Consider the following 56,708-nt stretch of genomic DNA (forward strand, 5'->3'; position numbering starts at 1 on the left):
GGGGGGCACGACTCGAAGGGAGAAGGTCAGCCCAGGCGGCCGCCGGACTCCTGCAGGTAGCAGTGACCGCAGAGCGACTCGTAGGTGGTGACGAGCTCATCGCCCGCACCGTCGATCGCGACCTGGTCGCCGTCGAACACGAAGCGGTCCCCGATCCGGCGTCCGTTGAACACGGCCTTGCGACCGCAACGGCAGATCGTCTTGAGCTCCTCGAGCGTGTGCGCGATCGCGAGCAGGCGTCCGGATCCCGGGAAGGCGTGAGTGAGGAAGTCGTTGCGGATGCCGTACGCGAGCACCGGGATGTCATCCTCGACCGAGATGCGGAACAGGTCGTCGACCTGCGCCGGATCCAGGAACTGCGCCTCGTCCACGAGCAGGCAGGCGACGTCGTTGCCGGCACGCCGGACACGGTCGCGCTCGCGATGGAACAGCGCTCGCGCACCCTCCCCCGCCCCGATCAGGAAGTCGACCTCACGGGTCATGCCGAGGCGGCTCTCCACCTGCGAAGCGCCCTTGGTGTCGATCGCGGGCTTGGCCAGCAGCACGTGCTGGCCGCGCTCCTCGTAGTTGTACGCGGCTTGCAGCAGCGCCGTGGACTTGCCGGAGTTCATCGCCCCGTAGCGGAAGTACAGCTTGGCCACGGCGTCGGATCAGGCCGTCAGGTCGAGCGTCTTCGCGGTGGCACCCATCGATGCGCGCGCGTCGGCTGCGGAGTCGTTGAGCTTCTCGCCGAGGGTCGGGATCAGCTCCTGCAGCTTCGGCTCCCACTCGCCGTACTGCTCCGGGAAGCAGCGCTGCAGCACGTCCAGCATGACCGGCACCGCGGTGGACGCTCCCGGGGAGGCCCCGAGCAGGCCCGCGATCGTGCCGTCGGCGGCCGCGACGACCTCGGTGCCGAACTGCAGCTTGCCGCCCTTCATGACCTGCGCGCGCTGACCGGCCTGGAGCAGCTCCCAGTCGCCGTCCTGCGCGGTGGGCATGAATTCCCGCAGTGTGTCGACTTTCTTGCGGTGCGTCTTCAGCAGCTCGCTGACCAGGTACTTGATGAGGTCGAAGTTCGTGAACGCGACCTTGAGCATGCTGCCCAGGTTGTGCGGGCGCACCTGGGTGACGATGTCCAGCATCCCGCCCTGCTTCAGGAACTTCGGGCTGAACGTGGCGAACGGGCCGAACAGCAGGCTCGTCTCGCCGTCGACGACGCGGGTGTCGAGGTGCGGCACCGACATCGGCGGAGCGCCGACCGGAGCCTGCGAGTAGACCTTGGCCTGGTGCTTGGCGACGATCGCCGGATTCGACGTCTTCAGCCACTGGCCGCCGATCGGGAAGCAGCCGTAGCCCTTGATCTCGGAGATCCCGGATCCCTGCAGCAGCTTGAGCGCCCAGCCGCCGGCCCCGACGAACACGAAGCGCGCATTGACCGAGCCCGGGGTGTGCCCGACGACGTTGCGGTAGCGGACGTCCCAGGTGCCGTCCTTGCGCTGCTTGAGCTTGCGGACCTCATGGTTGCGCAGCAGCGTGAAGCGATCGTCCTCGGTGAGGTGGTCGAAGAGCTGGCGGGTGAGGGATCCGAAGTCGACATCGGTGCCGCTCGGCACCCGAGTCGCGGCGAACGGCTCGCCCTTACGGCGCTGCTCCATCAGCAGGGGCGCCCACTGGTTGATGACGCGGGAGTCCTCGCTGAACTCGATCCCCGCGAAAAGCGGCTGCTCCTTCAGGACCTCGTAGCGGTGACGCAGGTAGTCGACATCCTTCTGCCCGCGCACGAACGTCATGTGCGGCGTGGAGTTGATGAAGGTCGTGGGCGCGTCGAGCACACCGCGGTCGACCAGCGTCGACCACAGCTGACGGCTGAGCTGGAATTGCTCGTTGATGCCGATCGCCTTCGCCGGATCCAGCGTGCCGCCCTTGCCCTCGGGCATGTAGTTCAGCTCGCACAGCGCCGCGTGGCCCGTGCCCGCGTTGTTCCACGCGTTCGAGCTCTCCTCCGCGACGTCGCTCAGCCGCTCGAAGGCCACGACCTTCCAGTCGGGCTGCAGTTCACGCAGCAGGGTTCCCAGGGTGGCGCTCATGATGCCACCGCCGATGAGGACGACGTCGACGGATTCAGTCACTCGAACAGTCTAGTTGTCCGCGAGAGCCGAGATATTCGCCGAGGCGGCCATCCATCGCCGGACATTCGCCACGACGGACATCACGAGGCGAGCTGCACGGTTCCAGGCCTTTCGACCGGCCCGGCAAACCCGAGTCAGGCGCCCAGACGCTCCGGGACGCCCGCGCCCAGACGCGCCGCGACGAGCTCGGCAACCTGCACCGCGTTCAGCGCGGCGCCCTTGCGAAGGTTGTCGTTGCTGATGAACAGCACGAGGCCCTTGCCCTCCGGTGCGGACTGGTCGGCGCGGATCCGGCCGACGTAACTCGGGTCCTTGCCTGCGGCGTACAGCGGCGTCGGCACCTCTTCGACCACGACGCCCGGCGCGGCGGCGAGCACGTCGTATGCGCGCTGCGGGCTGATCTCGTTGGCGAACTCGACGTTGATCGACAGCGAGTGCCCGGTGAACACCGGCACGCGCACGCACGTCCCCGCGACCCGGAGGTCGGGCAGGCCGAGGATCTTGCGGCTCTCGTTGCGGAGCTTCTTCTCCTCGTCGGTCTCGTTGAGGCCGTCATCGACGACGGATCCGGCGAGCGGAATCACGTCGAACGCGATCGGCGCGACATACTTCTCCGGCTGCGGGAAGTCGAGTGCCGAGCCGTCGTGCACGAGCTTCAGGGTGTCACCCTGGGCGAGCACGCCCTCGACCTGACCGAGCAGCTCCTGCGCGCCCGCGAGACCGGATCCGCTCACGGCCTGGTAGGTCGACACGATCAAGCGCTCGAGACCGGCCTCGTCGTGCAGCGCCTTGAGAACGGGCATCGCGGCCATCGTGGTGCAGTTCGGGTTCGCGATGATGCCCTTGGGGGTGTCGTCGATCGCCTCGGGGTTGACCTCGCTCACCACGAGCGGCACCTCGGGGTCCATCCGCCAGGCGCTGGAGTTGTCGACCACGACGGCGCCGGCCGCGGCGAAGCGGGGGGCGTAGGCGCGGCTCGCGGTGGCGCCGGCGGAGAACAGCGCGATCTCGACGCCGGCCGGATCCGCGGTCTCGACGTCCTCGACGATGACCGGGATGCCGCCGAAGTCGATCGCGGTGCCGGCCGAGCGGGCCGAGGCGAACAGGCGCAACTCGCGGATCGGGAAGGAGCGCTCCGCGAGGATGTCGCGCATGACGGTGCCCACCTGGCCGGTGGCGCCGACGATGGCGACGGAGAGTCCTGAGTCGGAGATGCGGGTCATGAGGGTGCTTCCTTGGCTTCGTGCCGCGGCGGGTGCCGGACGGCGGACGAGGCGGAGGCGCGGTCGCCGGGTATGGCGGATCAGTCCGCGCCTGGCGCCGGTGTCAGGGTTTGGGCGATTCTACCGGGTCCGGGAGGAGTCCGGATCCGGTAGTGGAGACCAGCGGCGGGTCAGCGGCCGGTGCCCGCGGCGACGACGGCTTCGACCTCGCCGTCCAGGCCGTACGCGGCATGCACGACGCGTGCGGCCTCGGCGAGCTCGTCGCCGCGCACGACGACGGAGATCCGGATCTCGGAGGTCGAAATCATCTCCAGGTTCACGCCCGAGGTCGACAGCGCTTCGAAGAGGATCGCGGAGACTCCCGAGTGGGTGCGCATGCCCGCGCCCACGACCGAGAGCTTGCCGATCTGGTCGTCGTGCAGGAGGCTCTCGAAGCCCACGTCGGACTGCTCGGCGGCGAGCGCCTTGAGCGCCGCCGAGGCGTCGGACTTCGGCAGCGTGAAGGAGATGTCCGTGCGTCCCGTGGAGGCGGCCGATACGTTCTGCACGATCATGTCGACGTTCGCGCCGGACTTGGCGACGATCTTGAAGATCTCGGCGGCCTTGCCCGGCACGTCGGGGACGCCCGCGACGGTGACCTTGGCCTGGCTGAGGTCGGTGGCGACACCGGCGACGATCGGCTCTTCCATGACTGCTCCCTCGGATTCGCGGGGGTTCTTCATGCCCTCGCCCAGAACGTAGGTGCCCTCCGTCGACGTGAAGCTCGACCGGGCGTGGATCAGGACGCCGTGCCGGCGCGCGTACTCGACGGCGCGGATGTACAGCACCTTGGCGCCGTTCGCGGCAAGCTCGAGCATCTCCTCGCTCGAGACGTGCGAAAGCTTGTGCGCGAGCGGCACCACACGCGGATCGGCCGTGAAGATGCCGTCGACGTCACTGTAGATCTCACAGACGTCGGCGTCGAGAGCGGCGGCCAGTGCGACCGCGGTGGTGTCGGATCCGCCACGGCCCAGGGTCGTGATGTCCTGCGTGTCGTCGTTGATGCCCTGGAAACCGGCGACGATGACGATCGCACCCTCATCGAGCGCCTCGCGCAGGCGCGTCGGGGTGACCTCGACGATGCGTGCGGACCCGTGCCGGCTGTCGGTGCGCATGCCGGCCTGCGGTCCGGTGAACGAGCGCGCGTCGAAGCCCATCGAATGGATCGCCATCGCGAGCAGCGCCATCGAGATGCGCTCCCCGCTGGACAGCAGCATGTCGAGCTCGCGTGGCGCGGGGATCGGCGCGACCTGAGCCGCCAGGTCGAGCAGCTCGTCCGTGGTGTCGCCCATCGCGCTGACGGCGACGACGACGTCGTGCCCGGCGCGACGCGTGTCGACGATGCGCTTGGCGACGCGCTTGATGCTCTCTGCGTCGGCGACGGACGAGCCGCCGTACTTCTGCACGATGAGGGCCACGGATCACTCCTGGGGGATGCCGGGCGCCGGAAGCGGCGCACCACCGCACATTCTACGAGCGCACTCCATGCCGGATCCGGTATGTGACGGCGCCTGCGACGGTATCCGGCGCTACCTCTGCCCAGCCCCCTCCGCGAGACTCCATCTCCGTAACGAGACTGCGTGCCTGGACTGCAGTCTCGTTACGGAGATGGAGTCTCGCGGTCGATGTGGGCCGTGGCGACATCCGCCCGCAACGGTTAGAGCAGACCGCGCCGACGGGCCTCCGAGACGGCGCCGGTGCGGCTCTCAGCGCCCAGCTTGTCGAGCAGGTGCACGATGTGCGTCTTCACGGTGGCCTCCGTGACGAACAGCCGCACCGCGATCTCACGGTTGCTGAGCCCTTCGGCCACGAGCGCCAGCACCTCCTGTTCGCGTGCAGTGAGCTCGACCCGTGGTGCGCGCAGCGCGGCGACCAGGCGCTCGTCCCCGCCCGGGGTGGGCACCGTGGATCCGGCAGCCGCGTCCACGATCGCCCGGGAGATGACCTCGACGCCGACCTCCTTGAGCAGATAGCCGGCGGCGCCCGCCTCGACCGCGCGGACGATCTGGGCGTCGTGGTCGAACGTGGTGAGGATCAGTACCGCGGGCGCCACCGGGAGCGCCCGCAGTGCGGCCGTCGTGGCGACCCCGTCCATGCCCTCCCCGAGGCGCAGATCGCAGAGCACGACGCCGGGGTGCAGCTCGCGGGCGGCCGTGACGGCCTCTTCGCCCGTGCCGACCTCGGCGAGGACGTCGAAGCCGCGTGCCTCGACGACGGCGCGGATCCCCGCGCGCACGATGGGGTGGTCGTCGACGATGATCAGCCGGATGCTCATGCCGCACCTCCCTCGGCACCTGAGGCGGTGCCGGGGCCGAGTCCGCTCTCGATGCCCGCGCCGGTGTCGGTGCGAGCGCCGGCGGGGGTGCCGAGCGGCAGCGCGGCCTCGATGGAGGTGCCGGCACCGGGAGCGGATCGGATCGAGAGTTCTCCGCCGCCCTCGCGCAGTCGCGAGCGCATCGCCGCGAGACCGTAGGACGCGTCGGACGGGCGTACGGCCTGGTCGAACCCGACGCCGTCGTCCTCGACCCGCAGTCGCACGGATCCGCCGCTGGACATCAGCGCGACCTGGACGGTCTGCGCCTGCGCATGCCGACGCACGTTCGCGAGCGCGGACTGGGCAACGCGCAGCAGGGCGACCTCGATCGGCGTCGACAGGGGGGGAAGGTCCGGATCCACCTGCAACGCGCCGATGACCCCGGTCTCGTCGTGCAGGGCGTCGAGCATGCGGGCGAGGGCGGCCGAGAGCGCGGATTCATCGAGATCCGCGGGCGCGAGGGCCGCGACGATGCGGCGCAGCTCGGTGAGCGAGTGCTGAGCGAGATGCTCGATCTGGGCCGTGCGATCCGGGCGCACCCCGAGGGTCGCGGCCGTCGACTCCTCATCGATACCACCCGCGGGGGCCGCCGGATCCAGGCGGGCGAGCATGACGATCGTGCTGAGCTCCTGCGCGATGGTGTCGTGCAGGTCGCGGGCGAGGCGCGTGCGCTCACGAGTGGCACCCGCCTCGCGCTGACTCGCGGCGAGCTCGTCATGCAGGCGTTCCGCCTCGTGCTGCGCGCGCAGCATCGAGTCGATGAGCCGCTCCCGCTCGGCCGCATCGCGCAGCATGGCGTCGTAGCCGAGGGACACCGCGAACGCGAAGCCGCCGCCGACGAGCGGGCCGATGAGGTGGGCCAGCGACGTGCCGGGCTGCACCCCGCCCGGATGCAGCATCGGGGCGACGATCGACGCGGCGAGCACCGCCACCACGAAGGCGAGGGACCACGGGAGCCGCAGCACGTGACCCGCGAGTAGCAGCAGCGGGAACGCGAGCCAGACGAATTCCGCGGACAGCGCGAGCATCCCGATCCAGATCGCGAGCAGCCCCAGCATCCACCAGACAGCGGCCCGCTTGTGCGCGAATCCGGCGCCGGCGCCGTACCACGCGAGGTACACGGCCGCGGCAAGCAGAACGGGCAGCAGCTCCCCTTCGATCCCCGCACGGGCCGTGGTGACCACGACGAGCACCACGGTGATGAGGTGCAGGGCGAAACGCGCGCCGCGCAGCATCTGCCAGCGGGCGGAGGCGGGCGCGGTGCTCATGCTCCGATTCTCCCGGGTCAGCGGGACGTCTGCCCACCCTCGGGTCTCGTTCATTCGATGGATGCGCCGGCGGGCGGATGCGCCAAGGCTGGGAGCATGACCTCTTCCGTCGACATCGCACCCTCGCCGTCCGCCGCGCCCGCACAGCGTCGCGCCCTCACCCAGCTGTTCATCGCCGCCGTCGTGTGGATCGCCCTGGGACTTGCCGCAGGGCTGTTCTACCGCGAGTTCACGAAGACGAACGGGTTTCCCAACGGCTTCAGCGGACAGCTCGCCCTCGTGCACACGCACCTGCTCGCTCTCGGCGCCCTGGTCACGCTCATCGTGCTCGCACTGGAGAAGCTGTTCGCTCTGTCGGCGAGCCGCCTGTTCCGCTGGTTCTTCTGGATCTACAACGCCGGCGTGCTGGTGACGGGCGCGATGATGACGTGGCACGGGATCCTGGATGTGCTGAAGGTCGAGGCGTCCAAGGCGATCTCCGGGATCGCCGGCGCGGGTCACATCCTGATCGGGGCCGCCTTCGTGCTGCTGCTGATCACTCTGTGGAAGGGGATCCGTCGGGCGTCCTGACCTCCGGCGGGACGGCCGGAGCGCGCCGGTGCGCCTCGGCCGGCGGCACCGGCTCGGCGGTCAGCTCCACGGCGGTCTCGTCGACCGCCGCTCTCGGCCGCAGCCGGCCGCCGGTGCCGGCGAACCAGCACCCGATGATCACCAGCGGGAATCCGACCAGCAGCCCGGGAGTGAGCGGCTCGGCGAGCACGATGGCGCCGAGGACGATCGCGATCACCGGGTTGACGTAGGTGAACAGCGGCGCCCGGACCGGGCCGACCTCCTTGATGAGGGCGAAGAAGGCCAGGAATGCGATCGCGGTGCAGATCACGCCCAGGGCGATCAGCGCCGCGATCGACGGCAGGGTCGGCACCTGATGCTGGGTCAGCAGGGCGATCGGCAAGTAGAGGATTCCGATGAACAGGAGCGCGAGCGTGATCGTGCCGATCGACGGCACGTGGCCGAGCTTGCGGGCGACGATGAACGGCGCGGTCGCGTAGAGCACCGCGACGAGCAGCACCTCCCCCGCAGCCAGGAGATCGACCTTGCCGCCAGTGAGCCCTGGACCCGCCACCACGACGCCGACGCCGACGAAGCCGACGAGCAGTCCGATCAGCCGCGCCGGACTCAGCACGCCGCGGTCTCCGCCCCCGAGGGCGATGAGCGCCGCGAACAGGGGAACCGTGGCGACCAGCAGCCCCGTCAGGCCGGACGGCAGGGACTGCTCGGCATGGCCCAGCAGGAAGAACGGACCCGCCATCTCCACGAGGCCGAAGGCGAGCACCCAGGGCCAGTGCTTCCACGCGGCCTTGATCGCGCCGCTGCGGATCGCGAACGGGAGCAGCAGGATCGCCGCGATGAGAGTCCTGCCCGCGACCATCGCCGGTGGGGAGAACGACTCCACCACCACGCTGATCAGCAGGTAGGGCACGCCCCAGAGCAGGCACATCGCCCCGAAGAGCAGCCAGCCGCGACGGCTGAAGCCATGCCCTCCCGGGCCGCCGGGAACGCCGCTCACAGGACGCGCCGGCCCTCGAAGGCGCGTCCGAGGGTGACCTCGTCGGCATATTCGAGGTCGCCGCCGACGGGCAGACCGGAGGCGAGCCGCGAGACGGTGATCTGCATGCTGGTGAGCAGCCTGCTGAGGTAGCTCGCCGTCGCCTCCCCCTCCAGGTTGGGGTTGGTGGCGAGGATGACCTCCTGCACGGTGCCGTCGGCGAGGCGCGTCATCAGCTGCGCGATGCGCAGGTCGTCCGGCCCGACACCCGCGATGGGGCTGATCGCGCCGCCGAGCACGTGGTACAGCCCGCGGAACTCCCGGGTGCGCTCGATCGCGGCGACGTCCTTCGCGTCCTCGACGACGCAGATGAGGGCGGCATTGCGGCGCGGGTCGCGACAGATCGCGCAGCGCTCCTGCTCCGCCACATTGCCGCAGATCTCGCAGAACCGCACCCGCTCGCGCACCTCGGAGAGCAGCTCGGCGAGGCGCTTCACGTCGAAGGAGGGCGTCTGCAGGATGTGGAACGTGATGCGCTGCGCGGATTTCGGGCCGATGCCCGGCAGGCGGCCGAACTCGTCGATCAGCTCCTGGACGATGCCGTCATACATCTCGTGATCCTCATGATCGTTCGTTCATCACTGTCGATGGTCACTGCTGTCCCCGGATCACTGGAACCGGGTCTGCGGCTCGTAGGGCTCCTCGCGGACGAACTTCGCACCGAGCACCTGACGCACCACCGCCTCGCCGTAGCGCTGCACCCCAGGGGCTGCGGAACGCGGAGTCCGGTCAGTGACCATCGGTGCCGGGGGCGCGGCGCGCGGCGTCGGATCCTGACGTCCGCTGGACGGGGCCGCAGGAGCCGGAGCCAGACCCGGCCGGCCGCTTTCGGACGCGGCCACTCCGACCGGGACCATGGCAGGCTCTGGCGCGCCGGCAGAGGATCCCTGACCCGGATCGGGACCGGGGTCGTAGGCATCGTCGGGGAACGGCGGCTCATCGTCGAGCACATCGCCGTCGTGGCCCGGCTCGTACCACCCCGATGCCGGCATGGCCTCGACGTCGGCGGGCTCTTCGTCGACAGGGAACTGCGCCACCCTGCCCTCGGCCGACGGCGCCGCCGAAGGAGCGGACGGGGCCGGAGCCGAGGGAGCCTGCGCGGCGTCAGCCTGAGCGGGAGCAGCCGAGGCCGGCCCGGCACCGCTCGGCGTGACACCTGTCGGCGCGACGGACTCGGGTTCGCCCTGCGGGATCGCTGCGACCGCCCATTCGGTGACGGGCGCGGTCGTGGTCGAAGCAGCGCGCGGGGTGGGGGTCGTGCCCGGAGTGGTGCCCGCGCTCGGCGCCGAGGCTTTCGGCGTCGTGGACGGCCGCCCGTGCTCCCCTCGCCCTGACGGGGTCCGGTCGGATGAGATCCGCTCCGCCGGAGCCGCCTCGACCGGAGTCTGCGCCGCCGGGGTTCGCTCGGCGGGGATCTGCTCGGACGGCGTGTCATCGGAGGGTCGCGGGGCCTTCCCGCCCTCGGCTAAGTTCCGTTCGGGTGCGGCCTCGGGCAGCGGGGCCGGCAGGTATTTGACCTTGACGGAGAGCTCGCCCTCGATCGCGGTGCGCAGGTGGTCGGACGGGCCGTTGCCGGGCGCGGTGCCCTTGAACCGGGCGACGTCGTTCGGTCCGGGGAACCCGAGAGTGAGCACCTCGGTCTCGGTATCGTACGCGAGCGGCTGCACGGCGGTGACCACGAGCCAGGATCCGCGGCTGATCTTCTCGAGCCGCCCGAGCACCGCCGACCAGGCCGTACGGATCCGGTCGATGTCGACGGGCTCGGCCGGAGGAGCCGTCTCCGGTTCGGGAGCGGAATCGGCGACGGAGGACGTGGCCTGAGCCGGCGCATCCGCAACCGGGGTGGATGTGTCGCCCGTCGTCTCGGTCGTTTCCTGTGCTCGCTCGGCGACCGGGGCCGGCGTGGCGACCGCAGCGGGCGTGGCGACTGGGGCCGGCGTGGGCGTGGTCACCGGAGCCGCGGCAGGTGCCGCGACCGAAGCCGTGGAAGGCGCAGCGGGCGCAGCGACCGACGCGGGAGCGGGTGCCGCGGGCGCAACCTCTCCCCCGGCGAGCGCCGTCAGCACACGAGCGACGAGCAGCTCGAGGTGCAGACGGGGCGACGTCGCCCCCGACATGTCGTCGAGGGCGGAGCTCACGAGATCCGCTGCGCGAGACAGGCGCGGCCCGCCGAATGCGGCGGCCTGGCTCCGCATTCGGGTCAGCTCGTCCTCCGGGACGCCACGGAGCACCGCGGAGGCGGCGTCGCCGACGGCGGCGATCACGATGAGGTCCCGCAGGCGCTCGAGCAGATCGTCGACGAAGCGGCGCGGATCCTGTCCGGTCTGCACCACCCGGTCGATCGCGGGGAAGGCCGCAGCCGCATCGCCCGCGGCGAGCGCGTCGACGATCTCATCGAGCAGCGCGGAGTGCGTGTAGCCCAGCAGCGCGACCGCGCGCTCGTAGCCGACGTCGCCGTTCTCCGAGCCCGCGATGAGCTGGTCGAGGAGCGAGAGGGTGTCGCGCGGGGATCCGCCGCCCGCGCGCACGACGAGCGGCAGCACGCCTTGGGCGACGGTCACGCCCTCCTCGGCGCACAGCTTCTCGACGTACTCGAGCATCGCCGCGGGCGCCACCAGCCGGAACGGGTAGTGGTGCGTGCGCGAGCGGATCGTGCCGAGGACCTTCTCCGGCTCGGTGGTCGCGAAGATGAACTTGATGTGCGGCGGCGGCTCCTCGACGAGCTTCAGCAGTGCGTTGAAGCCCTGCGGCGTCACCATGTGCGCCTCGTCGAGGATGAAGATCTTGAACCGGTCCCGGCTGGGCGCGAAAGTCGCACGCTCGCGCAGGTCGCGGGCGTCGTCGACGCCGTTGTGGCTGGCCGCGTCGATCTCGACGACGTCGAGGGATCCGCCGCCGTTGCGCGACAGCTCGACGCAGCTCGGGCACACGCCGCACGGGGTGTCGGTGGGGCCCTCGGCGCAGTTCAGGCAGCGCGCCAGAATGCGCGCGGAGGTGGTCTTGCCGCAGCCTCGCGGCCCGGAGAACAGATAGGCGTGGCCCACCCGGTCGCCGCGCAGCGCGGTCATGAGCGGATCGGTCACCTGCGACTGCCCGATCATCTCCCCGAAGTTCTCGGGCCGGTAACGGCGGTACAGGGCTGTGCTCACCCGTCAAGACTACGGTGTGCGTCGGACATCGGCGCGGGGTGTCCGGCGTAGACGCCGCGGCCGTCACGGCGTCTGCGCCGACGCCGCGCCGGACGGTGCCGGACGGGCCCCGGAGACCCCCTCCCGAACGCCCTCGAACGGACGTACCCTGAAGGAGGAGGTGGACGATGACGCAGGTGGCAGCAGGCGACCGGATCCGCATCCACGGCCGGGTGGTGGGCGGCGCGGAGCGATCCGGCGTGGTCCTCGAGGTGCGCGGCGAGCTTCTCGTCGTGCGCTACGACGACGGGCACGAGGCGGTGCTCGCACCGGGCAGTGACTGCGAGATCAGGCACGGCGAGTAGGGGCGGCGCGGCGAGCACCGGACCCGGGCGGGCGCCGGTCCCTCGAGAGTCTCAGGGACCAGCGCCGCGGCCGGGACTACTCCCCCGATTCCCCGACGTATCCGATGATCGGGATCGCCGAGGTCGTCGGCACGGTCGGCGACAGGATCGTGCCGTCCTCGCGGCGGGCCTGCGAGCCGAACTCCGGGCGCCCGCGGAGGACAGGTCCCTGATCCGCGAGATGCACGGCAGCAGGAGCGTCGGTAGAGGCCGTGTGCGCGACCCCGCGCACCGTGAACGCGACCGGGTCTCCGGAGCGCACTTCGACCAGCAATCGGTCGGCGGTCAAAGTGATCTGCAGCTGCGACTCGCGCCAGAGCAGCGGGTACGACAGCTCAGGCCAGTCGGCCGGGAGGCGCGGGTCGAAGCTGAGTTCGCCGTCGTGGTCGCGCATGCCGCCGAAGCCGCTGACGAGCGCGGTCCACACGCCGCCCGCCGACGCCACGTGCACGCCGTCGGAGGCGTTGCGATGCAGGTCGCCCAGGTCGACGTAGATCGCGTGCTCGAAGTACTCGTGCGCGAGGTCCTGGTACCCGACCTCCGCGGCGAGGATCGACTGCACGACGGCCGACAGGGTCGAGTCGCCCGTCGTCAGCGGGTCGTAGTACTCGAAGTCTGCGAGCTTCTCGGCCTCGGTGAAGTGGTTGCCCTGCAGGAACAGCGCGAGCACCACGTCCGCCTGCTTCAGCACCTGGAACCGGTAGATCACGAGCGGATGGAAGTGCAGCAGCAGCGGGCGCTGCTCGGGCGGCGTGGCCGGCAGGTCCCACACCTCGCGCTCGAGGAACAGGGAGTCCTGCGGGTGGATCCCCAGGGCGGGGCTGAACGGGATGTGCATCGCGTCGGCCGCGCGCTCCCACCGCTCGACCTCGGCGGGCTCGATGGCGAGCCGCTCCACCGCCGCGTCGTACGCCTCGGGCGCGTCCGCGGCCATCTCCCGCACCACGCGCGCAGCGAAGCGCAGGTTGTACCGAGCCATGACGTTCGTGAAGAGGTTGTCGTTGACGACCGTCGTGTACTCGTCGGGGCCGGTGACGCCGTGGATGTGGAACGTGTCCACGCCCGCGGCCGAGCGCCAGAAGCCGAGCGTCGCCCACATCCGCGCGGTCTCGACCGCGATGTCCACTCCCTGGCGATAGAGGAAGTCGTCGTCGCCGGTGGCGCGCACGTACTTCCCGAGCGCATAGCTGACGTCGGCGTTGATGTGGTACTGCGCCGTGCCCGCGGCGTAGTAGGCGCTTGCCTCCTCGCCGTTGATCGTGCGCCAGGGGAACAGTGCTCCGCCCTCGTTCAGCTGGCCGGCGCGGCGGCGCGCGGCGGGCAGCATGTGCACCCGGCAGCGCAGCGCGTTGCGCGCGAACGTCGGAGAGGTGTACGTGAGGAACGGCAGCACATACACCTCGGTGTCCCAGAAGTAGTGCCCGCCGTAGCCGGATCCGCTCACGCCCTTGGCCGAGACACCCGCCCCGTCCGCACGCGCGGACGCCTGCGCGATCTGGAACAGGCACCATCGCGTCGCCTGCTGCAGGTCGTCATGCCCGGCGATGCGCACGTCGCTGCGCTCCCAGAACGCGCTCAGCCACTCGGACTGCTTCGCGAACTGCGCCTCCACGCCCTCCACCGCGGCGCGGTCGAGGGTGCGCCGGCAGCGGTCGATGAGTTCACGGGCCGGCACGCCGCGGGAGGTGTGATAGCTGACCAGCTTCGTCACCCGCGTGGGCACGCCCGCCTTAGCCTGCACCCGGAACACGTTCTTCGCGATATCGGGCTCCACGAGCTGGCGCGCGGTGTACTCGTTCTCGGTCTCGACCAGGTGGTCGGCGACCACGGCGAGGGTCATGCCCGAGTTCGCGACGCGGTACGCGAGCGCCGAGCGCCCGCCGTCCTGCCAGTACTCCGCGGGCTGCAGCACGCGGTCGCCGAACCGCTCCGCCTTGCGCGGGTCGAAGCCGGCCTTCTCGCCCGGGGATCCGGCGGCCATCGACGGCACCCCGCCGTAGACGTCCTCGCCATCCTGCCGGTTCAGCAGCTGGCACGAGATCGTGACGGGCGCGTCGGAGTTCTCCACCGTGACCTCGAGACGCAGCACCGCCAGATGACGCTCCACGAACGACACGATCCGTTCGTCCCGGATGCGCACACGCTTGCCCGAGGGCGTCTCCCAGAGCACCTCGCGCTCGAGGATGCCGGTGCGGAAGTCGAGCGCGCGCCGGTACTCGCGCACATCCGCCTCGTCGAAGCTCAGCGGCTCGTCGTCGACGTAGACCCGCATGACCTTGGCGTCGGGGGCGTTCACGATCGTCTGACCGACCTCGGCGAAGCCGAACGCCTGCTCGGCATGGCGGATCTTCCAGGTCTCGTGCAGACCGTTGATGAAGGTGCCGTGCTCGAGCGCGTTGCGGCCCTCGATGTGGTTGCCGCGCAGGCCGAGGTACCCGTTGCCGAGACCCATGAGCGTCTCGGAGACGCCGGGGTTGACGTGCGGATAGGACGTCTCGACCAGACGCCACGGGTCGACGGGGAAGAGGTCGCGATCGATCATGCAGTGCTCTCCGTGAGGGGTCGGTTCAGGACAGGAAACGGGCGAGGTCGTCGACGACGACGGTCGCGCCGTGGGCGAGGAGGGAATCGGATCCGGCTCCGCGGTCGACGCCGATGACCGTGCCGTAGCCGGCAGCGGCGGCCGAGGCGACGCCGCTCGTCGCGTCCTCGACCGCGACCGCGGATGCCGGGTCGACGCCGATGCGCTCGGCGCCCACGCGGAACACGTCCGGTGCGGGCTTGGAGGCGAGATGCTCCCGCTCGGCGACCACGCCGTCGACGACCACCGTGAAGAAGTCGCGGATACCGGCCGTGGCCAGCACCTCCTCCGCGTTCTTGGAGCTGGACACGACCGCCATCGGCACTTCGGCGGCCCTCAGCTCCTGCAGCAGGGCGAGGGATCCGGGATACGGCGCGATGCTGTCGCGGCGCAGCGCCTCCGAGAAGGCGACGTTCTTGCGGTTGCCGATCCCGCACACGGTGTCGACCTCGGGATCATCGTCGACGGACCCCCACGGGATCTCCACGTTGCGGCTGCGCAGCAGGCTCGCGACGCCGTCGTAGCGCTTCTTGCCGTCGACATAGGCGAAGTAGTCCTCGTCGGTGTACGCGGGCGCGATGTCCCAGAGCAGGAACACCTCGTCGAACACCGCCTGCCAGGCGTGCATGTGCACCTCTGCGGTCGGCGTCAGCACGCCGTCCAGATCGAACAGCACGGCGGCCGAGCGATGCAGGTCGGGGAGCGCTGCGGGGGTGTCGGGCACGGCGGAGCCTCCGGTGGCTGAGAACGGGATCTTCGGACCGGCACGTCTGGGTGCCACCCGATCAAGGCTAGTCGGACGAGGGCTCGCCTGGATAGACGTCGGCGGGGCAGGATCACAGCTCCGCGCGCGCCGCGCTGTGCCCGCGGTCTCGGCGGGGGCGCGGCTCAGGAGAACGAGACCACTGTCTCCGCCGCGACGACATGCAGCTCGGCGATGCCTGAGCCGTTGTAGACGGACGTGCGATCGGTCGTCGACGCGACCTGGAACCGGATGCGCAGCACCGCGCCGCGTACGGCCGCATCGAGGATCCCCGGATCGGCCATCAGCGCGACCGGGTTCGCGGCGTCCTGCATCGTCTGCGAGGGCGGCTCCGCGCCCGCGAAGCCGATGAGCCCCGCCTTGTCGCGGAGATTCTGCCGAATGCTCTCGGTTCCGATCTGGATCTCGACATACGCGGTGTACTGCTCTCCGACGTGCGCACCCGGATCCTGCAGCAGCGCGGCGAGCCGAGCGGGATCCAGGCCCGGGTACGCCTGATCGTCGGGCGCGGTCGACGCCGGCGAGGCGGTCTCGGGAGCCGCGACCACGGGCGGCGGAGGTTCCGGGGCTGACTCCGGGGCGCTGCCGATTCCGGCCAGCAGCGCGACCACGACCGGGATCACCACGAACGTCGCGATGACCACGACGAGGAACGGGATCCAGGAGCGACGCCGTTGCGGCCCGGGCTCCGTCGGAGCGCCGATCGGCTTCGGGCGACCATGCCCGTCGTGCTCGAGCGGCGGGATCACGTACGGCGCGGTGAGATTCTTGGGCACGGCAGAGTAGACGGTCGGCCTGCGCTCGTCATGTCCCATGCTCGGACCCTAGCGCGTGCGTGTGTCCGGGGCCGACGCCCTCCCCCGATCGGGCAGAGGGATCGCGTCCGGAACAGACTCCCGGCAACGATCCGAACTCGGTTCCGGGCAAAGAAAAGACCCTCCGCGCACCCGACAGAGCCCGGTTACCCTTGCTGCGTTTCCGCCCTGGGGGAGTTGGCCTGGGTGCCGCCACGCGGAGAGCCGTCGACAAGTCTACCCGAGGTCGCGGGTGGGTCCGACCGGATCCCCCGCCCCGTGGTCCCCGCCCCGGATCCTGGAACGTCCGGACAGGCCCCGCCCCCGTCATGCGAACGAGAGATCTCGCGACGGTGCGGGACGGAGGGAATCAGCACGACCCGGCACCCGTCATCCGTGCGTAACGCGTGGTCACCTGCCCGTCCCCTGCCGGGATCCGGTCCTATCGTGGTGGGCGGGCCGTTCGGCGGCTTCGGAATGGGGCAGCGCATGGTCGAACGGGTCGACGTCGCGATCGTCGGAGGCGGGGCGATGGGCTCCGCCGCCGCGTGGCAGCTCGCCGGACGGGCCGACACGCTGCTCCTCGAACGCTTCGAACCCGGGCACCTGAACGGCGCCTCGCACGGCGCCAGCCGCAATTTCAACGTCTCCTACGCCGATCCCGTGCATGTGGGCATGCTCGTCGAAGCCGAGCGGCTCTGGCGACTGCTCGAAGCGCAGACCGGCACCGAGCTCCTCACCCAGCACGGCATCGTCAATCACGGACCGAATCCGGGTCATGAGGCGGCGCACGCCGCGCTCGCCGCGGCCGGCATCCCCAGTGTCTTCGTCGACGAGGGGGAGGCATCGGAGCGCTGGCCGGGCATCCGTTTCGAAGGCCGCGTACTGTTCACGCCGACGGCCGGGCGCCTGCACGCCGACCGCGCTGTCGCCGCGCTGCAGCGCGCGGCGCAGCAGAAGGGCGCCCGCGTGCAGCACGGCGCCCGCGTGACCGGCATCAGTCCGGTCGGCGACGAGGCCGTGCTCACGATCGAGACCGCCGAGGGTGTGCGCGACCTGCGCGCCCGCCGGGTGGTGGTCACGGTCGGCGCCTGGACGTCGACGCTGCTCACCGGGCACGTTCCGCTGCCGCGCCTCGTGGTCACCCAGGAACAGCCCGCGCACTTCGCCCCGCGCATCCCGGGGGAATGGCCGGGATTCAATCATTTCCTCGCCGATTCCGGACCGGATCGTCGCTGGCCCTCGAGCGTGTACGGCATGCACACGCCGGGGCAGGGCATCAAGGCTGGCTGGCACGGGGTCGGCCCTGTGATCGACCCCGATCGGCGCAGCTTCGTGCCCGACCCCGCGCTCTCCGCGCTCATCCGTGACTACGCCCGCGAATGGCTGCCGGGCGTAGACGCCGATGACGTCACCGAGCTCACTTGCACATACACGACGACACCCGACGGAGTCTTCGTGATCGATCGCCGTGGCCCCGTGGTGCTGGGCGCCGGGTTCTCAGGGCACGGATTCAAGTTCACGCCGAGCGTGGGGCGTCTCCTTGCCGATCTGGCCCTCGACCGCGCCCCCGCTCCGGCGATCTTCACCCTCGACCGGTTCTGAGCCGATGGCGGGCGGGGGCTCGGACAAGACGCCCTCCGACGGATCCCCCGCCCTGTGGTCCCCGCCCCGGGTTACGATCAGAGACGCGGGCGCACCGCGGCGCCCGGTGAGAGGGACGCATGCACGCCACGAACACCGCCGACGTCACCACGAGCACCGCACCGGACGCGACATCCCGCACCGCCGCGGAGATCGATGCGACGGAGTTCGCCCGTCAGACCGCCGCGATCCTCGACTCCATCACCGAGGTGATCGACGGCAAGGATGACGCGGTCCGCAGCGCGCTCGTCTGCCTGCTCGCCGAGGGGCACCTGCTCGTGGAGGACGTGCCCGGCGTGGGGAAGACCATGCTCGCGCGCGCCCTCGCGGCCAGCATCGACGCGACCGTGCGCCGCATCCAGTTCACGCCCGATCTGCTGCCGGGCGATGTGACGGGGGTGAGCGTCTACAACCCCGTCGAGCAGGAGTTCGAGTTCAAGCCCGGCGCCGTGTTCGCGCACATCGTGATCGCCGACGAGATCAACCGTTCCTCCCCCAAGACCCAGTCGGCGCTGCTGGAGGCGATGGAGGAGCACCAGGTCACCGTGGACGGGAACTCGCGGCCGCTGCCCGATCCGTTCCTCGTGGTCGCCACGCAGAACCCGCTCGAGATGGAGGGCACCTACGCCCTGCCGGAGGCGCAGCGCGACCGGTTCATGATGCGGATCTCGATGGGCTATCCGGACGCGGCGGCCGAGACGCTCATGCTGCGTCAGCGGGACACCCGCAATCCGCTCGAAGGCATCCGTCCCGTGCTGGCCGCGACCGATGTGCGCGCGCTGATCGCGTGGGCCCGCGCGGTGCACGTCGCCCCGGCGCTCGAGGAGTACGCCGTGGCGCTGTCGCAGGCCACGCGCACCGACCCGAACCTGCATCTCGGAGCGAGCCCCCGGGCGACGCTGCAGCTCGTGCGCGCGGCGAAGGTGCAGGCCGCGCTGGACGAGCGCGACTACGTGGTCCCGGACGATCTCACCTCGCTCCTGCCTGCCGTGTTCGCGCACCGGCTCATCCCCGCCCGCGGGCTGCACCGGGCCGGAGCCCGCCCGATCGAGGCCGCGCTGGAGGGCATCGTCCGGCGCATACCGGTGCCGGTGGGCCTTCCGCGGTGAACCGACGGGAGCGCGCGCGGCGCGAAGCGGATCCGCCCGGGCGGAGGATGACCGGGCGCGGCGTGAGCGCGCTCCTGATTGGGATCCTCCTGGTGATCGGCGCGAACGTGCTGGCCACGCCGGTGTTGCTGTACGTGGCGGCGCTGCTGTTCGCACTGCTCGTCCTGGCCGCGCTGTTCGTCTTCGTCCCGCGCCGGCATGCGCGGGTGGGCCGCACGGTCGCTGCGGACCTGCTCACGGTCGGCGACGACACCTGGGTACGGGTGCGGGTGGATCTGCGCACCCTTGTGCGCCCGCCGTCCGGACGCTGGCGGGACGGGCTGCCGGCCGCCGTGCGCGGCTCGGCGACCGGCGCCTTCCCGCCCGACGACGCCGAACCGATCCCCGGCGGAACGACCACGACCATGACGTATCCGATCTCCGGGGTGCGTCGCGGGCTCGCCTCGCTCGGGCCGCTGCGGCTCAGCACGACGGATCCGTTCGGCCTTTTCGTCCGCACGGACGAGCTCGGTGACGTGACGCCGGTCACGATCGTGCCGCAGGTCGTGCCGCTGCCGCGGCTGACCGACCGCACGGGGCGCGCCGGTGGGACGGCGCAGACCTCGTCGCACCGACTCGGGCAGGGTGCGGACAACCTCTCCCCTCGCCGGTACGTCCCCGGCGACTCGATGCGGCGGATCCATTGGCGTGCGACCGCGCACCGAGGCGATCTGATGGTGCGCCAGGAGGAGCAGGAGTCGAGCCCGGACGCTCTCGTGGTGCTGGATCGCGCGGGCGCGCGCTGGGTCGGAGCCGACCGGGAGACGGACTTCGACGGTTTCGACCGAGCCGTCACGGCGTGCGCCTCGATCGCGATGCACCTCGTGGACAACGGCTTCGCCGTGGACGTGGTCGACGCCACCGGCGTGCTGATCGGCCGGCTGCGCGGGGCGGAGGACGAACGCGACGGCCTGCTGGTGAGCCTGGCCGGCACCGCGCCGCGTTCCGGCGAGCGCGATCACGGGCTGCCGGCGGCGAGCGAGGGGCATACGGTCGGTCCGCTGGTGGTGATCACCGGCGCGATCGATGCGGCCGATGCCGGCACGCTCCCGCACGGCGGGGCCGGCACCCCGATCCTCATCGCGACCGCCCCCGGTGCCGACGCGCTGTCCGCCGCGGAACAGCAGGGCTGGCGAACCGCGCTGCTCGGCGACGATCCGGCCGACGCCTGGGCGGACGCCGGCGCGGGCGAGCCCGGATCCGCCTCGGCGGATGCCGCCGCGGAGCCTGGTCGATCCCCGCGGTCCGGCGACGGCGCCGGGGGCTCGTCCCCCGCTGCTCCGGAGGAGGCTGCGCATGCCCGCTGACGTGAGCGCGTACGGGGGCCCCTTGCAGGAGCGCAGGCGGGACGGCGGCCCCGTGGCTGCGGCATTGCTCACGGCCCTGGGCCTTCTCGTGACGGTGTGGCCGCTGAGCGCGGTGGTGCAGCCGGGCAGCTGGAGCGCGGGCGCCGCCGTCACGGGCGCGACGGTGATCGTCGCGGGCGCGGTCGTGCGCTCCCTCACCCGTCGGGCGCCCGCCTGGCTGGCGATCCCCGCCGTGCCCGTCGTGCAGTTCGGCACCGGATTGATCGCGCTCACGGCGTTCGTCGCGCGGCAAGCCGGGCACGGCTGGCTGCTGCCGACACCCGAAGTATGGCGCGCGATCGACGCCTTCCTCTCCGCCGCGCTCGACGAGATCCGCGGCGGTGTCGCTCCCCTCGCCCCGTCCCCCGCGGTCGCCGTGAGTGTGGCCGCGGCGACCGGACTCATCGCCGTGGTGCTGGATCTCGTGCTCGTGACGCTGCGGGCGCCGCTCGTGGCGGCCGTGCTGGTCACCGCGCTCGGCGCGGTGCCGGGAGTGATCGTGCACCAGGGCGCCAACCCGGTGTGGTTCATCGGGCTCGCGCTCGCGATCCTGCTCTTCCTGCATGTGCGGTTCGCGCCGCCAGGATCCGCACGTCCCGCGACCGTGACGGAGGACGGCCGCTCCCCCACGCGCCATGCGCCCACTGACGCGCTCCTGCGCACGCGGCGCCTCCCCGCCGTCGTCCTCGGCTTCCTCGCCGTGCTCGCGGCGCTCATCGTGTCGCCGTTGCTGCCGCTGTCCGCCTCGGGGCTCAGCATCGGCGGCGGCAGCACCACCCTCAGCGCCACCCTCAACCTGGGGCAGGATCTGCGGCGTCCCTCCCCCGTCACCGCGCTCACCCTGATCACCCAGGACGGCACGCCGCCCTACCTCCGGATCGCGACGCTGACCCGATTCGACGGCTCCACCTGGCAGCCGGACCGGCCCACCACGGTGCCCCTGTCCCAGGGCTTCGGCGATGTCACCGCCCCCGAGGGCGTCGCACTGCACAAGACCAGGACCACGATCCGCACCGCAGGGATCTCCGGGTCCTGGCTGCCGGTGCCCTACCAGGCCACTGCAGTGCGCGGCGAAAGCGGCAGCTGGAACGCCGCCGGCGACAACCGCACGGTGATCGCCGCGAACGCCGATGCGGCCGAGCAGAACTACACGATCGACACGGCGACGCTCGAGCCCACGCTCGATCAGATCCGCGCATCCACCGCCACGGGTTCCAACGCCCCGCAGGACCTGCGGGCACTGCCCGCGGGCCTTCCGGCTATCATCGCCGACAGTGCGCGCGAAGTGGTCGGCGGGGCCGCCACCGACTACGACAGGCTGATCGCACTGCAGACCTGGTTCCGCGCCGGGTTCCGCTACTCGCTGCAGACCCCGGTCGACGACGGCTTCGACGGCACCAACGTCGATGCCGTGGCGAAGTTCCTGACCGTACGCGAGGGCTACTGCGTGCATTTCGCCGGGGCGTTCGCGCTCATGGCGCGCTCACTCGGCATGCCGGCGCGGATCGTCGTCGGCTACCTGCCCGGCACAGCGACGGATCGCCGCTCCGATGACGGGCGGGTCGTGTTCGAGGTCTCCACCGACCAGCTGCACTCCTGGCCCGAGGTGTACTTCTCCGGCATCGGCTGGGTGCCCTTCGAACCGACCGCGACCCGGGGCGTCCCGACCGCCTTCGCCGAGAGCAGCTCCGGATCCGACGACGGCACGCTGCCCTCCGCCGGAGCGACACCGCAGCCCACCACGAGCGGCGTCGCGAAGGACCCGAAGAACCTCGACGTGCCGGACGCCGGAGCCGCAGGCGCCTCGACGCCGACGGTGCAGCAGGTGATGCCCGTGGTGTGGACCGTCGTGGGCGTGCTGGTCGTGCTGCTGATCCCGGCGATGATCCGGCGCGTGCAGACGGCGCGACGTCGTGCCGCCGCGGGCCGAGGCGACGCCGTGGCGGCGTGGTCCGAGCTGCGTGCGACGCTGCAGGATCTGGGCCGTCCGGCCTCGTCCGCGGAGTCTCCGCGCGGGCGCGGTGCGCGCCTGGTGCGCGAGCGCGGCGCGGATCCGGCCGACATGGATGTGCTCGTGCGAGCGATCGAACGCAGCAGCTATGCGCGCGCGGGATCCGGATCCGCGCCGGACGTCGGGGATCTGCGCCCTCCGCTCGATGCGATCCGGGCGCAGCTGCGCGAGCACGTGTCGCGCCGTGACCGGCTCACGGCGGTGCTGGCCCCGCGTTCGCTGCTCGGCGCGCGGCTGCTGGCGACCTCGACGTCCTGAGCGCCCGGGCGGGATGCCCCCTCCCCTCACGACCGCGTCGCCCGGCGGCGTCGCGGATCCGGGATCGTCAGTGCTCGGCGGCCGTCGGAGACGCGGCCGCCTGGGACGCGGTCGTCGTCGTGGACGCTGCGGATCCGGGCCGGGACGGCTCGGCATCTCCCCGGCGCCGGTGCCACCAGCGCAGCGCGTGGTCGATTCCGAACCCCACGATGACGGCGAACACCACCGCGATTCCGACGCCCAGCAGCGGGTTGTCGTGTACCCACTGGCCGGCGAGCAGCCCGATGCCCAGCGCGTAGGCGACCCACGTGATGCAGGCGAACAGGTCGTACAGGAAGAACCGGCGGTGCGGGAATCCGGTCTGACCCGCCACGTAGTTCACCGCGACCCGCCCCCACGGGATGTATCGCGCGGTGAAGATGAGCGCGGCGCCCCGTTTGTCGAGCTCGTACCGGGCCCAGTCGAACATCTTGTGCACCCGCGGCCGGCGCATCCACGCCCAGCGCTCGGTACCGATCGTGCGGCCGAGCAGGTACGCCATGTTGTCCCCGGCGACCGCGCCGACCAGAGCGACCAGGCCGAGCACCACGAGGTTCGGCTCGCCGCTCTGCAGCGACAGGGCGGCGAGCGCGACGAGCGCCGTCTCGCTGGGCAGGATCGTGGCGAACCCGTCGACGAAGAAGAACACCAGCAGCACGGGGAACAGCCAGAGCTGCCCCGCAGCATGCAGCAGCCAGGCGTTCAGCAGGTCCATGCCCTCCACGCTACGGCGCGCGGGAAAGGCCGTCGTCATACCGGAGAATGATGTTCCGAACTGTTCACCGCGGGCGGATGCCCAGAAGCCCAGCCTTCGGCGCGATTCTCACCTCGCCGTCGCGGGACCGGACGCGGGGGGCGGCAGGGGCGTTCAGACCGCTGTCGCATGCTCCGCGCACGGCACCGCCACGCAGGTCGCGCACACCACCGCCTGATGCCGGCACGACGGGTCGGGGCAGTTCGCGGTGCGGTTCGTGGCGGCGCCGCAGCCGGCGCACTCGCCGATGACCGCCGCATGATCGGAGAAGTCCACGGATCCGCGGCCGTCGAACACATACAGGGATCCGTCCCACAGCCCGTCGTCGCCGAACTGCTCGCCGTAGCGGACGATCCCGCCTTCGAGCTGGTAGACCTCGCCGAAGCCGCGCGCCGCCATCAGGCTCGACAGCACCTCGCAGCGGATCCCGCCAGTGCAGTACGTGACGACCGGCCGGCCCTTGAGGTCGTCGTAGGCGCCCGAGTCGAGCAGCCCCACGAAGTCGCGCGTCGTCTCCACCTCCGGCACGATCGCTCCGCGGAAGCGGCCGATCCCGGCCTCCAGGGCGTTGCGCCCGTCGAAGAACACGACGTCGTCCCCGCGCTCTGCCACGAGTTCGTGCAGCGCATCGGGGCTCAGCCGGGTGCCGCCGCCGACCACGCCGTGCTCATCGACCTGCAGTTCGTCCGGGGCGCCGAACGAGACGATCTCGTCGCGGACCTTCACACTGAGCTTGGGGAAGTCGACGCTGTGCCCGTCGGCATCCACCCCGGTGCCCTCGCTCCACTTCACGTCCGCATCGCGGAACGGCGCATAGGAGCGGAACGAGCGCAGCCATTTCTTCACCGCGGGCAGGTCACCGCCGAGGGTGCCGTTGATCCCGTGCTTCGAGATCAGGATCCGCCCGCGCAGGTGCAGTGCCTCGCACAGGTCGCGCTGCCAGAGCCGGATCGCCTCCGGATCCGACAGCGGCGCGAAGGCGTAGAACAGCACGATCTTCGGGGTGGGCACCCAGCGATCCTAGTCGCGCTCCTGCGCGGTCTTCCGCCGCGCCCAGGCTCCGGCCGACTCACTGGACAACGCGAGCAGGGCGAGGCATTGCAGCGACGCGGCGAGGAGCGTGCCGTTGAGCCCGAGCGTCGCCGTGCCGTCGAGGTAGTCGATCGCGGTCGAGAGCACGCCGATCGCCAGCAGCACCATCAGGATCGCCCGGGAGCGCCGTCCCCGCCGCAGCACGAACCAGGCCATGAGCAGCTGCGCGAGCGAGACGAGCACGCCGAACCCGAGGAAACCGATCAGCACGGCCACCTCGGGTGCCTCGCCGGAGGAGAACAGCGCCCGCACGCCCGGGTCGGCCGCGGCCCCGACCGTCAGACCGAGCACGTCGATGATCGCTCCGATCACGACGACGCCGACGGCGAAGAACGTCGACAACGGCGCCCGCCGCACGGACCGCTCGGCCGTGGCGCGCAGCGACTCGCCGTGCCCCTCACGCGGAAGGCCCTCGGCCGACTTCGTGCCGGAGAGATCGTCGGCGCCCTCGTCCGCCTCGCCGGGGGCCGTGCGCACGCGGGTCACGTCGAGGATCGGCAGGTCGCCATCGGTGATGAACCGATCGCCGCCGCCATTGCGGGAGTGATAGCCGGTGGTGAAGTCGTGCAGGAGGCGCAACCGCACGGCGGGATCCGCGTCGCGTGCGCTCTGCACCACGAAATCGCGTTCGACGTCGGTGTTCTCATCGATCCGGTGGGTCACCTGCAGGGTGAACAGGCTGAGCCCGACATCGGTGTCGTAGGTGCCGGCGCCGAGCCAGTCCGTCTTCGCTCCGCCGGGCAGCAGCCAGCCCGGCGGGCAGTGCCAGAACCGCACGTGGTGGCGCTGCTTGGGGTTGCCCGCCACCTCCTGCTGGTACGCGACATCGTGCCGTCGGCCGAACAGCATCAGCGGCGACACGGGTGCCGTCGGATAGCTGCGCCGCGTGAGCGTTGACACGATGATCCCCCAGGTCGAGGCGGCGGTGATCTCGTCTGCACGGTGCCACCTTGCCCTGGTCATCACCTCGTCGAGCTGCGCCGCGGTGCCGTCGACGCCGAGGTTGACCGGATCCCCGAGCAGGCCGTCGCCCGTGCGCGTGCGCCCGAAGAAGTAGTCCGGCACGTAGAGGTCGCTGAGCAGGCGGTGCAGCCGCGGCAGCACGAGATACGCCATGATCGCCCACACGGGGATGAACAGCAGCAGCGCCCACGGCGAGCGGAAGCCCTCGATCGAGATGATGATCGCGAGCCAGACCGCCGAGGCCGTGCCGATCAGGAACGCGATCCGGTCGAACACCGTGGAAGACGGCAACGGCTGCTGCATCTGCAGCGCCCAGCGGCGCCTCGACGGGTGCTGCGCGTCGCTCACGGCTGCCCTCCTTCGCGGTCCTCTCTCATCCTGGCACGGGGGCCGGGCGCCCGCCCGGCTGCCCGGTCAGGACCATCCCGTCGCATCGGATAGGATGGTCAGGTTGTATTCCTGGTGACGTGTCCGAGCGGCCGAAGGAGCACGCTTGGAAAGCGTGTGTTGTGCAAGCAACCGCGGGTTCGAATCCCGCCGTCACCGCCAGATCGAAGGCCCTGACTCCCCCAGAACCGCTGGGGAGCCGGGGTCTTCGTCGTGAACCGGCGCAGCGGCTACTCGCTGAGTGCCTCCGCGACCCGGAAGAGGTGGCGGGAGAGCATGTCCCGCGCGCTGTCGGCCGAACCCGATGCGATCGCGTCGACGATGCGCGCGTGCTCCTCGTCCGAGGAGGACTGCCGGGCCTTGGTGATGTTGAGGAACTCGGACTGGGGATCCAGAGCCTGCCGCAGCGAGTCGACCATGGCTGCGAACACGGGATTGCCGCTCGCCTCCGCGATCAGACGGTGCAACTCCCCGTCCAGGCGCACCCAGGCGCGCAGGTCCGCGGTGTTCCGCATGCGCTCGACGAGGGCGCGCATCCGGTCGAGCTGCTCGGGGGTGCGGCGTTCCGCGGCGTATCCGGCGGCGGGGATCTCGATGTGCGGCCGCGCCTCGATGAGATCGACCGCCGAGTAGCCGCCGAAGGTGAGCCCCTGTCGCGGGCTCTTGGCACGGATGTACGTTCCGCTGCCGGTGAGCGTCTCGGTGAGGCCGAGCGTCGCGCACGCGCCGAGCGCCTCGCGCAGGATGGCGCGGCTCACGCCGAACCGCTTCGCCAGCTCGACCTCTCCGGGAAGCCGGTCGCCGACCGCCACGCCGTCGCTCGCGATGAGTGCGAGCAGCGCCTGGAACGTCGCCTCCGCGGCGCTGACGCGCTTGATCGGGGTGACGGGAACGGCGTCCTCGAGCACGATCCACCTCAGCTCTTCCGGAAGCCTCAGCATACCGGCGCCCCTGCGGCCCCTTTGCGCAGCAGCACGTGCGCACCCTAAGCTGTCCGACAGCTGGACAGAAACTGTCCAACCAACCGCCGATGAAGGAAGGCTTTGGGGTGACGCAGAACAAAGAGGTTCAGGTCGAGAACGGGCGACAGGAAGCCGTCGCAGACGTGGGCGACCAGGGGTACAAGAAGGCGCTCAAGCGCCGGCACATGAACATGATCGCCATCGGCGGATCGATCGGAACCGGCCTGTTCCTCGGCGCGAGCGGCCGCATGGAGATCGCAGGACCCTCACTGGCCGTCGTCTACATCGTCTGCGGCCTCTTCGCGTTCATCGTCGTCCGGGCCCTGGGCGAGCTGGTGATGTACCGCCCGTCGTCGGGCGCGTTCGTCTCGTACGCGCGCGAGTTCATGGGAGAGAAGGGCGCCTTCACGGTCGGGTGGTTGTTCTTCCTCGACTGGGGCACGACGGTGATCGCCGACATCACCGCGATCGCGCTCTACACGCACTTCTGGTCGTTCTTCACCCCCATCCCGCAATGGGTGATCGCGCTGGTCGCGCTCGTGATCGTCATGGCGATGAACGTCACCTCGGCGGTGCTGTTCGGGGAACTGGAGTACTGGTTCGCGCTGATCAAGGTCGGCGCGATCGTGCTGTTCGGCATCCTGGGCGTCTACCTCATCGTCACCCAGACGCCGATCAACGGACACACCCCCGGCCTCTCGATGATCGCCGACAACGGCGGGTTCTTCCCGATGGGGGTCGGCGCCATGTTCGTCATCGCTCTCGGCGTCGTCTTCGCCTACGGCGGCACCGAGATGGTCGGCGTCGCCGCCGGCGAGGCCCAGGACGCCCGCTCGGTCGTCCCCCGTGCGGTCAACTCCATCATGTGGCGCATCATGCTCTTCTACGCCGGATCGGTCGTGCTCTTCACCCTCCTGATGCCGTGGAACGCGTACAAGGCGGACGAGAGCCCGTTCGTGACGGTCATGGGCGCTATCGGGATCCCGCACGCCGGCGACATCATGAACCTCGTCGTCCTCACCGCCGCCATGTCGAGCCTGAACGCCGGGCTGTACTCCACCGGTCGCACGCTGCGCTCGCTCGCGATGGCCGGCACCGGACCGAAGTTCGCCAAGCGGATGAACAAGGCAGGCGTCCCGTACGGCGGGATCCTGATCACGACCGCGCTCGGAGCGGTCGGCGTCTTCCTGAACATGGTCGTCCCCGGTCAGGTGTTCGAGATCGTGCTCAACCTCGCGGGCCTGGGAATCGTCGGGGTCTGGGCGTCGATCATCGTCTGCCACTGGCTGTTCATCCGCAAGATGAAGCGGGACGGACGGGAGCGCCCGGCATTCCGTCTGCCGTGGGCGCCCGTCACCAACGGCGTCACCCTGGGATTCCTCGCGCTGGTCGTGCTCCTCATGGCCCTCGACCCGGGGGTCGGTCGCATCACTCTGATCGCGTTCGTCGTGGTCATCATCCTCCTCGTGATCGGCTGGTACGCCGTCCGCGGGCGGATCGACGCGCACGCGCTCACCACAGCGATCGACGTGCGTCCAGCGGGCATCGACGACGCGCCGACCGCTCCGGGCGCGAATGACTGAGCAGCAGCAGAAGCCGGGAGGATCCGTGACCGCTCAGCGGCCCCGGTCCTCCCGCCCGCTCGCGATCCTCTACACCGGCGGCACGTTCGGGATGGTCCCGTCTGCGCACGGCCTGGTTCCGAACCCGCGCCTGCGGACCGAGATCGAGGGCCTCATGGCGGGAGTCAGGGGAACCGACGGGCAGCCGGCCGAGTGGGTCTACACGGAGACCCAGCGCGCGATGGACAGCGCCGAGATGGACTGCGCGGCGCTCGGCCGACTCGCCGATCAGCTGCGGGAGATCATCACCCGGGACGATCCCCGCGCGGTCGTCGTGATCCACGGCAGCGACACCCTGGCGTACAGCGCGGCGTTCGCCGCCTTCGCGCTCGCCGATCTGCCGACGCCGATCATGTTCACGGGAGCCCAGCTCCCGATCGGATTCGAGGGCACCGACGCGATCGACAACTTCTCCCTCGCGATCTCCGCTCCCGACCGGGATGCGCTGCAGGGCGTGCACATCGCGTTCGGCGGATCCGTGCTCCCCGCCGTGCGGGCGACCAAGCGCTCGGCCCAGAGCCTGCAGGCGTTCGCCGCACCACGGACGCTCGCGGCGGAGCCGGTCGGGGTCGACGACCGGCTCGCCGACGCGCTGCGACGCGCGGCCGGCGCACCGGCGCCGAGAACCGGACTGGTGAAGGTCGTCCCCGGTGTGAACGCACTGCAGCTGGTCGCCGCGATGAACGAGTGCCCGACCGGGATCGTGCTGGAATGCTACGGATCCGGGACGGCACCGGCCGTGAGCGGCGGGCTCGCCGATGCGATCCGCGCCGCCACCGGGCGAGGCACGGTCGTGCTCGCCGTCACGCAGTGCGAGGACGGATCGGTGGTGCTCGACAGGTACGCGGTCGGATCCGCCTTGGCCGACGCGGGAGCGATCGGCGCCGGCGACATGACCAGCGAAGCCGCGCTCGGAAAGCTGGGTGCGCTGGCGCGTGCGGGCTTCGCGGGTGCCGAGCTCAGGGACTACCTCGGGACGAACCTGATCGGGGAACGGCACGGGTGAGACGCCCTGTGGCGAGGCGCGCGCGTGGTGAAACCACCCGCCCTGCCACCAGGGAGCAGACGCGGCGTGCGGTGGGCGGGATGTCGGGGGATCTCCCGCCCGCCGCACGTCGCCAGGACCGGACGACGCCGGGCTGCGGCAGGAGCTCAGAGGGCCGCTGCTGCGGGGATCCTGATCCCGTACGTCGTGCTGCCGTCGCCCGAGGCGAGCTTCGTGAAGCCGAGCCGCTCGTAGAAGGCGCCGGCGGAGTGATTGTCGGCGTTCATGGCCAGGTGCAGGCCTGGGACGCCGCGGTGAGCCAGCTCAGCGAGCAGGGTGTCGATCAGCCGCCGCCCGAGGCCCTGCCCTTGTGTCTCCGGAAGCAGGTCGATGTGCAGGTGCGCCGGGTACCCCTGCACGATCGGACCATCGCCGGGCTTCTGCCGGTCGCCATACGCGATGAAGCGGTCCTGCGGCGTCGGCTCAGCCGCACCCGATGCGCGGTAGCGGTCCCGTCGGGACGGCCACCATTCGTCGCGGAACCACGAGGCGAACGCGTTCGTGTCATCGGTGGCGACGACGTAGCCGATCACGCGCGCGTCGTCGGCCTCGACCACCCAGCACAGGCTCGGATCGCGCCGCGCGTACGGGACCGCGAACAGGTCGCCCCAGAGCGCGTCGTCCTCGAGCATGCCGGTCGCGTCGGCGCCGACGTCAGCCGTCTTCACGCACACGTCGTAGAGCCCGTCGACGTCTTCGGGGCGGAACGGTCGGATGCGTGCCACGTGGCCATGCCTTTCTGTCGGCGCCCTGCGTCTCGGCGCGCTCGCTCAGGCGCCGCGAGACGAGGGACGCGCAGGGGCCTGCGGATCCCCTCAGCCTAGCGAGGCGGAACCGCCCAGGGATCCCGCGTCGCCGCCTCGTCGAGCACGCGCGGCGACCGGACCCAGCGCCACAGCACCGCCGCCACCAGGAAGGCCGCGCCGGCACCGATGAGCGCACCGCCGACGGTGTCGCTGAACCAGTGCACGCTGAGCACGGTGCGCGAGAATCCCATCGCCACCGTCCACACCACTCCCCCGATGGCCATCCACAGCGTCGGGAACAGGAACCACAGCACCACGGCGACGGCCGCGGCGTTCGCGGTGTGGCCGGAGGGGAAGGACCCGAAATCCGACGCGATCAGCAGATCCTGCGGTCGCGCACGGCCCAGCGACCTCTTCACGAGCTGCACCACGCCCGCGCTCACCACGAAGGCGATCAGCGCGAACAGGGCGCCGCGCCAGCCCCGCACGAGCCAGGCGAGGGCGGCGATGACGAGGGGGGCGAGGATCGTCGCGACCCATCCTCCGCCGAGCACGTTCATGACCAGCGCCCAGCCGACGAGCACGGGGCCGCGCCACTCGCCCATCTCCAGGTTCCAGGCGTCGTCGAGCGACACGATCACGCCCGGGGCCGTGGCCAGCACCACCGCGGCGACGACCGTTGCCGTCACCCCGATGATGCCGAGGATGAGGGCGAGCCGACGTGTCATCCGGCCATTCTCCCCCGACGCGCTGTCGCACTTCGCATCCGGCGCCGACGCCGCGCCGGTGGAACGACGAAGGCCGGCACCCGCCGAGAGGGGCACCGGCCTTCGAGGGATCGCTCGGATCAGCCCTTCGTCGCGCCGGCCAGGAGGCCGCGCACGAAGAACCGCTGCAGTGCGAAGAACACGATCAGCGGAACGATGATCGAGATGAACGTACCCGCGGACTGCAGGTACCACTGATTGCCCCAGGTGCCGGACAGCGAGTTCAGCGTCTGGGTCAGTGGCAACGACGATTCGGGCGCGAAGATCGTCGCCACGAGCAGGTCGTTCCACACCCACAGGAACTGGAAGATCGCGAACGACGCGATGGCAGGCATCGCCAGCGGCAGGATGATCCGGAAGAAGATCTGCCCGTGTCCTGCCCCGTCCACGCGGGCCGCCTCGACCACCTCGCCCGGGATCTCGGCGATGAAGTTGTGCAGCATGAAGATCGCCAGGGGCATCGCGAAGATCGCGTGCGCGATCCAGACTGTGGCGAAGCTGTGGTCGACGTCGCGCAGGGTGAAGCCCGGGAAGATCTGCGTCCCGAACAGGGTGAGCCCTCGCGAGAACAGCGACAGCAGCGGCACCAGGGCCATCTGGATCGGCACGATCTGCAACGCGAACACGAACACGAACACGAGGTTCTTGCCCTTGAAGTTCATCCACGCGAAGCCGTAGGCCGCGAGCGAGGCGATGAAGATCGGGATCACCGTGGCCGGGATCGTGATCGCCAGCGAGTTCACGAACGAGGCGCCGAGGGTGAGAGCCGTGCCCCCGGAGTTCAGCGCGTCGGCGTAGTTGCTGAGCGTGAACGACGGATTGACGAAGACCGTCCACCAGCCCGTGCTGTTCGAGTCCGCCCCGGGACGGAACGACGTGACGAACAGCCCGAGCGTCGGGATCGTCCAGAAGATCGCGATGATCACCGCGGCGATGGTGGCGCCCCTCGACGTGAGCCGCTTCTGCGCGGTCGCCTCGTTGCGGCGGGTGTCGCGTTCGACCTGGCGCTTGCTGCGATTGTCGGTGACGATCGCCTGTGTCGCACTCATCAGCGGATCTCCCTCTGCTTGGCCATCTGCCGGGCGTTGTAGATGATCAGCGGCAGCACGAACAGGAACAGCACCACGGCCAGCGCCGACGAGTGCCCGTAGCTCTGGAAGCGCTGCTGCTGGTTGACCATCTCGAAGCCGAGCACGGTGCTGTTGGCCCGACCGCCGGTCATCACCGCGACGATGTCGTAGACCTTGAGCGATGCGATCGTGATGGTGGTCAGCACCACGATGAGCGACGAGCGGATCCCCGGGACCGTGACGTTGCGGAACCTCTCCCAGGCGTTCGCGCCGTCCAGCGACGCCGCCTCGATCTGCTCGGTCGGAACCGCCTTGATGGCCGCGGACAGAATCACCATGGCGAACCCGGTCTGCGTCCAGATGAACACGATGAGCAGGCAGATCGTGTTGACCAGCGGAGTGGTGTCCAGCCAGGACACCGGCTTGCCGCCGAACAGCGTCACGATCGCATTGAGCAGGCCGATCTGGTCGCCCTGCCGGAAGTCGTAGATGAACTTCCAGATGATGCCGGCGCCGACGAAGGAGATCGCGACGGGCATGAAGACGAACACCTTGAGGATCTTCTCGCCGCGGGCGCGGTCGATGAACACGGCATAGGCGAGTCCGAAGATCGTCGACACGATCGGCGCGATGAGCGCCCAGATCAGCGTGTTGATGACGGACCAGAAGCCCTCCGGGTTCGTGAAGACCCACTGGTAGTTCTCGAGTGCGACGAAGTCCTTGCCCGTCTTGTCGAAGAACGACTGGATGATCGTCGACACGGCCGGGTAGATGAGGCCGACGATGAGGAGAAGGGTGGCCGGCGCCATGAACAGCGTGAGCTGGAACAGGTAGCCGGAGCCCTCACGCGCGCGGTAGTCGGCGAAGAACAGCAGGCCGCCGGCGACCAGGGCGATGATCATGACGTAGACGACGGCGTTCTGGTAGGGCCGCAGCATCATGAACGCGAGCACCGGGATCGCGAAGCACGCCACCAGACGCAGCCAGAAATAGCCCTTCCCGTGCCGCGGCGCGTACTCGATGAGCACCAGCAGGATGCCCGCGACGATGGCGAACACGAGGAGCACGAGCGGGATCTGCAGCAGCGGGTTCAGCCCGCCGAGCCACGTGAAGAAGCTGTTCAGTGAGAAGCCGAGCGACGTCGGCTTCGGGTTGTCCGCCGGACCACCGGCGAGGAGGGCGATGAACACCCCGATGATCACGACTGCGCCCACGATGTAGGCGCCGATCGTGACGGATCGGGAAGCGGTCGTGCGGCCGGAACTCACGGACTCGGTCTTGCGATCGGATCGCGTGGTCTCGGTCGCTGTGGATTGCGACATAGGGACCCCTTATGACGGTTCGACGATGAACACTTTCAGGACCTTCCCGAACGACTGCGGGGCCGCCCGCGATGGCGGACGACCCCGCAGCCTCTCAGGTGGTACTCAGACTAGTTCTTGTAGCCGGCCTGGATGTCGCTCAGGACCTGATCCGTCGGCTTTCCGTCGACCCAGCTGACCATGCCCTTCCAGAACGAGCCCGAACCGACGGTGGCCGGCATCAGGTCGCTCGCGTCGAAACGCAGCGTGGTCTTGGGATCCTGCAGCGTCTTCATCGCGTCCTGCAGGAACTGGCTGGATGCCAGCGAGGCGTCCGCGTTCTTGTTGGCCGAGATGACGCCGCCGAGCTTGACGCGGGCGTTCGCGAACTCGGGCGAGGACATGAACTCCAGGACCTTCTTGGTCGCGGCGCTGTCGGTGAAGCCCGCGACGAACTCGCCGCCGCCTTCGATGGTGTTCTCACCCTCCTTGACGCCGGGGAGCACGAACGCGTACACGTCGCCGTCGGGGGCGACCTTCGGCGCGGCGCCCGCCTTGGTCTTCACGTCGAGGAAGTTCGACGAGAGGAACGAGGCCTGGTGCGTCATCAGGCAGGTGCCGTCGGCGACCTTGGCCGCGACGTCCGCGAACGCGGTCGAGTTGATGCTCTTCACGTCGCCGAAGCCCGCGTTGACGTAGTTCGGGTCGAGCAGGATGGAACCCACCGCGTCGAAGGCCTGCTTGATCTGCGGGTCGGTGAACTTGACGTCGCCCGCGACCCACTTGTCGTAGACGTCGGTGCCGCTCTGACGCAGCACGAGGTCCTCGATCCAGTCGGTGCCCGGCCAGCCGGAGGCGTCACCCGAGGCGAAGCCCGCGCACCACGGAGCGGCACCGGTCTTCTCCTGAAGCGTCTTGGTGAGTGCCAGCAGGTCGTCCCAGGTCTTCGGCACCTCGACGCCGAGTTCCTTGAACTTCGCCGGCGAGTACCAGACGTAGCCCTTGACGTTGGCAAGCATCGGGGCGGCGTAGAACTTGCCGTCGATGGTGCCGTACGTCTTCCAGTCCTTCGACCAGTTCTTGTCGACGTTGGCGGAGACCTCCGAAGGGGCCTCCTTGACCTGACCGGTGCCGACCAGGCTCTTCAGCAGACCCGGCTGCGGCACGATGGCGATGTCCGGGGCGCTACCACCGGACACCTTGGTGACGATGTTGCCCTCGAAGCCCTTGTCACCCGTGTAGACGACCTTGATGCCGGAGTCCTTCGTGAACTGGTCGAAGGACTTGTTCAGCAGATCCGCCTCGGATCCCGTGATACCGCCGGAGATCTTGACGGTCTCCCCCTTGCCGGACGAATCCCCACCGCCGGACGAGCCGCCTTCGGCACAGCCCGCGAGCGCGAGTCCGGACACCGCAAGCAGCGCCAGAGGCGCGATCAGGCGACGTCGCTGAGACATTCCCATACGTTTTCTCCTTCGAATTCGCGGGGTCGAGTTCCCCAGCGCTGGGGGCTCCTTCAGGAACCGCTTCCAGGCGACACTAGTGACCCTCGTACCCATTGCGCAACGTGCGTCGGATCACAACTGGGTAACCGGGCTCGCCGCGGGGCCGGATCCATGGGAGCGCTTTCAAGGAACCGGTTCCATAGTGTGTGAGATATCGCTATGGTGAGGGGATCCGTTTCGAGGAGGACACGCCGTGACCGGGATCATCGACGTCGCACTGCGGGCGGGCGTGGCGAAATCGACGGCCAGTCGCGCGCTCAGCGGGAACGGCTACGTGTCCGCAGAGACGAGAGAACGCGTCGAGCGCGCCGCACGGGAACTCGCCTATTCCGCGCACTCCAGCGCGTCGAGCCTGGCCACGGGGCGCACCTCGACGATCGGCGTCATCATGCCGATGGCCGACCGATGGTATTTCGCCGAGCTGCTCGCCGGCCTCCAGCAGGCGCTCATCGCCGACGGCCTCGACCTCGCGCTCTACGGCGCCGCGGAAGGCAGCGCCGAGCGCGCCCGAATGCTCGATCACGCCCTGGCCGGTCGCCGCTTCGACGGCATCATCGCCGTCTGCCTCCAGCCGGGAGCGCACGAGCTGGAACGCCTGGCGGGCATCGGTCTGCCGCTCGTGTCGGTCGGACCGTTCACCGAGGGGGCCGACACCGTCACGATCGACGATGTGGCGGCCGCACGGGTCGCCACGGAGCATCTGATCGACCTCGGCCACGAGGACATCGCGTTCCTCGGCGACGCGCTGGACGGCGACCGTTTCAGCTACGGCGAGCACAAGCGCCTGGACGGCTACCGCCAGGCGATGACCACCGCCGGGCTCGAGCACCGGATCCGCGCGGTGCGCACGACGTCCACGATCCCCGAGGCATTCGCCACGGCCGCAGCACTGCTCGCCGATCGTCGTCACCGCCCCACCGCGATCGCGGCTGTGTGCGACGAGGCGGCCGTGGGCGCGATCATCGCCGCGCAGCGCCTCGGCATCGGCGTACCCAGCGAGCTGAGCGTGATCGGGATCGACGACCACCGCTACGCCGAGATGTTCAGCCTCACCACGATCCGGCAGAACCCACGGGAGCAGGGCATCGAGGCGGTTCGCCTGCTGCAGGCGCGGATGCAGGACACCGACGCGCCCCTCGAGCACGTGATCTCCCCGGCGACACTGGTGGCCCGCCAGTCGACGGCGGTCCCACGCCTGGAAACCGCCCGCTGACCTGCTGCCGAGCCGCTCGACGAGCTCGACGAGCCGGGTCCGCGAGAGACGCACGAAGGCCCCGGGAGAACCCGGGGCCTTCGCAGCGTCGGAACGCGAGGAGAGGCGCCTTGCGCCTCGCTCGACGGACCTTACTTGAGGGTGACCGTCGCGCCGGCCTCTTCCAGGGAAGCCTTGGCCTTCTCGGCAGCCTCCTTGTTGGCGCCCTCGAGGACGGCCTTCGGGGCACCGTCGACGACAGCCTTGGCCTCGCCGAGGCCCAGCGAGGTGAGCTCGCGGACGACCTTGATGACCTGGATCTTCTTGTCGCCGGCAGCCTCGAGGATCACGTCGAACGAGTCCTTCTCCTCCTCGGCCTCGGCAGCACCAGCGCCACCCGCAGCGCCGGCAACGGCGACGGGAGCAGCAGCGGTGACGTCGAACTTCTCCTCGAACGCCTTCACGAACTCGCTGAGCTCGACAAGGGTCAGACCAGCGAACTGGTCGAGCAGCTCCTCAGTGGTGAGCTTCGCCATGATGTTTCTCCTAATAGATGGGGTTTTTGGGAAAAGACCGGGGAGGCTCAGGCAGCCTCAGCGGTCTCCAGCTTCTCGCGAAGAGCGTCGATGGTGGCCGCAGCCTTGCCCATCGTCGCCTTCATCATGCCCGCGGCCTTCGCAAGCAGAACCTCACGGCTCTCCAGCGAGGCGTACTTGTTGACCTCGTCGGCACTCAGGGCGTTGCCCTCGAAGATGCCGCCCTTGATCACGAGAAGCGGGTTCGCCTTGGCGAAGTCACGCAGAGCCTTGGCGGTGGCGACGAAGTCGCCGTGCACGAACGCGACGGCCGACGGACCCTTGAGGTCGTCGTCCAGCGCCGTGATCCCCGCGTTGTTCGCGGCGATCTTGGTCAGCGTGTTCTTCACCACGGCGTAGCTCGCGTCCTGACGGATGTTGTTGCGCAGCTGCTTGAGCTGGGCAACCGTCAGACCGCGGTACTCGGTCAGCAGGACGGCGTTCGAGTCCTCGAAATTCTTCGTGAGCTCGGCGACCGATGCATCCTTCTGCGCCATGGTCACTCCTTGATGAGTACGGGATGCTCCACGGCGGTGGAGCACCGACCTCGACCGCCGCGCTCTGCAGGCAAACAAAAACGCTCCGGCGCAAGCGCACGGAGCGTGATCCAGGATCTGGAGATCGTTCGTGACACCTGCGCGGGCCTCTGCTGATCGGATCCAGGATCCGGCAGTGCTTCGATCGCCTCATGCTCGCGCACACGACGATGACCAGCGGTCTTCGGTTACGTCAAGACTACGGCATCCTGCCCCCTCGCCCAAATCGAGAAGGGCTGCCGCCACAGGATCCCGGTCAGACACGCGGCCACCCGCCACCTCCCCACTCGTCTCCCGTGCTTGCCTCCTGCATTCCGCCGACCGCGCATGCTCTCGACGAGCCCACACGCTGTTGGCGCGTGGGAGATGTGTTCTCGGCGAGAGCGTGTGCACTCGGCGCACGCCAGCCGCTCGCAGAGACGGAACGAATCCGTGAGTCAGGGCGGGCAGATGCCGAACGAGCCGAGACGCCGCGCCAGGCCTTCATCCGTGCGGATGTGCGACGAGCCCCATCGGGCCATGCGCCGCTGCGTGCGGCCGCGGATCCAGTCCTCGCGCTGCTTCTCCGCGAGCAGGACGTCCTCGATCGAACGTCCAGAGCGCATCGCCTCGTCCCGGTACTTCGTCTCGCCGTCGAACTCGCCGAATGCGCGCACATCGTCCAGTCCGAAGTCGACGAAGTACATCTGCCCGTCCGGCGCCGGCACGCCGACCTGCAATCGCGGTGCTGCGAAACCCAGCCGGTGGAGCCGCAGCCTGCTCACGCTCTCTCCGGGGAGCTGCGCCCGACCGTCGGCGAAATCTGCCACCCAGCGCGCCTGCCTGATGCCCCGCGCACCGGCCGCCTCCTCGAGCCGCTGGGCGAGGCCGGCCTGCCAGGACTCCACCGCATCGAGATCCCACTCCCGCCCTCGGAGCGCCATCATCCGCTCGGCAGCGTCTGCGGCGCTGACCGCGGCCTCCAGTGGCATCGACCGCGCGAGATCGAAGACGGTCCGCGACAGGCTCGTGCACCGGATCCCAGAGATCACCGAGGTGTCGAACGACCCGAGCGGCGCCACGTGGCGCTCGACTCGGACGTTACTCGAGGCGCGTTGCGGAACGCTGGACGTGATGTGGACGCGATCCGGCGCCATCCGATACAACGGCAGACCCCAGAGGACGGCCGCCGAGACGTGCGACATGACGATCGGACCGCGGGCCTCCCGTGCCGCAGCGACGACCTCGATGAGATGGCGCTGCTCGGGCCACATCACCTTCCATACGCCGACATCGACGTACCACCCCCGCCGCAGCTGGTGGAGCGTGCGGTCACGGACGGCTGAGGCCAGGTCCCGGTCCGTCCATCCGGCGCAGAGAAGCGCCTGCCGGGATCGCAGCTCGGGTGCGAGTTCGAGAACGTCGTTGACCATGCGTCATGGTGTACCGCGACCGCTGCACCATGGGGACCGAGTCCCGCAATCAGTGCAGAACCTCCCGCGACCTCGTCGTGTGCGGGGCGCAGGCTCGCTCGCCGCTCCGGTCGACGAGTGCGCACGCTCTCGACGAGCACACACACTGTTCGCGCGAGGAACGTGTGCTCTCGCCGACAGCATGTGCACTCGGAGTCTGGGAGACCGGGACCGCGCCACGGGATCCTACGGCGTGCCAGGTCAGGAGCGTCGGCGGGCGGAGGTAGCCTCGATGAGTGACCCCGGAACTCGAAGCGCGGATCATCGCGGATTCCCGCGATCGGGTGGCGTGGCTGCGGGCCAGGGCACGCGGTATCACCGCGACGGACGTCGCCGGGCTCACGAGCGAGACGTCGATCGCCCGCGCGGCGGATGCCAAGCTCGGCGCGGGGCCCCGGTTCGGCGGCAACGCCTATACCGACCACGGCCGGCGTCGCGAACCGGAGATCGCCGCCTGGGTCGCCGCGACGCACGGGATCATGCCCTCGTCTGCACTGTTCTGCGCCGAGGTCGAGAAGCGGCACCTGGCCACCCCGGACGGCATCGTGCAGGAGCCGGACGGTCGCGTGCTTCTCGCTGAGATCAAGACCACCAACAAGTCGTGGCGCTCCATCCCCCGCACCTATCTGCGCCAGGTGTGGTGGCAGCAGCATGTGCTCGGTGCCGAGCGCACGCTGTTCGTCTGGGAGGAGCATGACGACTTCCAGCCGATCCACGACGAGCCCAAGTCGGTGTGGATCGACCGTGACGACCGCGAGATCGGCCGCCTGGTCGGGCTCGCCACGCGCCTGATCGATGAGCTCTATCACCGCACGACGGGCCAGACCCCTCCGCGGCCCGCACCGGCCGCACCCAGCAGCCGGGATGCGCTGCGCGAGCGTGACATGTTCCGCGCGCTGGCTCTCGCGGAGTGAGCGCGCGCAACGCTCACTCCGTCACGTGCAGTGCGGATTGGCCCCGAGTGCGCCTGTCGTCAGCGTCTTGACCAGACTCGCCGAATGCCAGTTCGTACCCACCTGATTCGTGACCGTGAAAGTGACCGTGCTGCCCAGGACGTTGTTGAGGATGCCGCCCAGCAGCCCCTGATTGAGAACCATGGTGTGGGTGTACGGTCCTGACCCTGAGCTGGAGATCACCGCCGAGTAGTTGGACGGGTTGGCTGTCAGCGTGCTGATCGGGGCCGTCGTCGGCGACAGCGGATACGCCGATTGCCAGGTCACGGTGACGCCGGTCAGGATGTTGAGCGCCTTCGTCGGCGTGCAGGTCAGGTTCGTCGGATCCGAGAGGGTCGCGGCCGTCACGGTGCCGCTCGCGACGTACTCCCCATCCGTGTACGAGGCGTCGGTCAAGGTCGGCCGAGGCCAGAGCAGCGCCGCCGCGCATGCTCCGACGACGAGCGCGGCGAGGACGCGACGTCGCCACGACGAGCGCTCCGCGGCGGTCATGAGCCCTCTCCCTTGCGACGTCGCCCGAAGAGCAGGAGCAGTGCCGAGACGCAGAGCAGGACTCCGCCGACGACGAGCGCGGGAAGCGGCACGGTTCCGCCAGTCGCCGGCAGCTGCGCCCCGGGCCCCGTCTGGATCCGATCGCCGAACCCGTCCGCGTGGACGCGGATCTGCGTGGCTCCCGCCCCGCGGTCACCGGCGAGCCGCACGTCCAGGCGGACGTGTGCGACGTCGTCGGAGGAGATCGTGTCGAGCTCCACCGTCTGTCCGTCGCGGGGAACTCCCCAGCCGCTGCGGAGGACGTGAGAGCCGCCGGCGCAATCCTCCCCCTGCCACGCGACGGGGCAGAGTCGGACGTCGACCGCGACCGGCGCGTCCCCGAGAGCGCTGATGCCGACACGGACGGTGCCAGGACTCGGCGCAGCTGCGCTCACCTCCAGATCCCAGCGAACGCTGACACCCGGCCCCATCGTCGAAGCCGCCGCCCAATCGGCACTCGACACGATGCGCACGTATCGGCCCTGCACGACCTCGGTCGCCGGATCCGCCCCGGCTCCGGGCATCGGCCCGATCAGAAGCAGTGCAGACGCCAGCGCGACGAGAGCAGGCAGGGCACGACGGTCACGGCGACTCATGGCTCTCCCGTCGAGGCCCGGGTGCTTCCTCCGGACCTCTCCCGGAACCACGACCGCGCGGCCAGAACGCCCAGACCACGAGGACCGCGACGCCGATCGTGATCCCTCCGAGCACGAACGGATTGCCGAACGCCACGATCACCGGCGCGAGTCCGGGGATCGCAAAGCGCACAATCCGCACGGTCGAGACCGGATACGGCGCCACGTCATCCTGCGCGTTCGCATCGCCACGCAGAGTGAGGAGACGCTCGCCATGCTTGGAGCCGTCGGCGACAGCGCGCACCCGGTGCGTGACAGGAAGCTCGCCCGGCCGGTCGACGGTCACGACGTCGCCGACGTGCACCTCGGACGCGGGGATCTGCTGCACGATCGCGACGGATCCGGTCGGGATCGTCGGCGCCATGGATCCGGTGCGGAACATGATGAGCGTGATGTGCGCCGTGAACGCGAGGATCACCAGGACGATGCAGATGAGCCCCGCCAGCGCCACGACCCAGAGCAGGATCTCGCTGAGCACTCCGCGAACCGAGGCACGGGGCTTCCGACCGTTGTCCGCGGTGGCACCCGCCCCCTGCGCCTGCTCCTCCGCCGATGCCGTGCTGCGCGCTTCGACCCGCTCGCCTCGCCCCTCGTCCGCCAGCGCGTTCTCCCGCGCGGCGCGGCGGGTGGTCGGCTGTCCCATCTCGGTCATGCTGTCCTTCTCCCTGTGTGACGTGCGGCGGATGTGCGTTCATGGATCCGGTGGGCGGCGTTCCCGCCGAGGGCTCAGCCCGATGTCGCGACGAGCTGCCAGGTCTGCGCGATCGCCTGGCCCTGCATGCCGTTCGACGCCCCCACCGGAAGTGAGATGGCGAAGCAGTAGTACACCGGTGTGCGGTCTGCCGCGAGCGTCTGCGAGACAGCGGCAGAGGTGCCCAGCGTGGAACCGTCCGGGATCACCGCTCCGCCGCCGGCGTAGCTCGCCGCGTTGCACTGCCCCATGGCGCTCACGGTCCGTACGCCGTAGCGCAGGTCCGAGAGAGCGCCCGTCGGAGTGCCGGCGGAGATCTGGACGTGTCCCGCGATCGAGCCACTCGTCGCGCGGACGGCGAACGCCGCGTACGACGTGTTACCCGGGAACAGCCCGGTCACGGCGGGGCTGAAGCTCAGAGCCGCCGCGTTCGAACTGGTGTGCTTCGAATAGTTCGTGCCGTCGAGCGACCCTTCGACGCCGAACCTCGCCGCCGTGAACGTCCCGTTCGCGTACTCCGCGTCGTTCCAGCTCGCCAGCGTCGAGGTCGCCCCTGTGCCGAGCACGAGCCCGCCGGCGAGCAGGGCGCGGATCCGCAGCAGTCGGATCCGCCGCCCGCCGGCGCGCGGTGCCGCTCGCCTCCCCCTGCGGGTCAGCATCGCGGCGCGCTCAGTTCGAGGTCGCGGTGAACTTCCAGACCGCTGTTCCGGCGCCACCCTGCTGCAGCACCGCCTGGGTTCCGGCTGTCGCGACGAAGCACAGCTTCTGCGCGGCGCCGGCCGTCGTCGGCGGAGTGCCCTTGGCGAGCGGGAACGTGGTCGCGCCGGTGGCGGTGCTGAGGTTCGCTCCGGACAGGATGAGCGTGCCCGTGGTGGCCACGTTCACGTCGCACGCGGTCGCATTGGGGACCGAGTAGACCTTGTACGAGATGGCCGATGCGTTGGTTCCCGTGCCGGACGTGGCATCGAGAGCCGGTGTGACCGTCGCGGGGCTCGTCGTGTTCTTGTCGAGCTGCAGCCAATACGACGCGTACACGCTGTCGCCGGGCGTCATGTTGCCGAAGTTCGCGGAGAAGGTGAGGCCTGCTCCCGGTGCCGTGGCGTGGTCGGCATAGGTGGTGCCGTCGGTCGACCCCTGCAGATTGAAGGAGCCGGCGGTGAAGGTGCCGGTCGCGAACTCGGAGTCGTTCCAGGCCGCGAGCGTGATCGCCGCGCCGACGCCGAGGACGAGGCCACCGGCGAGCACAGCGAGGACCTTCCGGCGGTTGCGGGCGGTGGGTGTCACGGTGTCCATGAGAATCCTTTGCGTCGTATGGGACCTGATGTCTCCCATACTGGATTCCGGAATACCGGTTGACAAGACCACTGAACAGGTCTTCAGGCTTCCTTTGCACAACCTTGAGGAGAGACCTTGAGGAGGCCCGCAACGAGGCCAGGACGCGCTCTGCGTCGGCCGCTACTCCGCCGGCGCGAGGGCGATCACGGGTCCCAGCGCGTCCCTGCTCACCGCGATCGCGGGACCCGCCGCGTCGACCAGCACACCGCTCATCTCGGGCTGCTGCACGAGCACGGCGCCGATCTGCTCGGCCGTGAACGGCAGCGGCTGATCGCCACGGCCGAGCGCGATGACCTCGAGCGGGTGGCTGAACAGCTGCAGGTAACGTGCGCCGTCAGCGGTGTGCGCCTCCGCCACCCCGTACTGCCCGTCGCCGTCCACATCGCTGACCGCCACCCAGAGCCGGGCGGTGGTGAGCGCCTCGGCCACGCGAGCCTCGGAGTCCGCCTCGCGGGGCGCCGCGAGCAGGGCCTTGACCGCGAAAGTCGGATCCGCCTCCTCCAGCGCCTTCTGCAGGATCTCCGAGGGGAACACCACACGGTGCGGCTCGGAGGCGTTGTCGATGATGAGGCCGGCGAACGGTCCGTCGACGACGTTCTGATAGACCGCCTGCACGGGCTGCACGACGGCCGAGGTCTCCGTCGGATCCTCGTCGCCCTGCTGCACGGAGTCGCGTACGGCCGCGGCCGAGCTGAACGCGAGCATGAAGGAGTTCTCGCCGTCGTTGACGACCGCGATGGCCAGCGGCTTGCCCTCCTTGATCTGCTCGCCGGCGTCTCCGCTCACGCGCAGGAACAGGTTGCCCTGCAGCGACTGGCGCAGCACGCCGAGCAGTTCGGCCTGACTCGCATCCTCCCCGAGCATCGCGAGGGCCTCGCGCAGCAGCACGTTGTCGGGCATGCCTGGGATCGACTCTGTCGGCTCGGGAGGGTCAGCCGGGGCGAGCGGAAGCGGTGGACGCCCCGACGGCGCCTGCGCCTGCGCCTGCGCCTGCGCCTGCGCCTGCGCCTGCACGATCGGCGTCTCGTCGCCCACGGGGTCGATCAGGTCGTGGCCGGCCTCGGGGGTCTCGGCGGGAGGGGCGACCGCCGGGCCGGAGGGCGAGCCCAGTCCGCGGAAGGCCTGCACGGAGACGTTCACGACCGGGGCGGTGGCGTCGGTCGACGGCTCGGCCCCGACCTCTTCCGCGCTCGGCGAGTCGTGCTGAGCGACATCCTCTGCAGCGGCGGGAGCGGACTCCGGCGTGACGTCGTCGTCCTGCTTCTTACGGCGCGAGAAAAGGCCCATTGCCCCAGCCTAAACCGGGACCGGCTCGCCTCTCGCCCCGCGACGAGGCCCGCAGACGATCAGATCTTCTCGATCGGGGCGATCTTGACGAGCAGCTTCTTCTGGCCCGCGGCGTCGAAGCGCACGTGCGCGATCCGCTTCGCCCCCTCACCGGTGATCGCCTCGACCTTGCCCTCGCCGAAGTCGTCGTGGCGGATGCGATCTCCAGCGGCGAGCTCGAGGTCGCCGTTGTCGCGCACCTTCGCCGTGACCCGGTTCGGGAACTTGTCCATCGCGGTCGACAGCGGCTTGAGCCCGTCCCGCTTCGGCAGCGCCCGCGGAGCGAACCGGTCGCCGGAGCCGGATCCACCGCCGAATCCGCCCGACCCGGATCCGCCCGGACGTCGGGCGTTCAGCGCGCGGGACTGCATCCCGCCGCGCGAGTTCACATCTCCAGGGGACTGCCGCCAGTCGATGAGCTCCGAGGGGATCTCCTGCAGGAACCGGCTCGGCATCGCCACCGACACCTCGCCGAACTGGGCGCGGGTCATCGCGAGCGACAGGTGCAGGCGCTTGCGGGCGCGGGTGATGCCGACGTAGAAGAGGCGGCGTTCCTCCTGCGGACCGCCCGGCTCGTTCGCGGAGATCCGGTGCGGGATGAGGTCCTCCTCCACGCCCGTCACGAACACCGCATCGAACTCGAGCCCCTTCGCGGTGTGCATCGTCATGAGCGAGACCACGCCCGACTCGTCCTCGAGATCGTCGGCGTCGGAGACGAGGGCGACCTCGGTGAGGAAGTCGGCGATCGTGCCCTCGGGGTTGTTGCGGGCGAAGTCGCGGGTCACCGCGATGAGCTCGTCGAGGTTCTCCAGACGCGCCTCATCCTGCGGGTCGCGGCTCGCGCGCAGCGCATCCATGTAGCCGCTCTGCTGCAGCAGCAGCGTGAGTCCCTCTGCGACGGCGGTGGGCGGCGCCACCTCACCGGAGGCGGGCAGCATGATCTCCGTGGCTTCGCGCAGCACGGCGTCGAGCTGAGCGATGCCCGCCTGGATCTTCGGGCCCACGCCGAGCTGGGTCGGGTGGGCGAGCGCGTCACGGAAGCTCAGACCGTGCTCCTCGGCGAAGCGGGCGATCGAGGTCTCGGTGACGTCACCGATGCCGCGGCGCGGCTTGTTCAGGATCCGCCGCACGGCCATCTCGTCGGCCGGGTTCGCGACAGCGACGAGGTAGGCGAGCGCGTCCTTGATCTCGGCGCGCTCGTAGAACTTCGTGCCGCCCATGATCTTGTACGGCACAGCGGAGCGGATGAAGATCTCCTCCAGCGCGCGGGACTGCGAGTTGGTGCGGTAGAAGACCGCCATCTCGCCGTACGGCATGCCGGCACGGCGCAGGGCCTCGACCTCATCCGCGACGAACTGCGCTTCGTCGTGCTGCGAGTAGCCGGTGAAACCGACGATCGCGTCGCCGGATCCCTTGTCGCTCCAGAGCTTCTTGTCCTTGCGGTCGAAGTTGTTGCTGATCACGGCGTTGGCCGCCGACAGGATGTTCTGCGTGGAGCGGTAGTTCTGCTCCAGCAGCACGACCTTCGCGCCGGGGAAGTCGCGCTCGAACTCGCTGATGTTGCGGATGTCGGCGCCACGGAAGGCGTAGATCGACTGATCGGAGTCTCCGACGACGGTGAGCGACGCACCGGGCTCCCCACCGCCCGCCTGGTGCGGATCCGGCTCGAAGATCATCATGCCGTTGGAGGCATACGGCTCCGGCGCGTTGCGCTGCACGGGCCGGGTGAGTTCGTGGATCAGCGCATACTGGGCGGCGTTGGTGTCCTGGTACTCGTCGACGAGGATGTGCCGGAAGCGGCGCCGGTAGGTGTCGGCGATCTGCGGGAAGGCGCGGAACAGATACACGGTCTGTCCGATCAGGTCGTCGAAGTCGAAGGCGTTGGCCTTCTGCAGCTGGCGCTGATAATCGGCGAACACCTCGACGAAGACGCGCTCCGCCGGATCCGACATGTTCGTCTGCCGGGCGTAGGACTCCGCGTCCTGCAGCTCGTTCTTGAGCTTGGAGATCCGGGACTGCATCGCCGCGGGGGTGAAGCCGAACGCGTCGGCCTCGTGCTCCTTGACGAGCCGCTTGATCAGCGCACGCGAGTCTCCGGAGTCGTAGATCGTGAAGGACTTCGTGAAGCCGAACTGCTCCGCTTCACGGCGCAGGATGCGCACGCACGCCGAGTGGAACGTCGAGATCCACATTCCGCGCGCGGAATCCCCGACGAGCTGCTCCACGCGCTCGCGCATCTCGCCCGCGGCCTTGTTCGTGAAGGTGATCGCGAGGATCTGGCTGGGCCAGGCCTCGCGCTGGCGCAGCAGCAGGGCGATGCGACGGGTGAGCACGCTGGTCTTTCCCGACCCCGCGCCGGCGACGATGAGCAGCGCCTGACCCCGGTAGGTGACGGCGTCGAGCTGCTGCGGGTTGAGCCCCGCGAGCAGGTCGTCGGCCGCGCTGGAGGCCGCTCCGCGTACCCCTCCGAACGAGGATCCGGGCGGAATGATGACGGGGGAAGGGGCTTCGCTCATGACCTCACAAGTCTAGGTCCGACCGGCGACATCGATCCCGGCCGAGCGCGGCGCCCCTTCCCTCGAAGAGGCGCTGCTCAGGCGATCCGGGTTCCGGGCGGCAGCCGCCGCGCCGGGGTGCGCGTGCGCGCCCACGCTCCCGCGAAGAGGCCCGCGGCGATCACGATCTGGATCCCGAGCCCGACGAACCAGCTCGGCGTGGTGGATTCGATGATCTCCTCGGCCGTCGGGCGCCCACCGTCGGGGCTCGCCAGGCACGGGTCGTAGGTGTTCAGCGTCTGCGGAGGAAGCTGCGCAGAGCGCACCGAGAGCTTGATCCCGCCGAACATGTCATTCGGTGAGCCATATGCCGAATAGGTCGTCGGCGTGGCGTCGGCGAGCACGACGAACGGATTCGCCGCGAGGAATCCCCACACATAGTCGAAGCGCGGCTGCTGTACGGTCTGCGTCTCCCAGCGGTCGCAGTCCGGCCCGTCCTGCGAATCCCAGACACGGGTGCGCACCTCGACATCCGTGCGGATCACGGATCCTGCCAGACCGAAGGCGAGCAGGGTGCCGACGCACAGCGCGGCCACCACGAGATACGTGTTCGCGACGGAGAACAGCGGCCGTGCGACCAGCCCGCTCCAGCCGACGCCGATCGCCGCCACGATCACGATCTCCGCGGCGAGCACGAGCAGCGACACCAGCAGCACGTCGGGGCGCACGGCCCCCACGAGCATCGAGACCACGAGGAACGGCACGGCCACGACGAGGAACGCCGCGCCCGTGATGATCGCCGCCAGGAGCTTGCCCAGCATGATGTCGCCGGTGCTGGCGAGAGTGATCTGCAGGCTCGCCAGCGTCGCCGCTTCGCGATCCCCGTTGATCGACGATCCGCTCAGCGTCGGCGAGATCAGCATCACGAGCAGCAGCACCAGCATGACGATCACGGAGTAGGCGCCGGATCCGACGGTCGGAGTGAAGGAGAACGCCATGAGCGCGAGCACCGTGACGATGAGCAGGACGAGCGCGAACACGCCGAGCAGGATGTACCAGCCGGGGCTGCGCAGCCGCTGCGTGAGCTCGAGGCGGGCGATGGTCCAGACGCGCGATGCGTTCATCGGGCGCTCCCCCCATCGTGCGGCGGCTCTCCGAGGGAGAGGAACGCCTGCTCCAGTTCGCTCTGCGCGGGCGCGAACGCGCTCACCGCGAGCCCCTGTCCCACCAGACGGGCGAGCCCCGCCGCTGCGTCCCGGTCGTCCGCGAAGACGGCGAGCACGTCGCCTCGATCGATGCCGAGGGACTCGGGAACCATGCCGAGAGCGGCCGCGACGCTCGCGCGACGATCCGGGCAGGCCGTCGTCGCGCTCCCCCCTTCGGTCGCCGCGCTCCCCCCTTCGGGAGAGTCGGGGATCCGGTCGGAGAGGATGCGGATCCGCCACGCCCGCGCCTGCACCACAGGCGCATCCACGACCGTTCCTGCGACGAGGAACACCGTGTCGTCGACGACCTCCTCGAGCTCAGAAAGCACGTGGCTGGAGATGAGGACGGTGCGACCTTCCGCGGCGAGCCGGCGCAACAGCACCCGCAACTGCACGCGCGCTTCCGGGTCGAGGCCCGAGGCCGGCTCGTCGAGCAGCAGCACCTGCGGATCGTGCACGAGAGCGCGCGCGAGACCGAGCTTCTGCTTCTGCCCGCGGGAGAGCACCTTGGCCGGGGTCGCCGCGAGCGGATCCAGTCCCACGAGGCCCAGCAGCTCCGCCGCCCGGCGCTGCGCGTCCGCACGGGGAAGGCCGTGCAGGCGCGCGGTGGTCACGATGCTCTCGTGCACGGTCAACGAGGGCCAGGCGCCCAGCGCGTCGGGCATCCAGCCCAGCACCTGACGCGCCGCGGTCGGATCCACGATCGGATCGACCCCGCCGACGCGGATGCGGCCGCGATCCGGCGCGAGCAGCGACGCGAGCATCAGCAGCAACGTCGTCTTCCCGGCTCCGTTGGGACCCACGAGCCCCGTGACTCTGCCCGGCTCTGCCCGGAACGTCGCCTCGCGCACCGCGTGCACGCCCCCGAACGACCGGCCGATCCCCTCCGCGACGATTCCGTCCATCCCGTCAGCATAGGAGACTCCCAGGAAAGTGACCGGTTACGCGAATTGCTCTGTTCCTACGCGCCCCGCTCACGGGATCTGCGCCCGGGAATGCCCTTCGCTCACTCCCGGAACGCGGCCAGGCCGATGTCCGGGTGGTCCACGAAAACGCCGTCGACGCCGGTCGCGGCGATCGCCGCCCACTCCGCGCGGTAGTCCCCGAATGCGGCTTTGCCGCCGCCTGCACGGTAGCGCCGGTCGAGGAAGGCGTTCTCGGGGCGGCAAGTCCAGGTGAACGCCACGAGTCCGCGCGCATGCGCCTCCGCGACGAGCTCGCACCCCGTGCTGCGCAGCAGGATCAGCTTGTCCACGCTGATGCCGTCGACGACCTCGGCCAGGCCGTCCAGCCCGGTCGGGGTAAGGCATTCCGCGTAGGCCGACGCGACCGCGCCGTCCCGCGCGACGAGGTCGGCGGGGGCTCCCTCGGCCTCCAGAAGATAGACGTACGTCCCCTGCACGCCGCGCCCGCGCAGGTCGCCGAGCACGGTCTGCTCGAACGACTCGATCCACAGCGGATGCTCGCCCGACGCCCAGCCCGCAGCTCGCAGGTCGCGCTCGACCAGCGCTGCCAGGTCGTGCCCGATCCCCGCGAAGAACGTGGCGTGCTTGATCTCCAGCACGATGCCGAACTCCCGCCCGTGCTCGGCCGAGGCCTCCGCGACGAGCGCCATCAGATCCGACAGCCGCAGGATCGGCTCGGTGTCGTCGAACCCCGCGGATCCGGGGCGCAGCTCGGGGATGCGCTCCCGGCAGCGCAGCGTGGCCAGCTCGGCCCAGGTGAAGTCCTCGGTGAACCACCCCGTGAGCGGCGCGCCGTCGATGCGCTTCGTGGTGCGCCGATCGGCGAACTCCGGGTGATCGGCCACGTCGGTGGTGCCGGAGATCTCGTTCTCGTGCCGGATCACGAGCACACCGTCGCCCGTGGCGACGACGTCGGGCTCGACCGCGTCGGCGCCCATCGCGAACGCGAGGCGATAGGAAGAGGCGGTGTGCTCGGGGCGATAGCCGGGAGCGCCGCGATGGCCGATGAGCAGGGGGACGTCGAGCGGGATCCGTCGGGTCACGCTCTCAGCGTACGGCAGTGCCTCTCGTAGGATCCGCCGCTATCGTAGAGGGAAGATGACCAACACTTCTGAGGAGTGAGGCCGACCATGAGCAACTTCGTGTTCAACAACCCGGCGTTCAAGGAGAAGGATCCGCGCGCGGTCGCGACCTATCCGGGAGCCCCCCAGGCAGGTGCCCGGAACGGGCAGTACGCCCCGCCGCCGCCCGCCGGCCAGTTCGCCGCGGCTCAGCAGGCCGCCGTCAACGCGAACCTGGAGGGCATGTACACGGCTCCGTCCGCGGGCGCGATCGAGACCGACCGGATGACCGTCGAGGACACCGTGTGGAAGACCGCGGGCCTGTTCGGCATCCTGCTCGTCTTCGCAGTGATCGGCTGGTTCTTCACGCTCGGCGGCGCCGCGGTGCCCGACACCACCGACCCGTACGTGCGCGCCGCCGCGGTGAGCAAGATCGCGCTGTGGCCGTGGCTCGTCGGCGCGCTCGGCGGCTTCGTGCTCGCGATGGTCGTCAGCTTCACCTCGCGCAAGAAGGTGCGCCCCGCACTGATCTTCGCGTACGCGGCGTTCGAGGGTCTCTTCGTCGGTGGCATCTCCGCGTTCTTCGAGGTGATGTGGCCCGGCATCGTGCTGCAGGCCAGCCTCGCCACCATCGCCGTCGTCGCGGTCACCCTGGCGCTGTTCGCCAGCGGCAAGGTGCGCGCCTCGGCGAAGATGACCAAGATCGTGATGATCGCGATGCTCGGCTACCTCGTCTTCTCGCTGCTCAACGTCGGGCTCATGCTCTTCAACGTGCTGCCGAAGGACATGATGTTCGGCCTCTACAGCGCCAAGATCGCGGGCATTCCGCTCGGCCTCATCATCGGCGTCCTCGTCGTGTTCCTCGCCGCGTACTCGCTGGTGATGGACTTCGACCAGATCCAGCAGGGCGTCCGCAACGGCGCCCCGCGCGTCTACGGCTGGCTCGGCGGCTTCGGCATCATGGTCACCGTCGTCTGGCTGTACGTCGAGATCCTGCGCATGATCGCGATCGCACGCGGCAACAACTGACGCCGCCCGGATCCACACGAAGGCCGCTCTCCTCGGAGGGCGGCCTTCGTCGTCTCAGCCGCGCGCCTTCTGCTCGAGCAGGGCGCGCTCCCGGTCATTGCCTGCAAGAGCGGCGGCCACCGCGAACTCCGACCGGGCCTCGTCCTCGCGACCGAGCCGCAGCAGCAGTTCCCCGCGGGTGGCGGGGAGCAGGTGATAGCCCCGCAGCGCGCCGCTCTCCGCGAGCGCGTCGATGATGCGCAACGCCGAGGCGGGGCCCGTTGCCATCGCCACGGCGGCGGCGCGGTTGAGCTCCACGACCGGCGACGGCGAAATCCGTCCGAGCGCCTCGTACAGCAGCACGATGGTGGGCCAGTCGGTCGCCTCGACGGACGGAGCGACCGCATGGCATTCCGCGATGGCCGCCTGCAGCGCATAGGCGCCACGCCCCCGCCCGAAGGCGTCCGCGCGGGCCAGTGCGGCCCGTCCCCGTGTGATCCTGCTGCGATCCCACAGGCGGCGGTCCTGATCTGCGAGGAGCACGGGATCGCCGTTCGCGTCGACCCGCGCCGGGAAGCGGGCCGCGGTGAGCTCCATGAGAGCGAGCAGCGCACGCACGTCCGGCTCGGCCGGCAGCAGCGCGGTGAGCACCCGTGCGAGCCGGATCGCCTCGCGCCCCAGGTCGGGACGCAGCAGGTCCTCCCCCGCCGTCGCCGCGTGCGCCTCGTTGAACACGAGATACAGGACGCCCAGCACAGCGCTGAGCCGCTCCGGGAGCTCCTGCCGTGGCGGCACCTCGAACGGAGCCTTCGCAGCGGCCAGGGTCTTCTTGGCGCGCACGATCCGCTGCTGAACCGTGGCGGTCGGCACGAGGAACGCCCGCGCGATCTGCTCGGTGGTGAGGCCGCCGACCACCCGCAGCGTGAGCGCCACGCGTGCTTCGCGCGACAGCACAGGGTGACAGGCGATGAAGACCAGGCGCAGCACGTCGTCGTCGATCGCGTCCGGATCCCACGGTGGTGCGTCGAGCGCGGCATCCTGCTCGCGTTCCAGATCGTGCGCGATGACGGCGAGGCGGTCATCGTAGCGCTCGCGGCGCCGCCAGCCGTCGATCGCGCGGCGCTTGGCGACCGCGGTCAGCCAGGCGGCGGGGTTCGCGGGCACACCGTCACGGGGCCACTGCGCGAGCGCCTCCAGAAGGGCGTCCTGGGCGAGGTCCTCGGCGAGGCCGAAGTCGCCGGTGAACCGGGTCAAGGTCGCGACGATCCGCGCCGACTCGATGCGCCATACCGCGGCGACGGCGCGCTCCGTCGTGGAGCCCGCCGTCGCCGCGGAATCGGATGCTGACATCGGCCTCACTCGGCCGCGCGGGCGGCCGCCTCCTCGCGCCAGCCGGCCTCCTTCTGGATCCACTCGTTGTCGGCCGGGAAGTCCTCCATCTCGGTGACGCGGCGCACCTCGAGGTAGGCGCCCGGAGTGAGCGGAGCGCGCTTGGCCCATTCCGCAGCCTCCTCGCGGGTGGACGCCTCGATGATCCAGAAGCCGTTGAACAGCTCCTTCGTCTCGCCGTAGGGGCCGTCCGTCACCAGCGGCGTCTCGCCCGAGAAGTCCACCACGAAGCCCTCGGCGGCGTCGGTGAGGCCCTCGCCGGCGAGCAGCACGCCCGCCTTGATCATCGACTCGTTGTACCGGCCCATCGCCGCGATGACCTCTTCGAACGGCATGTCCTGGTACGCCCGCACACCCTGGTCGTCTGCGCGCATGATCAGCATGAACTTCATGATCTCTGTCTCCTCATCGGGGGTCGTGTCTCGACCCTCTCATTCAGGACGTCGAACGAGAAGACGCCGGATCGACAGTCCGTCGAAGATTCTCCGAAAGATTTCTACACTGCTGCTGTGACATCCCCTTCGCCGCTCGCCGACGCCATCCGGGAGGTTCTCCGCGACGCAGCGGATCCTGCCCTCGCCCCCGGTCAGCAGGCCTACATGAAGTCGGCGATGCCATTCCTCGGGGTGCGGGTGCCCGATGTCCGCCACCTCAGCCGGGAGGCCGCGCGCGGGGTCACGGATGCGGACGAGCTGCGCGAAGCGGCGCTCGACCTGTGGCGCGGAGCCGAGCACCGCGAGGAGCGCTACGCGGCGCAGGCGCTGATCGCGCTGCGGCCGTTGCGCGGGCGGCTGGATCTGCTGGACGTGCACGAGGAGATGATCCGCACCGGCGCCTGGTGGGACCACGTCGACGAGGTCGCGCACCGCCTCGCCGACCTGTTGGACACGCATCCGGCCGAACTGGCCGTGGAACTGCGCGTGTGGGCGGATGACGAGGACTTCTGGATCCGCCGCGCCGCGATCATCGCGCAGCTGCAGCGCAAGGACCGCGTCGATCACGCCCTGCTCTCGGACGTGATCGAGGCCAACCTCGGCGCGGACGAGTTCTTCATCCGCAAGGCGATCGGTTGGGCGCTGCGCGATCACGCTCGGGCGGATTCGGACTGGGTCCGCACGTTCGTTGACGCGCACCCCGACCTCTCCCCGCTGAGCCGGCGCGAGGCGCTGAAGCACCTGGGCTGACCTGCCGAGGCTGCAACTACTTCGCTCGCTGGTCGCAAACGGCGACACTGGCGCGCTCAAACCCGCAATATGCGACCGGTGAACGGAACAAGGACAGCGATCAGGAGCAGAAAGACCGGCGAGCGGAGGTGCGAAGACGCCGAGACGCGGAGAGGGCACGGACCGAAGACCGCACCCTCTCGACGTTTCAACGGGAGTTCACTCCCACTCGATGGTCGCCGGCGGCTTCGAGGTCACGTCGAGCACGACGCGGTTGATCTCGCGCACCTCGTTCGTGATGCGGTTCGAGATCTTCGCGAGCACGTCGTACGGCAGGCGGGTCCAGTCGGCGGTCATCGCGTCCTCGCTGGAGACCGGGCGCAGCACCACCGGGTGGCCGTAGGTGCGGCCGTCGCCCTGCACGCCCACCGAGCGCACGTCGGCGAGCAGCACGACCGGGCACTGCCAGATGGTCTGGTCCAGGCCGGCGAGCGTGAGCTCCTCGCGGGCGATCGCGTCGGCTTCGCGCAGGATGTCCAGGCGCTCGCGGGTGACCTCGCCGATGATCCGGATCCCGAGGCCGGGGCCGGGGAACGGCTGGCGGCCGACGATCGCCTCGGGGATCCCGAGCTCGCGGCCGATCGCGCGCACCTCGTCCTTGAACAGGGTGCGCAGCGGCTCGATCAGGTCGAAGTCGAGGTCGTCGGGGAGGCCTCCGACGTTGTGGTGCGACTTGATGTTCGCAGTGCCCGCGCCGCCGCCGGACTCGACGACGTCGGGGTACAGCGTGCCCTGCACCAGGAACTTGACGTTCTCCCCCGAGGCCTTGGCCTCCTCGACGAGGTCGCGCTGCACCTGCTCGAACGCGCGGATGAACTCGCGGCCGATGATCTTGCGCTTGGTCTCCGGATCCGTCACGCCGGCGAGGTGCCCGAGGAACGTGTCAGCCGCGTCGACGGTGATCAGGCGCACGCCGGTCGAGGCGACGTAGTCGCGCTCCACCTGCTCGCGCTCGCCCTGACGCAGCAGGCCGTGGTCGACGAAGACGGCGGTGAGCTGGTCGCCGATCGCCTTGTGCACGAGCGCGGTCGAGACGGCGGAGTCGACGCCGCCGGACATCGCGGAGATCACCCGGGCGTCGCCGACCTGGGCGCGGATGCGCTCGACCTGCTCGGCGATGACGTTGTCGCTGTTCCAGTCGGCGGGGAGCCCCGCGCCCTTGTGAAGGAAGTTCTCGATGATCTCCTGGCCGTGGTCGGAGTGCTTCACCTCGGGGTGCCACTGCACGCCGTAGAGCTTGCGCTCCTCGTCGGCGAACGCGGCGACCTTGGTGGATCCGGTCGAGGCGAGCACCTCGAAGCCCTCCGGCGCCTTGGCGACCTGGTCGCCGTGGCTCATCCACACGTTCTGCTCCGCGGGCTGGCCGCCCAGCAGGGTGGAGTCGTTGACCGGGATCATCGCGTCAGTCGCGCCGTACTCGCGCAGGCCCGTGTTCGCGACCTCGCCGCCGAGCGTGCGCGCCATGTACTGGAAGCCGTAGCAGATACCGAGGGTCGGGACGCCGAGTTCGAACACGGCGGGGTCGAGCTGGGGCGCGCCCTCCTCGTACACCGAGGACGGACCGCCGGAGAGGATCAGGGCGACCGGATTCTTGGCCGCGATCTCAGCGGCGGTCGCGGTGTGCGGCACGATCTCGCTGTAGACCCCGGCTTCGCGCACGCGGCGGGCGATCAGCTGCGCGTACTGCGCACCGAAGTCGACGACGAGGGCGGGACGCTGCTCGGTGTCGGGAGTGATGTCGGTCAACGGGCACCTTCCGTGGCGGGAGTGGTCGAGGAGGACTGGTCGGCGACGGCGGCTTCGCGGCGGACGAGGTACGCCTTCACCTCACGGGCGACGCGGGTCTCCATGATGAAGGAGAGGAACGGCACGACGCCGCCGAGGGCGAGCATGATGAAGCGCAGGAACGGCCAGCGCATCAGGCTCCACACGCGGAAGCATGCGAACAGGTACACGACGTAGAACCAGCCGTGCGCGACCAGGATCCCCATCGAGAGGTTCAGTCCGTTGCCGGTGGACTCCAGCCCTCCGTGCACGCCCTCGACGACCGGGGCGAACCAGAGGAAGCCGCCGGATCCGCCCGCGAAGAGCTCGAGATGGATGGGGGTGTACTTGAGGATCATCTCCGTGACCAGGAGCAGGAGCATGACGCCGGTGATCACGGAAGCGATCTGGTAGAACTTCAGCGCCCCGCGGATGGCCGGGAAGCTCGCGGCTTTCGGTTCGGGCATGCCTCCAGTCTAATCGCCGGATGTTCCCCCCGATTCCGGTTCAGGAGCGGTCGGGCCGGGATCGAGCGCCCCGGGTTGGCGCCCGATCCCGGCGAACGGGCGAGCGGTCAGGCCCGCGGGATGACGTTGCGCTGAGCGAGCCCGCCGAGCCAGGACAGGCTCGGCTTCGGGGTGCGGGCGAACGTGTCGCGATCCACGGCGATCAGCCCGAAGGTCGGATGGAACGACCCCCACTCGTAGTTGTCGAGAAGCGACCAGTGCAGGTAGCCCCGGACGTCGCACCCGTCGGCCATCGCCTCGGCCATCGCCGACAACGCGCCCGTCGTGTACTGGATGCGTCGGCGATCGTCGGCGGTGGCGATACCGTTCTCCGTGACCATCATCGGGACGCCGCCGGTCACGTCGCGGGTGTGCCTCAGCGCATGACCCAGCGCCTCGGGGTAGTACTCCCACCCGGTCAGCGTCCGCTCCGTGCCTTCGGGCCAGGGCTGCGGGCCGAACCCGTCCACGTCATCGGTGGGCCCGATGATCGTGCGCAAGTAGGACTGCACGCCGATGAAGTCGTCTCCTCGGGCCTGCTCGAGGAAGAAGTCCTCCCGCCAGTACTGCCACTCGTCGCGCTGCGCCTCCCAGCCCGGTACCGCTTGGAACACCTGGTTCGCCACGGACCACCCCGATTGCACCCCGCCGAACTCACGCAGCACCTCGGTCGACGCGTGGTGCGCGGCCGCGATCGCGCGGGCGACGTACGGAGAGGGGCCGGGGAAGTTGACGCCGTTCTCGGTGTCGATACGAGCCTCGGTCTGATTGACCATCATGTTCGGCTCGTTGATCGTGATCACCCAGTCCACGTCGTCGAGGATGCTCGTGCAGATCTCGGTGAACCTGCGGAACCTGTCGGTGCTGCGGTCGGAGTACCAGCCGCCGTCATGCTCCCACCAGCGCGGGAACGTGAAGTGATGCAGCGTCACGACGGGGTCGATGCCGCGATCTCGGCACGTGTCGATCATGCGTC

General features: G+C 69.9%; 51 protein-coding genes, 1 tRNA gene and 1 other RNA gene (1 of these 53 running past the window's edge). 13 read left to right on the forward strand and 40 right to left on the reverse strand.

All coding sequences use genetic code 11. The annotated features are described in order from the left end of the window. Window positions 1-26: 26 nt before the first annotated feature. The 6 genes from AC1DMN_RS07545 to AC1DMN_RS07570 form a co-directional block, all read right to left on the reverse strand. Entirely contained in the window at window positions 27-641 is a 615-nt protein-coding gene (locus AC1DMN_RS07545; protein WP_440733874.1) for a thymidine kinase, read from the reverse strand. A 9-nt stretch (window positions 642-650) separates the two neighbouring features. Beyond that, entirely contained in the window at window positions 651-2,111 is a 1,461-nt protein-coding gene (mqo, locus tag AC1DMN_RS07550) for a malate dehydrogenase (quinone) (protein ID WP_440733875.1), read from the reverse strand. Window positions 2,112-2,245: 134 nt separating this feature from the next. Further along, window positions 2,246-3,334 (reverse strand): aspartate-semialdehyde dehydrogenase, encoded by a 1,089-nt coding sequence (locus AC1DMN_RS07555; RefSeq protein WP_440733876.1) that lies wholly within the window; start codon window positions 3,332-3,334, stop codon window positions 2,246-2,248. Window positions 3,335-3,504: 170 nt separating this feature from the next. After that, window positions 3,505-4,791, reverse strand: coding sequence for an aspartate kinase (locus AC1DMN_RS07560; RefSeq protein ID WP_440733877.1), 1,287 nt, complete (start codon window positions 4,789-4,791; stop codon window positions 3,505-3,507). A 239-nt stretch (window positions 4,792-5,030) separates the two neighbouring features. Further along, window positions 5,031-5,648 (reverse strand): response regulator, encoded by a 618-nt coding sequence (locus AC1DMN_RS07565; RefSeq protein WP_477229566.1) that lies wholly within the window; start codon window positions 5,646-5,648, stop codon window positions 5,031-5,033. Beyond that, complete coding sequence (locus AC1DMN_RS07570) at window positions 5,645-6,955, reverse strand: sensor histidine kinase (protein ID WP_477229567.1); 1,311 nt, start codon at window positions 6,953-6,955, stop codon at window positions 5,645-5,647. The genes AC1DMN_RS07565 and AC1DMN_RS07570 overlap by 4 nt, the downstream gene beginning before the upstream one ends. A 96-nt stretch (window positions 6,956-7,051) precedes the next feature. Here AC1DMN_RS07570 and AC1DMN_RS07575 point away from each other — a divergent pair, with 96 nt between their 5' ends. Further along, window positions 7,052-7,525 (forward strand): DUF2871 domain-containing protein, encoded by a 474-nt coding sequence (locus tag AC1DMN_RS07575; RefSeq protein WP_441977691.1) that lies wholly within the window; start codon window positions 7,052-7,054, stop codon window positions 7,523-7,525. Here AC1DMN_RS07575 and AC1DMN_RS07580 read toward each other — a convergent pair. Genes AC1DMN_RS07580 through AC1DMN_RS07590 form a run of 3 tightly spaced genes read right to left on the reverse strand, consistent with a single transcriptional unit; the run spans window position 7,491 to window position 11,710 of the window. Next, window positions 7,491-8,522: a DMT family transporter gene (locus tag AC1DMN_RS07580; protein ID WP_441977692.1), complete on the reverse strand. Its 1,032-nt coding sequence runs from the start codon at window positions 8,520-8,522 to the stop codon at window positions 7,491-7,493. The two genes, AC1DMN_RS07575 and AC1DMN_RS07580, sit on opposite strands and share 35 nt — an antisense overlap. Further along, a complete protein-coding gene (gene recR / locus AC1DMN_RS07585; protein ID WP_233311551.1) occupies window positions 8,519-9,112 on the reverse strand; it encodes a recombination mediator RecR in 594 nt (197 codons plus the stop codon). The genes AC1DMN_RS07580 and recR overlap by 4 nt, the downstream gene beginning before the upstream one ends. Window positions 9,113-9,169: 57 nt before the next feature. After that, window positions 9,170-11,710 (reverse strand): DNA polymerase III subunit gamma and tau, encoded by a 2,541-nt coding sequence (locus AC1DMN_RS07590; protein ID WP_477229568.1) that lies wholly within the window; start codon window positions 11,708-11,710, stop codon window positions 9,170-9,172. Window positions 11,711-11,877: 167 nt separating this feature from the next. On the opposite strand from AC1DMN_RS07590, the gene AC1DMN_RS07595 reads away from it, so the two are divergent. Next, the gene (locus AC1DMN_RS07595) at window positions 11,878-12,054 is read left to right on the forward strand and encodes a DUF1918 domain-containing protein (protein ID WP_292722557.1); all 177 of its coding nucleotides are present in this window, start codon (window positions 11,878-11,880) and stop codon (window positions 12,052-12,054) included. Window positions 12,055-12,130: 76 nt separating this feature from the next. Here the strand turns inward: AC1DMN_RS07595 and AC1DMN_RS07600 are convergent, their stop codons facing one another. The 4 genes from AC1DMN_RS07600 to ffs all read right to left on the reverse strand — a co-directional run bounded on the left by AC1DMN_RS07600 (window position 12,131) and on the right by ffs (window position 16,461). Continuing rightward, a complete protein-coding gene (locus AC1DMN_RS07600; RefSeq protein WP_441977694.1) occupies window positions 12,131-14,635 on the reverse strand; it encodes a glycoside hydrolase family 65 protein in 2,505 nt (834 codons plus the stop codon). 25 nt (window positions 14,636-14,660) lie between these two features. Further along, the gene (locus AC1DMN_RS07605; protein WP_477229711.1) at window positions 14,661-15,398 is read right to left on the reverse strand and encodes a beta-phosphoglucomutase family hydrolase; all 738 of its coding nucleotides are present in this window, start codon (window positions 15,396-15,398) and stop codon (window positions 14,661-14,663) included. A gap of 164 nt (window positions 15,399-15,562) precedes the next feature. After that, window positions 15,563-16,252, reverse strand: coding sequence for a hypothetical protein (locus AC1DMN_RS07610; RefSeq protein ID WP_477229569.1), 690 nt, complete (start codon window positions 16,250-16,252; stop codon window positions 15,563-15,565). 112 nt (window positions 16,253-16,364) lie between these two features. Continuing rightward, window positions 16,365-16,461, reverse strand: an RNA gene (gene ffs / locus AC1DMN_RS07615) — signal recognition particle sRNA small type. A 217-nt stretch (window positions 16,462-16,678) separates the two neighbouring features. Between ffs and AC1DMN_RS07620 the strand changes: the two genes are divergently transcribed. The 4 genes from AC1DMN_RS07620 to AC1DMN_RS07635 all read left to right on the forward strand — a co-directional run bounded on the left by AC1DMN_RS07620 (window position 16,679) and on the right by AC1DMN_RS07635 (window position 22,638). Beyond that, window positions 16,679-17,836: an FAD-dependent oxidoreductase gene (locus AC1DMN_RS07620; RefSeq protein ID WP_477229570.1), complete on the forward strand. Its 1,158-nt coding sequence runs from the start codon at window positions 16,679-16,681 to the stop codon at window positions 17,834-17,836. A 119-nt stretch (window positions 17,837-17,955) separates the two neighbouring features. Then, on the forward strand, window positions 17,956-18,984 hold the full coding sequence (locus AC1DMN_RS07625; RefSeq protein ID WP_441977697.1) for an AAA family ATPase: 1,029 nt from the start codon (window positions 17,956-17,958) through the stop codon (window positions 18,982-18,984). 62 nt (window positions 18,985-19,046) lie between these two features. Next, window positions 19,047-20,330, forward strand: a complete 1,284-nt coding sequence (locus AC1DMN_RS07630) for a DUF58 domain-containing protein (protein ID WP_477229571.1) — start codon at window positions 19,047-19,049, stop codon at window positions 20,328-20,330. Continuing rightward, the gene (locus AC1DMN_RS07635; RefSeq protein ID WP_477229572.1) at window positions 20,320-22,638 is read left to right on the forward strand and encodes a transglutaminase TgpA family protein; all 2,319 of its coding nucleotides are present in this window, start codon (window positions 20,320-20,322) and stop codon (window positions 22,636-22,638) included. The genes AC1DMN_RS07630 and AC1DMN_RS07635 overlap by 11 nt, the downstream gene beginning before the upstream one ends. Before the next feature lie 67 nt (window positions 22,639-22,705). Here AC1DMN_RS07635 and AC1DMN_RS07640 read toward each other — a convergent pair whose 3' ends face one another. The 3 genes from AC1DMN_RS07640 to AC1DMN_RS07650 all read right to left on the reverse strand — a co-directional run bounded on the left by AC1DMN_RS07640 (window position 22,706) and on the right by AC1DMN_RS07650 (window position 25,834). After that, window positions 22,706-23,392, reverse strand: a complete 687-nt coding sequence (locus AC1DMN_RS07640) for a DedA family protein (RefSeq protein WP_441977700.1) — start codon at window positions 23,390-23,392, stop codon at window positions 22,706-22,708. Window positions 23,393-23,545: 153 nt separating this feature from the next. Then, window positions 23,546-24,442, reverse strand: a complete 897-nt coding sequence (trhO, locus tag AC1DMN_RS07645) for an oxygen-dependent tRNA uridine(34) hydroxylase TrhO (protein WP_477229573.1) — start codon at window positions 24,440-24,442, stop codon at window positions 23,546-23,548. A 9-nt stretch (window positions 24,443-24,451) separates the two neighbouring features. Next, complete coding sequence (locus tag AC1DMN_RS07650; protein WP_477229574.1) at window positions 24,452-25,834, reverse strand: LssY C-terminal domain-containing protein; 1,383 nt, start codon at window positions 25,832-25,834, stop codon at window positions 24,452-24,454. 113 nt (window positions 25,835-25,947) lie between these two features. On the opposite strand from AC1DMN_RS07650, the gene AC1DMN_RS07655 reads away from it, so the two are divergent. Continuing rightward, window positions 25,948-26,035, forward strand: a tRNA-Ser gene (locus AC1DMN_RS07655). 68 nt (window positions 26,036-26,103) lie between these two features. Here the strand turns inward: AC1DMN_RS07655 and AC1DMN_RS07660 are convergent. Then, window positions 26,104-26,814 carry a FadR/GntR family transcriptional regulator gene (locus AC1DMN_RS07660; RefSeq protein ID WP_477229575.1) on the reverse strand — a complete coding sequence of 237 codons (711 nt, stop codon included), beginning with the start codon at window positions 26,812-26,814 and terminating at the stop codon, window positions 26,104-26,106. A 107-nt stretch (window positions 26,815-26,921) separates the two neighbouring features. Between AC1DMN_RS07660 and AC1DMN_RS07665 the strand changes: the two genes are divergently transcribed. Further along, complete coding sequence (locus AC1DMN_RS07665) at window positions 26,922-28,418, forward strand: amino acid permease (RefSeq protein ID WP_477229576.1); 1,497 nt, start codon at window positions 26,922-26,924, stop codon at window positions 28,416-28,418. Between the two features lie 25 nt (window positions 28,419-28,443). Further along, a complete protein-coding gene (locus AC1DMN_RS07670; RefSeq protein WP_477229577.1) occupies window positions 28,444-29,463 on the forward strand; it encodes an asparaginase domain-containing protein in 1,020 nt (339 codons plus the stop codon). 146 nt (window positions 29,464-29,609) lie between these two features. On the opposite strand, the gene AC1DMN_RS07675 is transcribed toward AC1DMN_RS07670, so the two are convergent. The 5 genes from AC1DMN_RS07675 to AC1DMN_RS07695 form a co-directional block, all read right to left on the reverse strand. Then, window positions 29,610-30,227 carry a GNAT family N-acetyltransferase gene (locus AC1DMN_RS07675; protein ID WP_441977706.1) on the reverse strand — a complete coding sequence of 206 codons (618 nt, stop codon included), beginning with the start codon at window positions 30,225-30,227 and terminating at the stop codon, window positions 29,610-29,612. 95 nt (window positions 30,228-30,322) lie between these two features. After that, a complete protein-coding gene (locus tag AC1DMN_RS07680; protein ID WP_441977707.1) occupies window positions 30,323-30,976 on the reverse strand; it encodes a phosphatase PAP2 family protein in 654 nt (217 codons plus the stop codon). Window positions 30,977-31,095: 119 nt separating this feature from the next. After that, complete coding sequence (locus tag AC1DMN_RS07685) at window positions 31,096-32,064, reverse strand: carbohydrate ABC transporter permease (protein ID WP_440733897.1); 969 nt, start codon at window positions 32,062-32,064, stop codon at window positions 31,096-31,098. Next, window positions 32,064-33,407, reverse strand: a complete 1,344-nt coding sequence (locus AC1DMN_RS07690; protein ID WP_441977708.1) for a carbohydrate ABC transporter permease — start codon at window positions 33,405-33,407, stop codon at window positions 32,064-32,066. Before AC1DMN_RS07690 ends, AC1DMN_RS07685 begins: the two co-directional genes overlap by 1 nt. A 110-nt stretch (window positions 33,408-33,517) precedes the next feature. Next, window positions 33,518-34,849, reverse strand: coding sequence for an ABC transporter substrate-binding protein (locus AC1DMN_RS07695; protein ID WP_440733899.1), 1,332 nt, complete (start codon window positions 34,847-34,849; stop codon window positions 33,518-33,520). Between the two features lie 235 nt (window positions 34,850-35,084). On the opposite strand from AC1DMN_RS07695, the gene AC1DMN_RS07700 reads away from it, so the two are divergent. Beyond that, window positions 35,085-36,104: a LacI family DNA-binding transcriptional regulator gene (locus tag AC1DMN_RS07700; RefSeq protein WP_440733900.1), complete on the forward strand. Its 1,020-nt coding sequence runs from the start codon at window positions 35,085-35,087 to the stop codon at window positions 36,102-36,104. Between the two features lie 131 nt (window positions 36,105-36,235). Here AC1DMN_RS07700 and rplL read toward each other — a convergent pair whose 3' ends face one another. The 3 genes from rplL to AC1DMN_RS07715 form a co-directional block, all read right to left on the reverse strand. Then, window positions 36,236-36,619 carry a 50S ribosomal protein L7/L12 gene (gene rplL, locus AC1DMN_RS07705; protein ID WP_045250549.1) on the reverse strand — a complete coding sequence of 128 codons (384 nt, stop codon included), beginning with the start codon at window positions 36,617-36,619 and terminating at the stop codon, window positions 36,236-36,238. Window positions 36,620-36,666: 47 nt separating this feature from the next. Next, window positions 36,667-37,155, reverse strand: coding sequence for a 50S ribosomal protein L10 (gene rplJ, locus AC1DMN_RS07710; RefSeq protein WP_045273388.1), 489 nt, complete (start codon window positions 37,153-37,155; stop codon window positions 36,667-36,669). Window positions 37,156-37,631: 476 nt separating this feature from the next. Next, window positions 37,632-38,606, reverse strand: a complete 975-nt coding sequence (locus AC1DMN_RS07715; RefSeq protein ID WP_440733901.1) for a hypothetical protein — start codon at window positions 38,604-38,606, stop codon at window positions 37,632-37,634. Window positions 38,607-38,881: 275 nt separating this feature from the next. Between AC1DMN_RS07715 and AC1DMN_RS07720 the strand changes: the two genes are divergently transcribed. Then, a complete protein-coding gene (locus AC1DMN_RS07720; protein ID WP_440733902.1) occupies window positions 38,882-39,559 on the forward strand; it encodes a YqaJ viral recombinase family protein in 678 nt (225 codons plus the stop codon). Window positions 39,560-39,580: 21 nt separating this feature from the next. Here the strand turns inward: AC1DMN_RS07720 and AC1DMN_RS07725 are convergent, their stop codons facing one another. The 10 genes from AC1DMN_RS07725 to AC1DMN_RS07770 form a co-directional block, all read right to left on the reverse strand. After that, window positions 39,581-40,090 carry a hypothetical protein gene (locus AC1DMN_RS07725; protein WP_441977711.1) on the reverse strand — a complete coding sequence of 170 codons (510 nt, stop codon included), beginning with the start codon at window positions 40,088-40,090 and terminating at the stop codon, window positions 39,581-39,583. Then, window positions 40,087-40,725, reverse strand: a complete 639-nt coding sequence (locus tag AC1DMN_RS07730) for an LPXTG cell wall anchor domain-containing protein (protein WP_477229578.1) — start codon at window positions 40,723-40,725, stop codon at window positions 40,087-40,089. Before AC1DMN_RS07730 ends, AC1DMN_RS07725 begins: the two co-directional genes overlap by 4 nt. Then, window positions 40,712-41,416 (reverse strand): signal peptidase I, encoded by a 705-nt coding sequence (locus tag AC1DMN_RS07735; protein WP_441977713.1) that lies wholly within the window; start codon window positions 41,414-41,416, stop codon window positions 40,712-40,714. Before AC1DMN_RS07735 ends, AC1DMN_RS07730 begins: the two co-directional genes overlap by 14 nt. A 74-nt stretch (window positions 41,417-41,490) precedes the next feature. Continuing rightward, the gene (locus AC1DMN_RS07740) at window positions 41,491-42,114 is read right to left on the reverse strand and encodes a SipW-dependent-type signal peptide-containing protein (protein WP_441977714.1); all 624 of its coding nucleotides are present in this window, start codon (window positions 42,112-42,114) and stop codon (window positions 41,491-41,493) included. 10 nt (window positions 42,115-42,124) lie between these two features. After that, on the reverse strand, window positions 42,125-42,748 hold the full coding sequence (locus AC1DMN_RS07745; protein ID WP_441977715.1) for a SipW-dependent-type signal peptide-containing protein: 624 nt from the start codon (window positions 42,746-42,748) through the stop codon (window positions 42,125-42,127). Between the two features lie 162 nt (window positions 42,749-42,910). Further along, window positions 42,911-44,077, reverse strand: a complete 1,167-nt coding sequence (locus AC1DMN_RS07750) for an SseB family protein (RefSeq protein WP_477229579.1) — start codon at window positions 44,075-44,077, stop codon at window positions 42,911-42,913. Between the two features lie 59 nt (window positions 44,078-44,136). After that, the gene (locus tag AC1DMN_RS07755; RefSeq protein ID WP_477229580.1) at window positions 44,137-46,632 is read right to left on the reverse strand and encodes an ATP-dependent helicase; all 2,496 of its coding nucleotides are present in this window, start codon (window positions 46,630-46,632) and stop codon (window positions 44,137-44,139) included. 77 nt (window positions 46,633-46,709) lie between these two features. Further along, window positions 46,710-47,735, reverse strand: coding sequence for an ABC transporter permease (locus tag AC1DMN_RS07760; RefSeq protein WP_441977718.1), 1,026 nt, complete (start codon window positions 47,733-47,735; stop codon window positions 46,710-46,712). Then, on the reverse strand, window positions 47,732-48,721 hold the full coding sequence (locus AC1DMN_RS07765; RefSeq protein ID WP_441977719.1) for an ABC transporter ATP-binding protein: 990 nt from the start codon (window positions 48,719-48,721) through the stop codon (window positions 47,732-47,734). Before AC1DMN_RS07765 ends, AC1DMN_RS07760 begins: the two co-directional genes overlap by 4 nt. A 101-nt stretch (window positions 48,722-48,822) precedes the next feature. Continuing rightward, window positions 48,823-49,824, reverse strand: coding sequence for a glycerophosphodiester phosphodiesterase family protein (locus AC1DMN_RS07770; protein ID WP_477229581.1), 1,002 nt, complete (start codon window positions 49,822-49,824; stop codon window positions 48,823-48,825). Between the two features lie 87 nt (window positions 49,825-49,911). Between AC1DMN_RS07770 and AC1DMN_RS07775 the strand changes: the two genes are divergently transcribed. Further along, complete coding sequence (locus AC1DMN_RS07775) at window positions 49,912-50,871, forward strand: Bax inhibitor-1/YccA family protein (protein WP_477229582.1); 960 nt, start codon at window positions 49,912-49,914, stop codon at window positions 50,869-50,871. A gap of 54 nt (window positions 50,872-50,925) precedes the next feature. Here AC1DMN_RS07775 and AC1DMN_RS07780 read toward each other — a convergent pair whose 3' ends face one another. Together AC1DMN_RS07780 and AC1DMN_RS07785 are read right to left on the reverse strand one after the other, a co-directional pair. Beyond that, window positions 50,926-52,200 (reverse strand): RNA polymerase sigma factor, encoded by a 1,275-nt coding sequence (locus AC1DMN_RS07780; protein ID WP_477229583.1) that lies wholly within the window; start codon window positions 52,198-52,200, stop codon window positions 50,926-50,928. Between the two features lie 5 nt (window positions 52,201-52,205). Next, entirely contained in the window at window positions 52,206-52,631 is a 426-nt protein-coding gene (locus tag AC1DMN_RS07785; protein WP_477229584.1) for a YciI family protein, read from the reverse strand. 117 nt (window positions 52,632-52,748) lie between these two features. Between AC1DMN_RS07785 and AC1DMN_RS07790 the strand changes: the two genes are divergently transcribed. Further along, window positions 52,749-53,423 (forward strand): DNA alkylation repair protein, encoded by a 675-nt coding sequence (locus AC1DMN_RS07790; protein WP_477229585.1) that lies wholly within the window; start codon window positions 52,749-52,751, stop codon window positions 53,421-53,423. Between the two features lie 198 nt (window positions 53,424-53,621). Here AC1DMN_RS07790 and guaA read toward each other — a convergent pair whose 3' ends face one another. The 3 genes from guaA to AC1DMN_RS07805 form a co-directional block, all read right to left on the reverse strand. Continuing rightward, complete coding sequence (gene guaA, locus AC1DMN_RS07795) at window positions 53,622-55,199, reverse strand: glutamine-hydrolyzing GMP synthase (RefSeq protein WP_477229712.1); 1,578 nt, start codon at window positions 55,197-55,199, stop codon at window positions 53,622-53,624. Between the two features lie 5 nt (window positions 55,200-55,204). Beyond that, window positions 55,205-55,693 carry a DUF3817 domain-containing protein gene (locus tag AC1DMN_RS07800; RefSeq protein WP_441977724.1) on the reverse strand — a complete coding sequence of 163 codons (489 nt, stop codon included), beginning with the start codon at window positions 55,691-55,693 and terminating at the stop codon, window positions 55,205-55,207. Window positions 55,694-55,800: 107 nt separating this feature from the next. Further along, window positions 55,801-56,708: the 3' portion of a glycoside hydrolase family 1 protein gene (locus AC1DMN_RS07805; protein WP_477229586.1), read on the reverse strand. 286 nt of this gene lie beyond the right edge of the window; only the last 908 of its 1,194 coding nucleotides appear in the window; the start codon falls outside the window, past its right edge — the gene reads right to left on this strand; the stop codon is at window positions 55,801-55,803.

This window comes from Microbacterium sp. 01T413_2 (assembly GCF_056398985.1).

What these genes read in the sequence shown, in the direction of transcription:
- AC1DMN_RS07755 (WP_477229580.1), bottom strand. Translation starts at nt 46,632, where the DNA reads ATGAGCGAAGCCCCTTCCCCCGTCATCATTCCGCCCGGATCCTCGTTC.
- AC1DMN_RS07635 (WP_477229572.1), top strand. Translation starts at nt 20,320, where the DNA reads ATGCCCGCTGACGTGAGCGCGTACGGGGGCCCCTTGCAGGAGCGCAGG.
- AC1DMN_RS07690 (WP_441977708.1), bottom strand. Translation starts at nt 33,407, where the DNA reads ATGTCGCAATCCACAGCGACCGAGACCACGCGATCCGATCGCAAGACC.
- AC1DMN_RS07715 (WP_440733901.1), bottom strand. Translation starts at nt 38,606, where the DNA reads ATGGTCAACGACGTTCTCGAACTCGCACCCGAGCTGCGATCCCGGCAG.
- AC1DMN_RS07785 (WP_477229584.1), bottom strand. Translation starts at nt 52,631, where the DNA reads ATGAAGTTCATGCTGATCATGCGCGCAGACGACCAGGGTGTGCGGGCG.
- AC1DMN_RS07735 (WP_441977713.1), bottom strand. Translation starts at nt 41,416, where the DNA reads ATGACCGAGATGGGACAGCCGACCACCCGCCGCGCCGCGCGGGAGAAC.
- AC1DMN_RS07660 (WP_477229575.1), bottom strand. Translation starts at nt 26,814, where the DNA reads ATGCTGAGGCTTCCGGAAGAGCTGAGGTGGATCGTGCTCGAGGACGCC.
- AC1DMN_RS07695 (WP_440733899.1), bottom strand. Translation starts at nt 34,849, where the DNA reads ATGGGAATGTCTCAGCGACGTCGCCTGATCGCGCCTCTGGCGCTGCTT.
- AC1DMN_RS07555 (WP_440733876.1), bottom strand. Translation starts at nt 3,334, where the DNA reads ATGACCCGCATCTCCGACTCAGGACTCTCCGTCGCCATCGTCGGCGCC.
- recR (WP_233311551.1), bottom strand. Translation starts at nt 9,112, where the DNA reads ATGTATGACGGCATCGTCCAGGAGCTGATCGACGAGTTCGGCCGCCTG.
- AC1DMN_RS07725 (WP_441977711.1), bottom strand. Translation starts at nt 40,090, where the DNA reads ATGACCGCCGCGGAGCGCTCGTCGTGGCGACGTCGCGTCCTCGCCGCG.
- AC1DMN_RS07745 (WP_441977715.1), bottom strand. Translation starts at nt 42,748, where the DNA reads ATGGACACCGTGACACCCACCGCCCGCAACCGCCGGAAGGTCCTCGCT.
- AC1DMN_RS07595 (WP_292722557.1), top strand. Translation starts at nt 11,878, where the DNA reads ATGACGCAGGTGGCAGCAGGCGACCGGATCCGCATCCACGGCCGGGTG.
- AC1DMN_RS07765 (WP_441977719.1), bottom strand. Translation starts at nt 48,721, where the DNA reads ATGGACGGAATCGTCGCGGAGGGGATCGGCCGGTCGTTCGGGGGCGTG.
- AC1DMN_RS07685 (WP_440733897.1), bottom strand. Translation starts at nt 32,064, where the DNA reads ATGAGTGCGACACAGGCGATCGTCACCGACAATCGCAGCAAGCGCCAG.
- AC1DMN_RS07740 (WP_441977714.1), bottom strand. Translation starts at nt 42,114, where the DNA reads ATGCTGACCCGCAGGGGGAGGCGAGCGGCACCGCGCGCCGGCGGGCGG.
- AC1DMN_RS07780 (WP_477229583.1), bottom strand. Translation starts at nt 52,200, where the DNA reads ATGTCAGCATCCGATTCCGCGGCGACGGCGGGCTCCACGACGGAGCGC.
- rplL (WP_045250549.1), bottom strand. Translation starts at nt 36,619, where the DNA reads ATGGCGAAGCTCACCACTGAGGAGCTGCTCGACCAGTTCGCTGGTCTG.
- AC1DMN_RS07625 (WP_441977697.1), top strand. Translation starts at nt 17,956, where the DNA reads ATGCACGCCACGAACACCGCCGACGTCACCACGAGCACCGCACCGGAC.
- AC1DMN_RS07600 (WP_441977694.1), bottom strand. Translation starts at nt 14,635, where the DNA reads ATGATCGATCGCGACCTCTTCCCCGTCGACCCGTGGCGTCTGGTCGAG.
- AC1DMN_RS07570 (WP_477229567.1), bottom strand. Translation starts at nt 6,955, where the DNA reads ATGAGCACCGCGCCCGCCTCCGCCCGCTGGCAGATGCTGCGCGGCGCG.
- AC1DMN_RS07640 (WP_441977700.1), bottom strand. Translation starts at nt 23,392, where the DNA reads ATGGACCTGCTGAACGCCTGGCTGCTGCATGCTGCGGGGCAGCTCTGG.
- AC1DMN_RS07680 (WP_441977707.1), bottom strand. Translation starts at nt 30,976, where the DNA reads ATGACACGTCGGCTCGCCCTCATCCTCGGCATCATCGGGGTGACGGCA.
- AC1DMN_RS07760 (WP_441977718.1), bottom strand. Translation starts at nt 47,735, where the DNA reads ATGAACGCATCGCGCGTCTGGACCATCGCCCGCCTCGAGCTCACGCAG.
- rplJ (WP_045273388.1), bottom strand. Translation starts at nt 37,155, where the DNA reads ATGGCGCAGAAGGATGCATCGGTCGCCGAGCTCACGAAGAATTTCGAG.
- AC1DMN_RS07730 (WP_477229578.1), bottom strand. Translation starts at nt 40,725, where the DNA reads ATGAGTCGCCGTGACCGTCGTGCCCTGCCTGCTCTCGTCGCGCTGGCG.
- AC1DMN_RS07575 (WP_441977691.1), top strand. Translation starts at nt 7,052, where the DNA reads ATGACCTCTTCCGTCGACATCGCACCCTCGCCGTCCGCCGCGCCCGCA.
- AC1DMN_RS07800 (WP_441977724.1), bottom strand. Translation starts at nt 55,693, where the DNA reads ATGCCCGAACCGAAAGCCGCGAGCTTCCCGGCCATCCGCGGGGCGCTG.
- AC1DMN_RS07565 (WP_477229566.1), bottom strand. Translation starts at nt 5,648, where the DNA reads ATGAGCATCCGGCTGATCATCGTCGACGACCACCCCATCGTGCGCGCG.
- AC1DMN_RS07750 (WP_477229579.1), bottom strand. Translation starts at nt 44,077, where the DNA reads ATGGGCCTTTTCTCGCGCCGTAAGAAGCAGGACGACGACGTCACGCCG.
- AC1DMN_RS07610 (WP_477229569.1), bottom strand. Translation starts at nt 16,252, where the DNA reads ATGGGACATGACGAGCGCAGGCCGACCGTCTACTCTGCCGTGCCCAAG.
- AC1DMN_RS07775 (WP_477229582.1), top strand. Translation starts at nt 49,912, where the DNA reads ATGAGCAACTTCGTGTTCAACAACCCGGCGTTCAAGGAGAAGGATCCG.